Source organism: Pseudarthrobacter cremeus (assembly GCF_051857465.1).
Lineage (GTDB): Bacteria > Actinomycetota > Actinomycetes > Actinomycetales > Micrococcaceae > Arthrobacter.
Window position 1 is genome coordinate 1 of record NZ_JBPZHC010000014.1, and the last position, 55884, is coordinate 55884.

54 protein-coding genes, 1 tRNA gene, 1 other RNA gene, 3 pseudogenes and 1 riboswitch (1 of these 60 only partly in view) are annotated in these 55884 nt (G+C 64.1%); of the genes and pseudogenes, 30 read left to right on the forward strand and 29 right to left on the reverse strand.

The genetic code is table 11. From position 1 onward, the window contains the following. Window positions 1-205: 205 nt before the first annotated feature. From ACS5PJ_RS19880 to ACS5PJ_RS19900, 5 genes and pseudogenes are all read right to left on the reverse strand, one after another. Window positions 206-1582 (reverse strand): annotated as a pseudogene (locus ACS5PJ_RS19880) (IS30 family transposase). Then, the gene (locus ACS5PJ_RS19885; RefSeq protein ID WP_439436594.1) at window positions 1497-1982 is read right to left on the reverse strand and encodes a DDE-type integrase/transposase/recombinase; all 486 of its coding nucleotides are present in this window, start codon (window positions 1980-1982) and stop codon (window positions 1497-1499) included. Before ACS5PJ_RS19885 ends, ACS5PJ_RS19880 begins: the two are co-directional and overlap by 86 nt. A 5-nt stretch (window positions 1983-1987) precedes the next feature. Beyond that, window positions 1988-2089 (reverse strand): annotated as a pseudogene (locus ACS5PJ_RS19890) (IS3 family transposase); the annotation flags it as partial. A gap of 284 nt (window positions 2090-2373) precedes the next feature. Beyond that, window positions 2374-2508 (reverse strand): annotated as a pseudogene (locus ACS5PJ_RS19895) (helix-turn-helix domain-containing protein); the annotation flags it as partial. A gap of 268 nt (window positions 2509-2776) precedes the next feature. Next, the gene (locus tag ACS5PJ_RS19900; protein ID WP_439436650.1) at window positions 2777-4978 is read right to left on the reverse strand and encodes a lysozyme; all 2202 of its coding nucleotides are present in this window, start codon (window positions 4976-4978) and stop codon (window positions 2777-2779) included. Between the two features lie 124 nt (window positions 4979-5102). Between ACS5PJ_RS19900 and ACS5PJ_RS19905 the strand changes: the two genes are divergently transcribed. The 14 genes from ACS5PJ_RS19905 to ssrA all read left to right on the forward strand — a co-directional run bounded on the left by ACS5PJ_RS19905 (window position 5103) and on the right by ssrA (window position 16137). Next, window positions 5103-5399 (forward strand): hypothetical protein, encoded by a 297-nt coding sequence (locus tag ACS5PJ_RS19905; RefSeq protein WP_439436595.1) that lies wholly within the window; start codon window positions 5103-5105, stop codon window positions 5397-5399. Between the two features lie 315 nt (window positions 5400-5714). Continuing rightward, complete coding sequence (locus ACS5PJ_RS19910) at window positions 5715-6938, forward strand: TadA family conjugal transfer-associated ATPase (protein ID WP_439436596.1); 1224 nt, start codon at window positions 5715-5717, stop codon at window positions 6936-6938. Further along, entirely contained in the window at window positions 6938-7792 is an 855-nt protein-coding gene (locus ACS5PJ_RS19915) for a type II secretion system F family protein (protein WP_439436597.1), read from the forward strand. Before ACS5PJ_RS19910 ends, ACS5PJ_RS19915 begins: the two co-directional genes overlap by 1 nt. Further along, entirely contained in the window at window positions 7789-8730 is a 942-nt protein-coding gene (locus ACS5PJ_RS19920; protein ID WP_439436598.1) for a type II secretion system F family protein, read from the forward strand. Before ACS5PJ_RS19915 ends, ACS5PJ_RS19920 begins: the two co-directional genes overlap by 4 nt. 86 nt (window positions 8731-8816) lie before the next feature. Further along, complete coding sequence (locus ACS5PJ_RS19925) at window positions 8817-9083, forward strand: hypothetical protein (RefSeq protein ID WP_439436599.1); 267 nt, start codon at window positions 8817-8819, stop codon at window positions 9081-9083. An 87-nt stretch (window positions 9084-9170) separates the two neighbouring features. Then, window positions 9171-9545 carry a TadE family protein gene (locus ACS5PJ_RS19930; RefSeq protein WP_439436600.1) on the forward strand — a complete coding sequence of 125 codons (375 nt, stop codon included), beginning with the start codon at window positions 9171-9173 and terminating at the stop codon, window positions 9543-9545. Next, window positions 9526-10095, forward strand: a complete 570-nt coding sequence (locus tag ACS5PJ_RS19935) for a hypothetical protein (RefSeq protein ID WP_439436601.1) — start codon at window positions 9526-9528, stop codon at window positions 10093-10095. Before ACS5PJ_RS19930 ends, ACS5PJ_RS19935 begins: the two co-directional genes overlap by 20 nt. Before the next feature lie 65 nt (window positions 10096-10160). Next, window positions 10161-10574: a pilus assembly protein TadG-related protein gene (locus tag ACS5PJ_RS19940; RefSeq protein WP_439436651.1), complete on the forward strand. Its 414-nt coding sequence runs from the start codon at window positions 10161-10163 to the stop codon at window positions 10572-10574. Between the two features lie 53 nt (window positions 10575-10627). Continuing rightward, complete coding sequence (prfB, locus tag ACS5PJ_RS19945) at window positions 10628-11746, forward strand: peptide chain release factor 2 (protein ID WP_439436602.1); 1119 nt, start codon at window positions 10628-10630, stop codon at window positions 11744-11746. A 175-nt stretch (window positions 11747-11921) separates the two neighbouring features. Further along, complete coding sequence (ftsE, locus tag ACS5PJ_RS19950; protein ID WP_439436603.1) at window positions 11922-12737, forward strand: cell division ATP-binding protein FtsE; 816 nt, start codon at window positions 11922-11924, stop codon at window positions 12735-12737. Further along, a complete protein-coding gene (ftsX, locus tag ACS5PJ_RS19955; protein ID WP_439436604.1) occupies window positions 12734-13648 on the forward strand; it encodes a permease-like cell division protein FtsX in 915 nt (304 codons plus the stop codon). The genes ftsE and ftsX overlap by 4 nt, the downstream gene beginning before the upstream one ends. Before the next feature lie 27 nt (window positions 13649-13675). Then, window positions 13676-15103, forward strand: coding sequence for a peptidoglycan DD-metalloendopeptidase family protein (locus ACS5PJ_RS19960; protein ID WP_439436605.1), 1428 nt, complete (start codon window positions 13676-13678; stop codon window positions 15101-15103). An 87-nt stretch (window positions 15104-15190) separates the two neighbouring features. After that, window positions 15191-15661, forward strand: a complete 471-nt coding sequence (gene smpB / locus ACS5PJ_RS19965; protein ID WP_439436606.1) for an SsrA-binding protein SmpB — start codon at window positions 15191-15193, stop codon at window positions 15659-15661. A 107-nt stretch (window positions 15662-15768) separates the two neighbouring features. Next, window positions 15769-16137, forward strand: a transfer-messenger RNA (tmRNA) gene (ssrA, locus tag ACS5PJ_RS19970). Between the two features lie 23 nt (window positions 16138-16160). On the opposite strand, the gene ACS5PJ_RS19975 is transcribed toward ssrA, so the two are convergent. Continuing rightward, window positions 16161-17360: an acyltransferase family protein gene (locus ACS5PJ_RS19975; protein ID WP_439436607.1), complete on the reverse strand. Its 1200-nt coding sequence runs from the start codon at window positions 17358-17360 to the stop codon at window positions 16161-16163. 264 nt (window positions 17361-17624) lie between these two features. Between ACS5PJ_RS19975 and ACS5PJ_RS19980 the strand changes: the two genes are divergently transcribed. Next, window positions 17625-18611, forward strand: coding sequence for a S1C family serine protease (locus tag ACS5PJ_RS19980; protein WP_439436608.1), 987 nt, complete (start codon window positions 17625-17627; stop codon window positions 18609-18611). A gap of 5 nt (window positions 18612-18616) precedes the next feature. Here the strand turns inward: ACS5PJ_RS19980 and ACS5PJ_RS19985 are convergent, their stop codons facing one another. From ACS5PJ_RS19985 to ACS5PJ_RS20035, 11 genes are all read right to left on the reverse strand, one after another. After that, window positions 18617-18751, reverse strand: a complete 135-nt coding sequence (locus ACS5PJ_RS19985) for a hypothetical protein (protein ID WP_354145950.1) — start codon at window positions 18749-18751, stop codon at window positions 18617-18619. A gap of 103 nt (window positions 18752-18854) precedes the next feature. Then, a complete protein-coding gene (locus ACS5PJ_RS19990; protein ID WP_439436609.1) occupies window positions 18855-19223 on the reverse strand; it encodes a hypothetical protein in 369 nt (122 codons plus the stop codon). 101 nt (window positions 19224-19324) lie between these two features. Continuing rightward, window positions 19325-19723: a fluoride efflux transporter FluC gene (locus tag ACS5PJ_RS19995; RefSeq protein WP_439436610.1), complete on the reverse strand. Its 399-nt coding sequence runs from the start codon at window positions 19721-19723 to the stop codon at window positions 19325-19327. Further along, entirely contained in the window at window positions 19720-20124 is a 405-nt protein-coding gene (locus tag ACS5PJ_RS20000; RefSeq protein WP_439436611.1) for a fluoride efflux transporter FluC, read from the reverse strand. Before ACS5PJ_RS20000 ends, ACS5PJ_RS19995 begins: the two co-directional genes overlap by 4 nt. A gap of 15 nt (window positions 20125-20139) precedes the next feature. Then, window positions 20140-20853 carry a metal-dependent transcriptional regulator gene (locus ACS5PJ_RS20005; RefSeq protein WP_439436612.1) on the reverse strand — a complete coding sequence of 238 codons (714 nt, stop codon included), beginning with the start codon at window positions 20851-20853 and terminating at the stop codon, window positions 20140-20142. A 25-nt stretch (window positions 20854-20878) separates the two neighbouring features. Further along, window positions 20879-21637, reverse strand: a complete 759-nt coding sequence (locus ACS5PJ_RS20010) for a class I SAM-dependent methyltransferase (protein WP_439436613.1) — start codon at window positions 21635-21637, stop codon at window positions 20879-20881. 112 nt (window positions 21638-21749) lie between these two features. After that, on the reverse strand, window positions 21750-23168 hold the full coding sequence (locus ACS5PJ_RS20015; RefSeq protein WP_439436614.1) for an aminotransferase class V-fold PLP-dependent enzyme: 1419 nt from the start codon (window positions 23166-23168) through the stop codon (window positions 21750-21752). A gap of 36 nt (window positions 23169-23204) precedes the next feature. Continuing rightward, a riboswitch (SAM riboswitch) is annotated at window positions 23205-23318 on the reverse strand. A gap of 157 nt (window positions 23319-23475) precedes the next feature. After that, complete coding sequence (hisN, locus tag ACS5PJ_RS20020) at window positions 23476-24300, reverse strand: histidinol-phosphatase (RefSeq protein WP_439436615.1); 825 nt, start codon at window positions 24298-24300, stop codon at window positions 23476-23478. Between the two features lie 54 nt (window positions 24301-24354). Next, window positions 24355-25470 carry a ribosome small subunit-dependent GTPase A gene (gene rsgA / locus ACS5PJ_RS20025; protein WP_439436616.1) on the reverse strand — a complete coding sequence of 372 codons (1116 nt, stop codon included), beginning with the start codon at window positions 25468-25470 and terminating at the stop codon, window positions 24355-24357. Beyond that, entirely contained in the window at window positions 25454-26848 is a 1395-nt protein-coding gene (aroA, locus tag ACS5PJ_RS20030; RefSeq protein WP_439436617.1) for a 3-phosphoshikimate 1-carboxyvinyltransferase, read from the reverse strand. Before aroA ends, rsgA begins: the two co-directional genes overlap by 17 nt. 6 nt (window positions 26849-26854) lie before the next feature. Continuing rightward, complete coding sequence (locus ACS5PJ_RS20035; protein WP_439436618.1) at window positions 26855-27370, reverse strand: DoxX family protein; 516 nt, start codon at window positions 27368-27370, stop codon at window positions 26855-26857. 356 nt (window positions 27371-27726) lie between these two features. On the opposite strand from ACS5PJ_RS20035, the gene ACS5PJ_RS20040 reads away from it, so the two are divergent. Further along, a complete protein-coding gene (locus tag ACS5PJ_RS20040) occupies window positions 27727-28530 on the forward strand; it encodes a sigma-70 family RNA polymerase sigma factor (RefSeq protein ID WP_439436619.1) in 804 nt (267 codons plus the stop codon). Beyond that, complete coding sequence (gene rsrA, locus ACS5PJ_RS20045; protein WP_439436620.1) at window positions 28527-28787, forward strand: mycothiol system anti-sigma-R factor; 261 nt, start codon at window positions 28527-28529, stop codon at window positions 28785-28787. The genes ACS5PJ_RS20040 and rsrA overlap by 4 nt, the downstream gene beginning before the upstream one ends. Before the next feature lie 87 nt (window positions 28788-28874). Here the strand turns inward: rsrA and ACS5PJ_RS20050 are convergent, their stop codons facing one another. The 5 genes from ACS5PJ_RS20050 to ACS5PJ_RS20070 all read right to left on the reverse strand — a co-directional run bounded on the left by ACS5PJ_RS20050 (window position 28875) and on the right by ACS5PJ_RS20070 (window position 35253). After that, window positions 28875-28949: a 50S ribosomal protein bL37 gene (locus tag ACS5PJ_RS20050; protein ID WP_104061284.1), complete on the reverse strand. Its 75-nt coding sequence runs from the start codon at window positions 28947-28949 to the stop codon at window positions 28875-28877. Window positions 28950-29085: 136 nt separating this feature from the next. Beyond that, window positions 29086-29697, reverse strand: coding sequence for a PadR family transcriptional regulator (locus tag ACS5PJ_RS20055; RefSeq protein WP_439436621.1), 612 nt, complete (start codon window positions 29695-29697; stop codon window positions 29086-29088). After that, the gene (locus tag ACS5PJ_RS20060; protein ID WP_439436622.1) at window positions 29697-30542 is read right to left on the reverse strand and encodes a DUF4097 family beta strand repeat-containing protein; all 846 of its coding nucleotides are present in this window, start codon (window positions 30540-30542) and stop codon (window positions 29697-29699) included. The genes ACS5PJ_RS20055 and ACS5PJ_RS20060 overlap by 1 nt, the downstream gene beginning before the upstream one ends. 184 nt (window positions 30543-30726) lie before the next feature. After that, window positions 30727-31326 (reverse strand): GDSL-type esterase/lipase family protein, encoded by a 600-nt coding sequence (locus ACS5PJ_RS20065; RefSeq protein WP_439436623.1) that lies wholly within the window; start codon window positions 31324-31326, stop codon window positions 30727-30729. Between the two features lie 120 nt (window positions 31327-31446). Further along, window positions 31447-35253 (reverse strand): multifunctional oxoglutarate decarboxylase/oxoglutarate dehydrogenase thiamine pyrophosphate-binding subunit/dihydrolipoyllysine-residue succinyltransferase subunit, encoded by a 3807-nt coding sequence (locus ACS5PJ_RS20070; RefSeq protein ID WP_439436624.1) that lies wholly within the window; start codon window positions 35251-35253, stop codon window positions 31447-31449. A gap of 486 nt (window positions 35254-35739) precedes the next feature. Here ACS5PJ_RS20070 and ACS5PJ_RS20075 point away from each other — a divergent pair, with 486 nt between their 5' ends. The 5 genes from ACS5PJ_RS20075 (at window position 35740) to ACS5PJ_RS20095 (ending at window position 40943) form a co-directional block, all read left to right on the forward strand. Then, a complete protein-coding gene (locus ACS5PJ_RS20075) occupies window positions 35740-37074 on the forward strand; it encodes a hemolysin family protein (protein ID WP_439436625.1) in 1335 nt (444 codons plus the stop codon). Continuing rightward, complete coding sequence (locus ACS5PJ_RS20080) at window positions 37071-38141, forward strand: hemolysin family protein (protein ID WP_439436626.1); 1071 nt, start codon at window positions 37071-37073, stop codon at window positions 38139-38141. The genes ACS5PJ_RS20075 and ACS5PJ_RS20080 overlap by 4 nt, the downstream gene beginning before the upstream one ends. Before the next feature lie 107 nt (window positions 38142-38248). After that, window positions 38249-39256 carry a metal ABC transporter solute-binding protein, Zn/Mn family gene (locus tag ACS5PJ_RS20085; protein ID WP_439436627.1) on the forward strand — a complete coding sequence of 336 codons (1008 nt, stop codon included), beginning with the start codon at window positions 38249-38251 and terminating at the stop codon, window positions 39254-39256. Further along, window positions 39253-40068 (forward strand): metal ABC transporter ATP-binding protein, encoded by an 816-nt coding sequence (locus ACS5PJ_RS20090; protein ID WP_439436628.1) that lies wholly within the window; start codon window positions 39253-39255, stop codon window positions 40066-40068. Before ACS5PJ_RS20085 ends, ACS5PJ_RS20090 begins: the two co-directional genes overlap by 4 nt. Then, on the forward strand, window positions 40068-40943 hold the full coding sequence (locus ACS5PJ_RS20095; RefSeq protein ID WP_439436629.1) for a metal ABC transporter permease: 876 nt from the start codon (window positions 40068-40070) through the stop codon (window positions 40941-40943). The genes ACS5PJ_RS20090 and ACS5PJ_RS20095 overlap by 1 nt, the downstream gene beginning before the upstream one ends. Window positions 40944-40975: 32 nt before the next feature. Here ACS5PJ_RS20095 and ACS5PJ_RS20100 read toward each other — a convergent pair whose 3' ends face one another. Beyond that, window positions 40976-41509 (reverse strand): Fur family transcriptional regulator, encoded by a 534-nt coding sequence (locus ACS5PJ_RS20100; protein ID WP_439436652.1) that lies wholly within the window; start codon window positions 41507-41509, stop codon window positions 40976-40978. Between the two features lie 109 nt (window positions 41510-41618). Here ACS5PJ_RS20100 and ACS5PJ_RS20105 point away from each other — a divergent pair, with 109 nt between their 5' ends. From ACS5PJ_RS20105 to ACS5PJ_RS20120, 4 genes are read left to right on the forward strand one after another with little or no spacing between them, the layout of a single operon-like run. Further along, window positions 41619-42275 (forward strand): MBL fold metallo-hydrolase, encoded by a 657-nt coding sequence (locus ACS5PJ_RS20105; RefSeq protein WP_439436630.1) that lies wholly within the window; start codon window positions 41619-41621, stop codon window positions 42273-42275. 18 nt (window positions 42276-42293) lie between these two features. Next, window positions 42294-43184: a sulfurtransferase gene (locus ACS5PJ_RS20110; RefSeq protein WP_439436631.1), complete on the forward strand. Its 891-nt coding sequence runs from the start codon at window positions 42294-42296 to the stop codon at window positions 43182-43184. Beyond that, window positions 43181-44338: an NAD(P)-dependent alcohol dehydrogenase gene (locus ACS5PJ_RS20115; protein WP_439436632.1), complete on the forward strand. Its 1158-nt coding sequence runs from the start codon at window positions 43181-43183 to the stop codon at window positions 44336-44338. Before ACS5PJ_RS20110 ends, ACS5PJ_RS20115 begins: the two co-directional genes overlap by 4 nt. Next, the gene (locus tag ACS5PJ_RS20120) at window positions 44335-44763 is read left to right on the forward strand and encodes an HIT family protein (protein WP_439436633.1); all 429 of its coding nucleotides are present in this window, start codon (window positions 44335-44337) and stop codon (window positions 44761-44763) included. Before ACS5PJ_RS20115 ends, ACS5PJ_RS20120 begins: the two co-directional genes overlap by 4 nt. A gap of 19 nt (window positions 44764-44782) precedes the next feature. On the opposite strand, the gene hrpA is transcribed toward ACS5PJ_RS20120, so the two are convergent. Beyond that, entirely contained in the window at window positions 44783-48721 is a 3939-nt protein-coding gene (hrpA, locus tag ACS5PJ_RS20125; protein WP_439436634.1) for an ATP-dependent RNA helicase HrpA, read from the reverse strand. Window positions 48722-48882: 161 nt separating this feature from the next. Next, a complete protein-coding gene (locus ACS5PJ_RS20130; RefSeq protein WP_439436635.1) occupies window positions 48883-49050 on the reverse strand; it encodes a hypothetical protein in 168 nt (55 codons plus the stop codon). Between the two features lie 81 nt (window positions 49051-49131). Here ACS5PJ_RS20130 and ACS5PJ_RS20135 point away from each other — a divergent pair, with 81 nt between their 5' ends. Next, window positions 49132-50100 carry a GlxA family transcriptional regulator gene (locus tag ACS5PJ_RS20135; RefSeq protein ID WP_439436636.1) on the forward strand — a complete coding sequence of 323 codons (969 nt, stop codon included), beginning with the start codon at window positions 49132-49134 and terminating at the stop codon, window positions 50098-50100. A gap of 23 nt (window positions 50101-50123) precedes the next feature. Here ACS5PJ_RS20135 and ACS5PJ_RS20140 read toward each other — a convergent pair whose 3' ends face one another. Then, complete coding sequence (locus tag ACS5PJ_RS20140) at window positions 50124-50447, reverse strand: protealysin inhibitor emfourin (protein WP_439436637.1); 324 nt, start codon at window positions 50445-50447, stop codon at window positions 50124-50126. Between the two features lie 60 nt (window positions 50448-50507). Then, window positions 50508-51566, reverse strand: a complete 1059-nt coding sequence (locus tag ACS5PJ_RS20145) for a M4 family metallopeptidase (protein ID WP_439436638.1) — start codon at window positions 51564-51566, stop codon at window positions 50508-50510. Window positions 51567-51869: 303 nt separating this feature from the next. On the opposite strand from ACS5PJ_RS20145, the gene ACS5PJ_RS20150 reads away from it, so the two are divergent. The 3 genes from ACS5PJ_RS20150 (at window position 51870) to ACS5PJ_RS20160 (ending at window position 55208) form a co-directional block, all read left to right on the forward strand. Further along, complete coding sequence (locus tag ACS5PJ_RS20150; protein ID WP_439436639.1) at window positions 51870-53378, forward strand: HNH endonuclease signature motif containing protein; 1509 nt, start codon at window positions 51870-51872, stop codon at window positions 53376-53378. A 208-nt stretch (window positions 53379-53586) separates the two neighbouring features. Next, a complete protein-coding gene (locus ACS5PJ_RS20155) occupies window positions 53587-54240 on the forward strand; it encodes a DUF6318 family protein (protein ID WP_439436640.1) in 654 nt (217 codons plus the stop codon). A gap of 2 nt (window positions 54241-54242) precedes the next feature. Further along, on the forward strand, window positions 54243-55208 hold the full coding sequence (locus ACS5PJ_RS20160) for a hypothetical protein (RefSeq protein WP_439436641.1): 966 nt from the start codon (window positions 54243-54245) through the stop codon (window positions 55206-55208). Between the two features lie 74 nt (window positions 55209-55282). Here ACS5PJ_RS20160 and ACS5PJ_RS20165 read toward each other — a convergent pair. Then, window positions 55283-55355, reverse strand: a tRNA-Arg gene (locus ACS5PJ_RS20165). Window positions 55356-55432: 77 nt separating this feature from the next. Continuing rightward, a protein-coding gene (locus tag ACS5PJ_RS20170; protein WP_439436642.1) for an FAD-dependent oxidoreductase crosses the window boundary here: on the reverse strand, window positions 55433-55884 show its final stretch. It continues 1141 nt past the right edge of the window; only the last 452 of its 1593 coding nucleotides appear in the window; the start codon falls outside the window, past its right edge; the stop codon is at window positions 55433-55435.

Below are 55884 nucleotides of genomic sequence, written 5' to 3' on the forward strand. Positions count from 1 at the left end.
AAGACCGCAATCGCTGTTCATGAAGAACAGGTGTACCAGTAGTGATTCAGATCACATCGAAAGCCCCGTGGTTTGGCGTGTCGCTTACCTGCAGAAATGACCGCATTAGCCGGTTAAGAGGGAGTTGTCCTTGCGGGACATTGACTGGACCGCGCCGGCACCCTCGATCAGGGTGCGCCAAGAGGCGTGGCGGTACTGGACGGATTCAACCGGTCGTCGCAACACCGGGTTGTTGAACTGATCGTAGCTGTTCGTCCAGTGCCTCGGCGGGAGTCTTCCAACCGAGTGTTTTGCGTGGCCTGGTGTTGAGGGTGTGCGCGATCGCTACGAGATCATCGCTAGTCCATCGGGACAGGTCGGTGCCCTTAGGGAAGTATTGGCGCAGTAAACCGTTCGTGTTCTCGTTCGTGCCCCGCTGCCACGGGCTCTTCGGGTCGGCGAAGTAGACCCTAACCCCGGTGTCGACGGTGAATCTGGCGTGGTCGGATAGTTCCTTGCCGCGATCCTAAGTCACTGATTGTCGCAGCTGATGGGGCAGCGTCGTTATCGTCTTGGCGAGGGCGTCTGCCATTGTCACGGCACCGTAGCCAGCCAGCGCGGGTCCGTTCTTTGTCCGTGGCATGACGCCGTAGCCTTCTCAGCGAGGTAGGTGAATCAGCATCGTGAACCGTGTCGTCCGCTCGACCAGCGTGCCGATCGCCGGTCGCTGCAAACCAATCACCAAGTCCCCTTCCCAGTGCCCGGGAACGGCGCGATCGGCGACTTCAGGAGGGCGCTTGCTGATGAGCGTCTCCTCGGTGACATGAGCCCAGGACTGCCGCGTCGACCGGGCTCTTGGTACTCGCAGGGCACGACCCGTGCGCAGGTGCAGAACGAGTTCGCGTTTGAGCGCTCCGCGGCCCTGTATGTATGGCGCCTGGTAAATCGCCTCATGGGAGATACGCATGGACTCATCATTCGGGAAATCGGCCTTGAGCCGGTTCGAGATCTGCTCCGGGCTCCACGCCGTCACCCACTCGCGGTCGCCCCGGTGCGGCTTGTTCCTGCCTTTCCACTCCGGCGCACCAGGGCCGGCGACGATACGACCGTCAGGCGCCCGGACAACACCGGCAAGTTTGTCCTGCACGTACTGATGCAGCCGCTCATTCGTGACAAGCTTGGGGGTCTTCGGCCGCTGGGCGAACCGTTCTGCCTTCCATTGCGCGACCGACGCACGGTAGTCAAGCTTCACAGCGCGAGTAGCTGCGTTCCGGCGCAGCTCCCTTGAAATCGTTGACGGGTTCCGTTTCAGTTCCTGGGCAATTTTCCTCACGCCAGTGCCTTGCGCATTCAATAGCGCGATCTCCTCACGTTCTTCGAACGAAAGGTACCGGCCTTTGAGCGGGGCAAGCAGGAACGTCGGCATGCCGCCACGAGGCCGGAACCAGCGCGTTCCGGCCGCCTGCGACACGCCAGCCAATATCGCCGCCCGCTCGCTCGTACACCCAGTCGCGATCTCACGCCAGAACGCCCGCTCGGATTCTCGCCTTAATGACGGCTTCCCCGGCGATTTCATGACAGGCCTGCCCGTCGCCACTTTCATCCAACCTGCTGGCCTGCCCATAGCTACGTCCGAAATCGAGGTGTTGCGACGACCGGTTGAATCCGTCCTGGAATCCCTGGTCCGAATGCACGAGCGGCTGCTGACCGGGCTGCAGGCAGGTCAGAGCCCCACGCAGGAAATCGTTGGTGAGCGCCAGGTTCGGCGACAAGCCCACCGTATGAGAAATGATCTGCCGGTCGAAGAGATCCATGACCGGTGAGAGGTAGAGCTTCCCGTTCCCGACGCTGAACTCGGTCACATCAGTAAACCACTTCCGGTTCGGCGCATCAGCCTCGAACTCCCGGTTCAGCACGTTGGCCGCTACCGCGCCCTGTTCGCCCTTGTAGGAGTTGTAGCGCTTCCTGCGCCGGACCTTGCAGACCAGCCCGAGTGCCTGCATCAGTTTCAGGACGGTCTTCTTCGCGACCGTCCACCTTGATTGAGCAGCTCCGCATGGACCCGCGGGTGCCCGTAGCGGCCATAATTCGTCTCGAAGATCTCGGTGACTGCGCTTTGAGCTTCCCTTTCGGGTCGGGCGCCTGGAGCCGGGCCTGGTGATAGAAGAACGTGGACCGGGCCAAGCCCGCGACCTGCAGCAGGACCGGGAGAGGATTGTCAGCCTTGAGGGAAACGACGGCCTGGACCTTTACCGTCGTCCCTGTTTCCCTCAAGGCCTGCAGTTTTCCCAGGTACGCCACCTCAGCGCGCAGCCGTTCATTCTCCCGCCGCAACCGCTCAAGCTCGGGCAACTCCGCATGCGGCGGGAAATCGGGTTTCCGCGGTCTGCCTCCAGACTTAGGCCGTAACCCGTCCTCACCCTCGAGCCGATACGCCCGGACCCACTTCTGCAGCAGCTCACGCGAAGCCAGGCCTGCCTCCACTGCCAGATCCGGGCCGGTCTCGCCCGCGAGGAACCGCTCTACCAAGGCGAGCTTGAACTCGAAAGACTATGACCTCGCCGGCCTGCTCACCAGAACTCCTTGCCCATGAATCCTCCACCGCCCATACAGTGCTCTGACCGGCACACGAGGCGCATCGAGCGACCGAGCCGCCGACCCATACCCGACACCCTTCTCAAACAACGCTACAGCCGCCTCGCGCTGAGCCTCAGACAATGAACTACGTGCATACATAAAACTGCTCCCCGGAAGTCCGAACCGAATTTCTCAGTCCAACTTCCGGGGACCAGTTCAGTTAGACGGGGCTTCCGGTTGGAACAGGGTCCAGAGCAGTGCGGCTGTATTCGGCAATAACCGGTGATCCGCTTCCATTGTTCAATTCCACGAGACGGGTCCAAGAAGCCACCGGACGCTTCGTCCCGTCAACCATTAGATAGACAACGGGGGAGTCCAGCGCCTTGACGAAGACCGTCGTATCCAAGTTTCCTCTCGGTGCGGGAAGCGCGCTGCAGGTGGACGCTGCAAGGTCCCGTGCAGGGAGCTGGGCAGTCGCCGTTGTGGCCGGAAGTTTCCAGATCCCGCCTCCGTAGCCGAGATAGGTGTTCAATGCGCAGCGTACAACTGGCTGAACCGTTGCTGTGGCGGTGTAGGGCGCCAACGCTGATTGGGGAACACGGGAATAGGCTCCGATGCCCATGCTGTTCGTAATTCGAAAATCCTCCAGCTGCAGCATTTTGTCGGCGCCGTCTATTAGGTAGACGATCGGGTTCGAGTCTCCCACAGCGAGCTTCGCCAGCGGCAATAGCGTGGGCCCCTTGGGAAGCGGTTGTATGGAAGTTGGCGACAAGGTGTAAATAAAAGGAAGGCTCCCAAAGCCGAGTTGGGTCAAGGTGGAAAGGTCGGGAACTTCCCGTGCTAGGGACTTATCCCATCTGTACACAACCGCGGATGATGACGATTTTATGAAAACAGGACTGGAAATTGTCGGTCCCGTTCCTATAGCGCCCAAAAGGGAGTTCGAAAATATGGCGGTTGTGACTGGCCATTGCGTCTGATCTGCCATAGGAAATTTGCTGGTCGGCCCAATCACATAGCGGGCGCTGCCTGCTTCGTTCGAGGCGAATCCTACGAAAGCTGGCCCTTGGACGAGTTTTGAGATGGACTGCGGATCCAATGCAGCCGCGCTAAGTGTGTTCGCCCACGCGTTCTCCGCGTTGACAGACGTGCTGACGGGCAAAAGCTTTCCGACGGTATATATGAACGGCTGACGGGTGTTGCGGTCGACTGCGATCACGTCTGGGCGGATGATCGGAGGAGCCCCAGCGTAAGGGAAGGCCGAAGTTACGGCGTCGCTCACGCTGACCACTGCCGAGGGCAGACCGGCTGCGCTAAGGGAAGCTGCGTCAAAGAACTCCCGCTTGGTCATATTGGAGACATGAAAAAGCTTACCCGAGGGAGATACAGTCGCGTTGGCGAGCACTCCTCCATCTGAGAATGTGGCTATCTGTCCAGGAGAAAGGGGAACCCAAGCGGTGCAGCTCCCACCCCCAAAGTCATACATCATGGTGCAGCTAGGAACATGTAGGCGGCTGCCAGCGTCGATCATGAAAATGGAACCGTCGGAACTCCTGGCAAACCGACCAACAGTGGGTCCGGTTGACAGTTGATCAAGGAAAGTTTGACTGACCTGAGTCAAAGCACTGACCTTGGCATAAAGCTGAAAAGTCTCCCAGTCTGGTATCGGATATTTGGTCCCGTCAGCGACAGCGTAGATGGTGGAACTGTTCGGGCCTATAACGAAGCGCGTACTGGCGCCGTCTGCGTATCGGGCGAAGTTTTGGAGGCCAGCGTAGTCCCCGTTCCAGACGTTCGAGTCGCCGGCGAGCGGCCCCGTGCTGCTGTACTGCCACATGCTGTAGGTGCTCCAGCTGTTGGTTGGAACGGGCCCTGCGTTATCGGTCGCGTAGCTGGGGTAGGCGGCGATCCACAGCGGGTAGTCACCAAACCCTGCAGGGTTACCGAGGCACTGATTCCACCAGCTGGTGTTCGTGTAGACAACGGGAAGGCGTCCGGTCAGCGCCTGCATGGTGCTGCCGAAGTCCCGGACCCATGAGCCAAGCTGAGCCGGGGACATCCCGTAGCACGTGTTGCCGAAGTAGAAGCCGTTGATCGTCCGGCCTTCGTAGGGGTTGAACTCAAAGTCCAGCACCGGCGGCATGGTGTAACCGTCGGCTGACCAGCCACCGCCATTTTGCACGAAGTAGCGTGCTTGGTCGGCACCGGAGGACCAGTTGGGGATTGCGAAGTGGTAAGCGCCGCGGATCATACCGACGTTGCGCGATCCCTGGTACTGGGAATTGAAGTAATCATTTGTGAAGTAGTTGCCCTCGCTGGCCTTCACATAGGCAAACCGGGCACCCATGTTCCATTGCTGCTGCCAGTCGACGCTTGTCTGGTGACCGCTCACGTCCAATCCTTGAATCCCGAACGTAGGCATCCAGGTGCCTTCGGTTGAGAGTGACTCCGTGGTGAGCATCTTCATGCTGGCCGAGGGCGACGACGCAGTTACTCGCTTGGAGCGCTGACCCATCTCCGCTCCACCAGGGCCGGTGGCTTCAGCCATGGCCTCGTTCATCGTGGCGACCGGCGCCGAAGCGACGACGGAGGGGGCCGCCGTCGGTGGTGTTGCGGGCACCGGTGAGACGGGGGTGGGAGACGTAGTGGGCGTTGGCGCCGGGGCCGGAGCTGATGCCGCAGGCGTGACAGCAGGCTGGGAGGGATCGCTTGTTGGAGCGGTTGCGGAATCGGCCGTAGAAGCCGGAGCCGGTTCGACAGCAAACGCGACGCCGGAGGGGCTCGGCCCAGTCACCAGTAGGACCCCCAATAGGGCTGCCCAGATGGACTGCGTGATGGGATGACGGGACTGAGACGGGTTCCGCTTCATTTTTTCTTGGCTCCGGAGGCAATGAGGCGCTCCCCTGAACGCTCATCTGGGTAGCTGTTCCGGTGTATCCCCCCAGGGAGCCGCCGGACAGTGCGATTGAGACTTAACGCGCTCACCCTAACACTCGAGTGGCTGGTGTAACCAGTGTTCCCGCTGGTGCCATTGTTAAAGGTGTGCCAACCGTTATCCACAGGCAGCTCCATATGACTTGGCGCCGTGCTGTACGCTCCCTAGGCTGTATCCCAGTTGGACTGCCTCCGCCGGGGGCGGCAGTTGTATTGGGGAACTCATGGACGCTGTGCGCATCGTGGAGGATGAAGTCCGCGAGCTGATCCGCCGTCGGGGATTGGATCCATCGCAGCAGGCCGGCGAAGTCCGCCGCCTGGTCGAGGCCGCTGTCAGCGATTACGACGAGCGCGCGCTGATGGGCCCGCTCCCGCCGATCGGCCCGCTGGAAGCCGCCCGTCGGTTCGTTTTTGATGCAGTTGCCGGCTTCGGGGTGCTTCAGCCGCTGCTGGACGATCCGTCCATCGAGGAAGTCTGGATCAACGCGCCCAACGAAATTTACGTGGCGAGGAACGGCGAGTCAGAGCTGACCTCCCTCAGCCTCACCGACCAACAGGTGCGCGACCTGGTGGAGCGAATGCTTAAGAGTTCCGGCCGCCGCCTGGACATGTCTTCCCCTTTCGTGGACGCCGCTCTTCCGGACGGATCAAGGCTGCACGTCGTCATTCCGGACGTCACACGACGGCACTGGGCGGTGAACATCCGGAAGTTCGTCGTCAAAGCCAGCCGGCTTGAGCATCTTGTCGAGCTGGGAACGTTGACACCGCAGTCCGCCCGCTTCCTTGGAGCCGCAGTTTCCAGCGGACTGAACATCCTTGTCTCGGGTGCCACCCAGGCAGGCAAAACCACCATGCTCAACTGCCTCGCCGCCAGCATCGGCAGCCGTGAACGGGTCATCACCGTTGAGGAAATCTTTGAACTTCAGTTCCCGCTCCGCGACGTGGTGGGCCTCCAGTGCCGGCAACCCAACCTGGAGGGCGAGGGTGAGATTCCGCTGCGCCGCCTTGTCAAGGAAGCGCTGCGAATGCGCCCGGACCGCCTGGTGGTGGGCGAAGTCCGGGAGGCGGAAAGCCTGGACATGTTGATCGCCTTAAATAGTGGCCTGCCGGGGATGTGTACCGTCCACGCAAATTCTGCCCACGACGCCGTGACCAAGATCTGCACCCTCCCTTTGCTGGCAGGCGAAAACATCTCATCCGCCTTTGTTGTCCCAACGGTGGCGTCCTGCATCGACCTGGTGGTCCACTGCAGCCGTCACGCCAACGGCCGACGCCAGGTGACTGAAATACTGTCCCTTGGCCGTCGGGTGGAAAACGGCATCATCGAATCGTCCATGATCTTCGCCATGGCGGACGGCCAGCTTCAGCCGCGGGCAAACTCGATGCCGGCCCCTGAAAAGTTCGCACGCGCAGGGTACGACGTCGCGGCGCTGCTGGAACCGCGCTGATGGCACCTTTCTTGGGGGTGCTGGCCGGGACAGGGCTCTTCCTTATCTGGTGGTCCTTCTGGGAGAAGCCGCCAGCCGTTAACCGCGGAGCGAAAGTCAGCCGCCTTCAGGATCTCCTGGCCTCCGCGGGAATTGAGAAGGTCAGCGGTACGGGTCTCGTTGCCACGTGCCTTGGACTGGGCCTCTTCGTTGCACTCATCTTTTTCGTCGTCAGCCGGTCGTGGCCTATCTCGGTGTGCTTCGGTCTGTTCGGCGCGTGGCTTCCCATAAGCGTGGTCCGCTGGCGTGCCGCACGGAGGACCGCCGTGCTGCGCCAGCTCTGGCCGGACGTGGTTGACCATCTGCGTTCCGCCATCCGCGCCGGACTTTCTCTGCCGGAGGCCCTCATCCAGTTGGGGGAGAAGGGCCCAGAAGAGTTGCGGCATGTCTTCCGGGATTTCGGAGCGGACTACCGTGCCGGCGGTCAGTTCGATGCGTCGATCAACAGGCTCAAGGATCGGCTGGCCGATCCGGTGGCCGACCGCCTCGTCGAGGCCCTCAGGCTGGCCCGTGAAGTGGGCGGCTCAGACCTCGGGAAGATGCTCGGAACCCTGGCCGAGTTCCTTAGGGAAAACGCCCGCACCCGGAGCGAACTCGAGGCACGGCAGTCCTGGACGGTAAACGCCGCACGGCTCGCCGTTGCCGCTCCGTGGATTGTCATGATGCTCCTGGCCACCCGGCCGGAGGCAGTGCAGGCGTACAACACCCCCATCGGAGCGGGCGTCCTTTTGGGCGGCCTCGTCATATCGCTGTTCTGCTACTCCGTCATGCTCCGCATCGGCGCACTGCCTCGGGACGAAAGGGTGCTTCGGTGAACGGAATCTCTGCGGCAGCCATTATCTGCGGCATCGTCCTGGGGGTTGGGCTGTGGCTGGTATTCGTGCGGTTGCCCTTTATGCGGCCCCTCACATTCGTAGAGCGCATCGAGCCCCAGCTGAAATCGCAGAACCTTGAATCGCGGCTGCTGCGTTCCAGCAGCCAGAACGCCACCCCCTTCGGGCCATTGGAGCGGATACTGCGCCCCGTAGTAAGTGACGGACTCATCGCACTGGGAAAGCTGAACCTTGGCTCGAAAGCGCTCAACCGCAGGCTCGCGCAGGCCGGCATCAATAAAGCGCCGGTGGATTTCCGGGCCGAGCAACTTCTCTGGGCGGCGGCCGGGTTCGCCTTGGCATTGGCGGTAGTGATCCTCGGCGCTGTCGCTGGCCGGTTCAGCCCCTTCCTGGCCGTGGTGGCCGTCCTGGGAAGCGCACTTGGCGGCTTTCTCTTCCGCGACTATTGGCTGGGTGTCCAGATCAGCAGGCGGGAGAAGCGCATGATGGCTGAGTTTCCCAGCCTCGCCGAGCTGATGGCCCTGGCAGTCGGTGCCGGCGAAAGCGCCACGGGCGCACTCGACCGGGTTTGCCGCAGTGCGCATGGGGAACTGGCCCGGGACTTCGCCAAAATCCTCGCCGAGACCAGGGCCGGGAAACCACTCGTGGAAGCACTCCAGGAGTTCTCCGCCAGGACCGACCTCGGCCCACTCGTACGTTTTGTCGACGGCGTGGTCGTCGCCGTGGAGCGAGGTACCCCGCTGGCAGACGTGCTCAGGGCTCAGGCCCAGGACGTCCGGGACACCGCCAAACGCGACCTTATGGAATCAGCGGGTAAGAAAGAAATTGCCATGATGGTTCCACTCGTCTTCGGAGTCCTTCCGCTGACTGTGGTCTTTGCCGTGTTCCCGGGCCTTGCGGCGATCAGCCTGGGACTGTAGCCATGACCATGCCTAAGCAGTCACCTCCTCCGACAGCAACCCAAGAAGCTCCTCACCAACAACTCACACACTGAATGGGACCGAAAATGAAGAACCTGGGAATTTTGAGCCGCCTTCTGCTCCTGGCTTTGCTTGCGGGCGCATGGTCCTGGACCGGCAGGACACCACGATGCACTGGATCTGTCCGGAAACACGCAGACGCCCACCCCCAGGACCATCCGGAACGCGGCGACGTGCCGGGCTGGGTGATGATCACCCTCATGTCCGCCGTCCTCGTGGCGGGGCTCCTGGCCCTCGCTGGCCCCGCCCTCGAAACCATGTTCAACCAGGCAATGGACCGGGTCGGAAAGTAGCGCATGCCTGAGCCCGGCCGCTCCGGTCCTTGCCCACCCGGTCCCGGCCTTTCCTGCGCTAACCGGCAGGGGTGCCTCCGCCCAGGTGTGGGCAGGGAGGAACGCGGCTCGGCTGTGGTGGACTTTGTGCTGGTTGGCGGCCTGCTCACCATGTTCTTCCTGGCAATAATCCAGCTCACGCTGGTCCTGCACGTCCGCAACACGCTCATCGACGCCGCTGCTTCCGGTGCGCGCTATGGAACCCTGGCCGATCGGGGTGCCTCGGATGCGCAGGAACGGGCGTCCGCGCTGATCGGGGCGGCCCTGAATCCCGAATTCGCCCAGGACATCAGCACCTCCGAAGTGACCTTCCAGGGTCTGCGAACGCTGGAAGTGACCATCAAGGCCCCCATGCCCGTTATCGGACTGATCGGCCCCCGGGACCTGCTGGAGGTGAGGGGACATGCGGCCATCCAGCCCTAACGACCCGCTGGCCAGCCTCACCCGCAGGTTCGACGAGGCCCTCTGCCGGACCCGGCCACGACCCTGTGTCCAGGTGCCGGCGGCCAGGGCAAGCCATCCATCAGGGCCGTCGACTCGAGGCAGCGTCATCGCCGGGCCCAACGAAGAGGGGAGCGCGGTGGTCGAATTCACGTTCCTGGCCCTGCTCCTGATGGTCCCCGTCGTGTACTTCATCATCACCCTTGGCCAGCTCCAGGGCGGGTCCTTCGCCGTTGTGGGTGCAGCCGACCAGGCCGCAAAAGTCTTCGTGGCACAGCCGGATGCAAAGTCGGCCCAGGCTGCGGCGGAGCAGGCCGCCGTCATCGCGCTCGCGGACTTTGGCCACGAAGCCGGCCAGGCGCGGGTCTCGACCCGTTGCGACCCGGCCGACTGCCAGGCCCCGGGCACTGCGGTCACCGTCACTGTGAATCTCTCCGTGCCGCTGCCGTTCGTTCCGTTCAGCGATGAGTTCAGGCTGAGCTCGAGCGAAGTTGAGGCATCGTCCACCCAACTGGTCGGCAGGTTCCGGTGACCGCGGCCGCGACTGCCCCGCCGGGCCCCAAGCAGAGCCCCGGCCAGAGCAACGATGACGGCCAGATGATCGTGCTGATCATTGGCTACGTCACGCTCGCGCTGCTGCTGGTCACCGTCGTCATCGGCATCTCCAGCGTTTACCTGGAACACAAACGGCTCTTGTCCCTCGCCGACGGAGCGTCCCTTGCCGCCGCTGACAGTTATACCCTCGGCGAGGTAGCCGGCAATGGCGGGACACCCTCCGCGGTGCTGGGTTCCGGACGGGTGCGCAGCGTGGCGGCGGACTTCATCGCCAGGAGCCCGTCGTCGGCCAGGTTCGCCCAGTTGGGTATTTCAGCGGCGACCGGCAGCCCCGACGGGTCCACCGCCGTCGTGGTTCTCAGTGCGGCTGTCCACCCTCCGGTGGTGAACTTCCTGGTGCCGGACGGCATCAGGATCGAGGCAGTCTCCACCGCTCGTTCGCGGCTCACCCGGTGAGCGGAAGCAGGGGAGTCGGGCCCTCCAGCTGGATAGCGTAGGCTTAAACAACCATGGCCACTATTGATTTTCCCGCAGAAATCCGCGCTCTTCGCGCCACCTACAACTCCATCGAACGTGTGAGCGATGTCGAGGCCCTCAAGGAAGACATCGCCGAACTGAGCGAGCGCGCCGGCGAACCGGACCTGTGGGACGATCCCGCTGCGGCCCAGAAGATCACCTCGCGGCTCTCGCACCGCCAGTCTGAGCTCGAGCGGCTGAACAAGCTTGTTTCCCGGATTGACGATCTGGAAGTCCTGGTGGAGCTGGGCCAGGATGAGGACGACGCCGATTCCATGGGGGAGGCGGCAACCGAACTCGATTCCATTAAGAAGGCACTGAAGGAACTCGAAGTGGTGACGCTGCTTTCGGGCGAGTTCGACGAACGTGAAGCAGTAGTCTCCATTCGAGCCGGTGCGGGCGGCGTGGACGCTGCGGACTTCGCTGAAATGCTGATGCGCATGTACTTGCGCTGGGCCGAACGCCATGGTTACCCCACCACGATCATGGACACGTCCTACGCCGAAGAGGCCGGGCTCAAGTCCGCCACTTTCGAAGTCAAGGCGCCCTACGCCTTCGGCACACTGAGCGTCGAAGCCGGAACCCACCGCCTCGTGCGGATCAGCCCCTTTGATAACCAGGGCCGCCGCCAGACGTCCTTTGCCGCCGTCGAAGTAATTCCGCTCATCGAATCCACGGACTCCATCGATATTCCGGACAACGAAATACGCGTGGACGTCTTCAGGTCATCGGGCCCCGGCGGTCAATCCGTCAACACAACGGACTCGGCGGTCCGCCTCACCCACATCCCCACCGGCACCGTCGTCTCCATGCAGAACGAGAAGTCACAGCTGCAGAACCGCGCCGCCGCCATGCGCGTCCTGCAGTCCCGCCTGCTTCTACTGAAAAAAGAGCAGGAGGATGCGGAGAAGAAGGCATTTGCCGGCGACGTCAAGGCTTCCTGGGGCGACCAGATGCGCTCGTACGTTCTGAACCCGTACCAGATGGTCAAGGACCTCCGGACAGAACACGAAGTGGGCAACACCTCTGCCGTCTTCGACGGTGAAATTGACGACTTCATCGACGCCGGGATCCGCTGGCGGACGGACAACCGCAACGCCGATAAGTCGTAGCTGACCCGCAGTCCGTGCAGGGCTGATCCCGCGACACACCCCCGGATCCCCCGAATACCGGCGAAAATGCTGCGTATAGTCGAGGAGCCGGAGCTCTACTTCCCCCAAACGAAAGCCCGCGCACCGGCTGCAGATCTGGGCTGCATAAGCCATGCCCTGCAGGGTATTTAGGGCCATGATCCGATTCGAAAATGTCACCAAGGTCTACGACCAGACAGCACGTCCCGCGCTGGACGACGTCAGCCTTGAAATTGACCGTGGTGAGTTCGCGTTCCTCGTCGGCGCCTCCGGATCCGGCAAGTCCACCTTCCTCCGGCTGGTGCTCAAGGAAGACCGGGCCTCCTCGGGTGCGGTCTACGTGGCAGGGCAGAACGTCGCCAAGATCTCCAGCTGGCGCGTGCCCAGGCTTCGCCGCGGAATCGGTGTGGTGTTCCAGGACTTCCGCCTACTTCCGCAGAAGAACGTCTTCGCCAACGTCGCCTTCGCGATGCAGGTCATCGGCAAGAGCCGGAGCGTCATCCGCGACACCGTCCCCGAAGTTCTCAAGACGGTGGGCCTGGAGGGCAAAGAGCGCCGCATGCCCCACGAGCTCTCCGGCGGTGAGCAGCAGCGTGTTGCCATAGCCCGCGCAGTGGTTAACCGGCCCGGCATCCTGCTTGCCGACGAGCCCACCGGCAACCTGGACCCCACCACCTCCATGGGAATCATGGGCGTGCTGGACAAGATCAACCAGAACGGCACCACTGTGGTCATGGCCACGCACGACGACGACATCGTCAATGAGATGCGCAAACGCGTGGTGGAACTCAAGCATGGCGTGGTCATCCGCGACGAGGCCAGGGCCCTGTATACCTCCATGATTCCGGTGGTGGGTCAGTCCCGCCGGCTCAAGGATGCCAGCGGCCGGGACGAGACGCCGCCCGCCCAACCGGACCGCCACCAGGACACCCCACCCGACCGCCGTCGGGACGCAGGGGAGGAGCAGCGATGAGGCTGGCATTCATTCTTGGCGAAATCGGCAGCGGCCTTCGCCGCAACGTCTCCATGGTGGTATCGGTCATCCTGGTCACCTTCGTCTCCCTGACGTTCGTCGGCGCAGCCGGCATGCTGCAGCTGCAGATCAACCAGATGAAGGGCTTCTGGTACGACAAAGTCCAGGTTGCCATCTTCCTCTGCAGTGAGGGCTCGACGGCGGCCGGTTGCGCAACCGGTCCGGTCACCCCCGAACAGCAGGAGAACCTCAAGACGCTCCTGCAATCACCCGCAGTGGCCCAGTACGTCAACGATTTCCAGTTCGAGTCCAAGGACGAGGCCTACAAGCACTTCAAGGACCAGTTCTCCAACTCACCCATCGTTGATTCGGTGACGCCGGACCAGCTCCCGTCGTCCTTCCGGATCAACATGAAGGATCCGGAAAAGTACCAGATCATCAGTGAGACGTTCTCGTCCCAACCCGGCGTCGAGACAGTCATCGACCAGCGTCAGTTGCTTGAGCGGCTGTTCTCGGCCATGAACGCGGCATCCCTTGTGGCCGTGAGTATCGCCGGCGTGATGATCGTCTGCGCCATCCTTCTGATCGCTACGACTATCCGGCTATCGGCTTTCAGCCGCCGCCGTGAGACCGGGATCATGCGCCTGGTGGGCGCTTCAAAGATGGTCATCCAGCTGCCGTTCATCCTTGAAGGAGTGATAGCGGCTGTTGTGGGCGCAGCCCTGGCCTCCGGGACGCTGTGGGCGGTGGCGCACTTCTTCCTGGGCGAGTACCTGTCCAAGCAGTATCCGGACACCGCGTTCATCTCACCGGGCCAGACGCTCATCCTTGCTCCCGCTTTGCTGATCCTTGGCGGATCTTTGGCTGGAATTTCGTCCCTCTTGACCTTACGCAGATATTTGAAGGTTTAGGCTGTGCAAACCGAACAAGGAATCCCTATGAACGTATTGCACCGAACTACGCCCCGGCACCGGGCAGAACGCCGGCGTCCGGCGGGCCGCCTCAGCGGCATGCTCAGTGGCGTCCTGGTACTTGTGCTCGCCGCCAGCCTCGGTGCCTCGGCCCCTGTGGCGCGGGCCGATGAACTGGATGACAAGCAGGCCGCCCTTGAAGCGGAGGCCGCCCGGGTGCAGCAGTCCCTTGAATTCGTGGATTCCCGGATCGCAAAGGCCGCCGGCGACCTGGTGATTTACCAGGGCCAGTTGCCCGGTGCCCAGCAGGCACTTCTGGAAGCGCAGGGCCGGGTGGCCAGCGCGGTCAAGGAAGTTGAAGCGCTGACGGCGCGCGTTGACCTTGCGCAGCAGAACAAAGCGAAAATCACCCAGCAGCTTGAGACCGACAAGCAAAAAATCGCCGACACCAAGAAGTTGATCGGCCAGATCGCCACCCAGGCCTACAAGTCCGGCGGCGTACCCTCGAACCTGACTCTGTTCTTTGGGGCAAACAACGGCGGCAGCCTGACCGAAACGATGGACCTGGCCGACCAGGCCATGCGCAGCCAGAATGCAGCAATGGACAAACTGTCCCAGCAAAGCGCAACCAATGTAAACTCCCAGGCCCGGCTTGAAGCCGTCGAAGTTGAAATCAGGGACCTGAAGGCCAAAGCTGACGCCGCCTTGGAGCGGGAGAAAGCGGCCCGTGACGAGGCAGAGGCGAGGAAGGCCCAGGTTGACAAGCTGATCGCCGACACCACCCGTCTCGATGCTGAGCTGCAGGCGGCCAAGCCGGGCATCCAGAGCCAAATGGCTGCGGTTGAGGCCAGCCAGAACGCCGTAGCCAACGAGATCGTCGAACGGGACCGTAGGCTCCGTGAAGCCTGGGAAGCCGAACAGCGCCGCCTCGCAGCTGCCGCGGCAGCTGCAGCGGCGGCTGAGGCCGCTGCCCGGAACCAGCCCGCGCCGCCGCAGGTGCCGTACGCGCCGGTGACAGGTTCGCCGTCCGCCTTCGGCCTGCGGCATCCCTTCTCCGGCGACGTCCCCATCACCTCAGGCTTCGGCTGGCGTGCCACCCCGCCGGGAACCATCGACTTCTACGGCACCGGCGGCTACATGCATACCGGCATCGACTTTGGAGCGGCCTGCGGCACTCCGGTGTATGCGGCCGCCGCCGGTGAGGTATTCTCCTCCGGCTGGAACTCGGCCGACGGCGGTGGCTGGCGCGTGAAGCTGTCCCACGGCGTGGTGCAAGGCAATTCCCTGACGACCATTTATTACCACAACAGCAGCATCGTCGTCTCCAACGGCCAGCAGGTATCCCAGGGGCAGCTCATCGCCTACTCGGGCAACACCGGCAATTCGACGGGCTGCCACGCGCACTTCGAGACCTGGCTCAACGGCGCCGCCGTTGACCCGATGCGGCTGCTGTAACGACGGTCCGGCGCTGCCGTACACTGGTATGACTCCGCGCCGGACCGGCCGGAGGTAACCAGGATTCAAGAACTGAGGAGTTTAGCCGTGCCCAAAGAAAGTGGCCGAAAAGTGGTGGCCACCAACCGGAAGGCCCGGCATGACTACCACGTGCTTGACACCTACGAGGCCGGCATCGCCCTCATGGGCACTGAGGTCAAGTCCCTGCGCGAAGGCCACGCCTCGATGGTTGACGGTTTCTGCACGTTCTACAACGACGAGTTGTGGATGGAGGGCATCCATATCCCGGAATACAACCAGGGGAGCTGGACCAACCACTCGGCACGCCGCCGCCGGAAGCTCTTGCTGCACCGTGAGGAGCTCAACAAGATCTCGGTGAAGATCCGCGAGTCCGGTTTCACCGTGGTTCCGCTGCAGCTGTACTTCCTGGACGGCCGGGCCAAGGTGGAGATTGCGATTGCCCGCGGTAAGAAGGAGTACGACAAGCGCCAGACGCTGCGCGAGCAGCAGGACAAGCGTGAGTCGCTTCGCGAGCTGAGGGAGCGCAACCGCCGCTAGGCCAAATCCTGCCCGGGAATGATCCGGGGCACTGCATGCGTTATGCTTAATAGTCCGGCAGGGTTTTTCGAGCAATCAGAGGCTCAGCCGGTTTGATAACAAAATACGGGGATGATCGGTTTCGACGATGTTAGTCGCGACAGGTGAAGCGGGCCGAGGATGCAGAATTATCTCGTAAACGCTGTCTGCAAACCAATAAGTGCCAAAGCAAAAAGCACTGACTTCGCTCTTGCTGCCTAAGCAGTAAGACAGTCCGTCAGCCCGAGGTTGCTATTGCCCCGGATACTGGCGTCATTTAGATAGCCACTGCTGCTTACCTCCGTCATCGGGGTAAGCGGGACTCTTAGATGACTGGGCCCGGATCAGCCTCCTGTTTGCACGAGGGCTGGGGCCGAGAAAATCCAACGCAAACTGCGCCCGGAGAAGACCTGTTAACACGACATCGGACGGGGGTTCAATTCCCCCCATCTCCACATTTTGCGATGAAGCGGGACATCCTTCACGGATGAGCCGAGTCATCGGTAACACCCCGGTCTTCGGACCGGGGTGTTTTTCTTTGCCCGGATTTCGTCGACGAGCGGTCCCACCGCGCCGGATGCACCGGCTGCCGGTGGCGTGCGGCCGTCTTGGCCTGCGGACGGCGAAAGAGGAAGCCGAGCCCGCATTTCTTCAAGAGGTACTCCAATGCCATGCATGCCAACGCGACGACCGCGGTCAAGGCGAGTGGGTAGGTGAGGGCCATCGTGGCTGAGTTTGCGATGACCGGGGCGGCTGGAGCCAGTGGACCTTGGAAGGCGAACACAATGCCGTCCAGAACCGGGACGTGCAGTACGTAAACGCCCAGTGTCCGCTTTCCGACCCACGAGCCCGCTGCGGCTATCCCACGGTTCCTGGTGAGGGTACTGATAACCGCGACGAGGGCCACGATGGCTGCCAGGCCGCGCAGGATAAAGAGAGCCTGATCTGCAACCGGCGCCAGATCCAATGCGAGCGACAATCCTGATAGCGCAAGGAAGGCCGGAATCGCGACGGCTGCATGGAACAATCTGCGGACTTCGGCAAGGCGGATCAGAAGCGCTTTACCGTAGACTCCAACGGCGAAGAAGAAGGCGAGTTCGGGGACCTTGGCCCACTGACCGGAATCACTGCCCGGAATCAGGACCGTCAGCATCCGGACGACCGCCAGTGCGGCCAGCACAACAGCCGGAGGCAGCTTTCGGCAAAGGGTAAGCAGGGGTATGTAGAGGGCGAGGGCGAAAACGAACCACAGCGGAGTGTCAGGCACGACAAGCTGGAGGAAGAAGTCGCCGACCGTTCCGACGCGGGGAGTGGCGCCGGTCATCGCAGCGGGAATACTGAGCAGTGCGTAGACAAGCAGCCACACGGCGTAAAGGTAGTAATTGGTCAGGCCGGCCTGTATCGCCTTTCCATTGCCGAACCCGTTCCGGATCTTGGATGCAGCAAGCATCCCGGATACAGCAAGAAGAAGGGGCATCCGCACGGAGCCCAGCGCAATGGCCACGGTTTCCCACAACGCGAAGGCGATGCTGCCGGCGTGCTCGAATTTGAGAAAATGCCAGTAGCCGACGTGGAAGAGAACCACTGCGATGACGCATAGCCCACGTGCTGCGTCGATCCAGTCGATCCGGGACCCGACCGCCGGCCCGGAATGCGTTGCGCCAGTCTGGCCCAAGGTCATGATCAAACTTAGCAACGGGTCCGGCCGGTTTCCCCTGCTGCCCGGGATTATGGGGTGGATAGGTACCCCCTCTTTGGGGACTAGGGGATCGGCTTTTTGGCGACGCTTGCGTCCCGAGGTGCCGGTTACAGGGCCCACTCCGATAACGGCCCCTGTCGTTCACCTATGGCGTAACACCTCCGGGACTAGTTGCCGGGCCTCCGTCGTTGTACGCCGTAGGACCCGAGCGCAGGTGCCGGGTCCGGTAACACCAGGAGGTGCGCCATGGACGAGCTGCGTAAACCCGGTCCACCACCAGCGGCCGACGACGATCCGCTGGACTCATACTCCGAAACGGTCATGCGGGTGGCCGACACCGTCACACCCCACGTCGCGGCCATCGAAATGACCGGAAGCCGCCGGAACGGACGCTTCCGCGTGGGCGCCGGGTCTGCGGTCCTCTTCACCGAGGACGGCTACCTTCTGACGAATTCGCACGTCGTGGCCGGCACGCACCACGGCCACGCCTCCTTTGCCGACGGCAGCCGGACCGATCTTGAACTGGTGGGGGTGGACCCCTTGTCCGATCTCGCGGTGGTCCGCGGCAAGGCACCGAAGGTGGCCCCGGCACAGTTCGGCGACGCCGAGACGCTCCGTGTGGGCCAACTTGTCATCGCGGTGGGCAATCCCTTGGGGCTGGCAGGATCAGTGACCGCAGGAGTGGTCAGCGGATTGGGCCGGGCCATCCCCGTATGGTCGGGCGGAAACCGGCGGGTGATTGAGGACGTCATCCAGACCGACGCGGCACTCAATGCCGGCAGTTCCGGCGGCGCTTTGGCGGACGCGCACAGCCGCATCGTGGGAATCAATACGGCGGTGGCCGGGGCCGGGCTGGGCCTGGCCGTACCGATCAACGCCACAACCCGGCGTATCATCTCGGCTCTGCTGAAGGACGGACGCGTCAGGCGCGCCTACCTGGGTGTTGTCAGCACACCCACCCGCCTCAACGCCAGTGCCGTGATCAGGACCGGCCAACGCGACGGGCTAAGGGTGGTGGAGGTCCTGGCTGGTTCCCCGGCCGACCGCGCCGGCCTGCAGGCGGGCGACATCATCATGACAGCCGGAGGCCGCCCCGTCAGCAACGCGGAAAGCCTGCAGAAACTTCTGTTCGCCGATGCAATCGGCCAGCACCTGCAGATCAGCGTCCTGAGGGACGGCAAGGAATTGAACCTGGCGGCCGTCCCCGAAGAAATGGCAGAGAACGGCGGGTAATCCAGCTACCGGCGCTTCTTCAGGTGCGCTACAGGATCCTGGGCACCTTCGGGGCTCTTGGCCTTCTTCTCCGCGCGTTTCTCCTTGATGGTTTTAACCGGCTTCTTCGACAGGTTCTGGTGGGGTGTCTTGTCAGGCATGGCGTGCTCCTTACAACGGGGGACAGGCAGCGTCCCTCTTCGTAAAATACGCCTTTTCGTGCCCGAATGTAATGCCCTGAACCGGTCCGAAATCAGCCCTGGATCAGTCCGGAACCGATACGTCCGCGATGCCCACAAAGCGGGTCCCGACGCCGTCGAACTCGCTCCTGACAAGGCCCTGCCGGGCAGGCGGAACGTCACTTGGCGCATGGTGTCCACAGACCACGTAGGTGAATTCCGGCCACCACTTTTTGGGGCGGGCCGCTTCTTCATACCCGCACACGGCACACTCGAGATGGACCCACACCGGGCGTTTGCCTGTCCGGTTCGCACGGGACTGGGTCAGCCAGGCCGGGGGATTGTCCAGGATTTCGCTGAGCTCGGCTTCGGTCAGGCGTTTGGGGATGCCATGGCGCTGCGCCATTTCCATCGGTACATCTAGGGCAATTGCCGCGTCGCGTCTGCTAATCATCACAGTCAACGATACGGGACTGCGCCAAACCGGCTGTGCGGCCAATGAATCGCTGTAAATGCATAACGACGGCGGCGCCAGGGCAGGGCGAAGCGTCTGGGCTAGGAAGCGATGGCGATGCCCAGGGCGGCAGCGGCGAAACCCGCGGCCAGGTTGGCGCCCACATTGAGTGCCGCCGCGCCGAACCGCGACTCACTCAGAAGCCGGACAGTCGCCGTCGTCCATGAGCTGAAGGTGGTCAGCCCGCCGGCGAGCCCGGTGGCGGTTGCTGCCTGCCACTCGGAACCCAGGCCGAGCCGCCCGGTGATCCCCATGGACAGCCCGATCACGAGGCATCCTGCGACATTGACCGAGAGCGTCGCCCACGGCCAGTGCCGGGGTGTGCCGAAGGCGTTGACAGCGGCGCGGCGGCCGGCCCGGTGGGCAAACCAGCTGTCGACGGCAAAACGCAACAGGGCACCTGCCATCCCGAATGCGCCGACCAGCGCAGCGGCCATCATGAGGCAACCCGCAGCCGGTCAGCCAGCAGCCGCCCCGCCCGCCAGCCGCCCGCCGCAGCGCCAAGGCCGAGCAGCAAGGACAGGGCTAAATAGGCAATCCACACAGGATGCTCTTCGGCCCTGGCAAGCCTGTCAACGGAGAAAACCACCGCGGAGAAGGTGGTGAAGGAACCCAGCACGCCCGGTCCCAGGCCCGCGCGGAGCCAGAAGGCGGTGGCAGGCCGGGCGATCCACATGGTGGTGAGGGCGGCCAGTACAAAACTTCCAGCCACGTTGATGCACAGGGTGGTCCAGGGGACGGCGCCGGCTGGGTCCGGGAAGACGAGCCCCAGCCCGTAGCGGAGTTCTGTCCCTGCCAGGCCGCCTGCGGCCACCGCCAGCCAGGCGCGCCAGTCAGGCATTCCGGCGTTCTTCATTCAGCGGCTACCAAGGACGCAGCCCAGGTGGGGGTGGCCGCTGTGGACCCAAAGCGCTGCGGTAACTTCATCCGCAAGATCGTAGTCGCGGGTCCTGCCGGAGCTGGTGATCCGCACCATCAGGGCACCACCAAACGGCCTGCGGCCCAGGACCTCCACCTCAGCGTCGAGGTCGATCTTTTCCGCAGCGAGGTACCGCAGAAGATCCGGATTCTCGTCACTGATGCGGGTGATGCGGCCTGTGTGCCCTGGATCAAGCTCGCCCATCAGGCGGGCATCGGGCATCAGGACAGTGCCGTCGGCAGTGGGGATGGGATCGCCGTGGGGGTCACGCTGCGGGTTCCCCAGCTTGATTGCCATCCGCTCAATGAACGTGTCCGACACCGCATGTTCGAGCAGTTCGGCTTCGTCGTGGACTTCGTCCCAGCTGTAACCGAGCTCCTGAACAAGGTAGGTCTCGATCAGGCGGTGGCGGCGCACCATGGACAGGGCCAGCCGCACGCCGGCCGGGGTCAAGGTGATGGCGCTGTACGGCTTGTGGTCCACCAGCCCCTGGTCCTTCAGCTTGCGCACCATCTCCGAAACTGATGAGTTCGCGACGCCCAGGCGCTGGGCGAGCTGTGAGGAGGTGATGGGTTTGTCCTGCCACTCCGTAAAGCCGTAGACGACCTTGACGTAGTCCTCGATCGAGGAGGAGGGCGCGCTGGTCTTCACGGCACAAGCCTACCCGGTAGTGCCATCAGGCCTTGGCAGCCCGCCATGTCAGCGTCAGATACGGCAGGGTGATGTCTTCCCCGGCGGCGTGGCCCAGATGCTCGTGAAGGTACCAGTCGAGGTTCGCCAGGACTTTGGCCCGGATGGCTTCCCCGGCGCGCAGGTAGTAGCTGCGGGATTTCGTCAGCTCCATGATGTCCGCCGTGCTCAAGCTGTCCTCCCAGCGGGTGAGGTGACTCTCCAGGCCTTCAAACCCGGGCCCCACCACTGGGCGGAACCCGGGCTTGTAGACATCGCCCGCGTGCATGATGCGGGACAGCCGGTGGACCCACGGGATGGACGTGTCCAGCTGGTTCCAGATCAGGCCCAGTGTTCCGCCGGGGCGGAGGATCCGCGCCAGCTCCGCGCTGGCCAGCAGCGGATCACACCAGTGCCAGGCCTGGGCAACGCTGGCGACGTCGAACGAAGAGTCTGGGAGTCCGGTCGCCTCTGCTGTCCCCTGGGTTGCGGACACCTCAGGGTAATGGGCGCGCAGCTGTTCGAGCATGTCGGTGGAGGGGTCCACCGCTGAGACTGCGAGGCCGCGTTCCAGCAGGAGGGCGGTGAACTTGCCCGTGCCGGCGCCCACGTCCACGGCGGACCTGGCCCCGGCAGGGATCAGCCAGTCAGCTGATTCACCGGGGTAGCCGGGGCGGACCCGCTGGTAGTGTTCGCCGCCGTCCTGGAAGCTCTGGCCGAGCTCCCGGCGACGGCCGTGGTCAAGCCTGGGGCCACCCCGTGCCACTCGCGGCCTCCTTCAACTGATCCCTGGGTATCCTTCGAATTTACCGCATGGGAGGGCCGCCAGGTTCGGGACCCCGCAGCCGCCTGATCGCGGCCTGCTGCTTCAGGAAAAGTCAGTCATCAATGCAGGGGGCCGCCCCGGCGGTGCCAGGCGTGTTCGGCGCCCAGTGCGGGTATGTGCGGGTGTCGTTGGCAGGAACCCAGCGCCCCGAATCCACCACGTAATCCCAGCCCAGGCCCGTGCTCCGTAGCTGTTCGATGCCGGCAAGGAGCCGCTGGGCGTCCTCGAGCCGTGAACCCACGCCGAAGCTGGCACGGAGCGAACCCGAGGGCAGGCCGAGGCGCTTGAGCAGCGGGTGCGCGCAGAAGCGGCCGTCCCGCAGGCCGACGCCGTGTTCTGCGGACAGGTAGGCAGCCACCAGTCCGGCGTCGTAGCCCGCTACCGAGAAATTCACGACGCCGATGGTGCCGGTCTCAGCATCCGTGTCCGAGAAGATCTGGTGGACGGTGACGCCGTCGATCTTCTGCAGCCCTGCCACCAGGAAGGACCTGATGGCGGCCTCGTGGGCGTGCCACCGTTCCTGGTCCAGTGACGCAAGGACCTGGGTGGCGCGGGCCAGGGTGGCCGCGCCCAGGACATTGGGGGAGCCGCCCTCGTGCCGGGCCGGGCCGGTGGCCCAGCTGACGCCGTCGAGCCGTGCCTCGCGGACGGCGCCGCCGCCGGCAAGGTGCGGTGTGCCTGCGTCGAGCCAGTCGGTGCGCCCCACCAGGACACCCGCCCCGAAGGGCGCGTAGAGCTTGTGCCCGGAGAAGGCGATGTAGTCGACGTCGTCCGCGCCGATGTTGATCCGGCGGTGCGGAGCGAGCTGCGCCGCATCCACCACAATCCGTGCCCCGAACTCGTGGGCCAGGGCAGCAAGGGCGCGGATGGGGAGGATTTCGCCGGTGACATTGGAGGCACCCGTGACCGCGAGCAGGCTGACGCTTCCCTGCTCGAGTTCAGCGCGGAGAACCTCGATGGTCCCCGCGATCGTGTCGGCAGCCACCACGCTGCGGTGCGGCACGCCCTGCCACGGAAGGAGGTTGGCGTGGTGCTCGATGTCCAGGTACAGGACATCGCCGTTTGGCCGCCCGTCCGTCAGCGGAAGGCAGCCGGCGAGCAGGTTCAGCGAGTCGGTGGTGTTCCGGGTGAAGATCACGGAGTCGTCCGGGCGGCCGCCCACGAAGTTGCGCACGATGTTCCGGGCGTTCTCGTAGACGGAGGTGCTGATCTGCGATGCATAGCCGGCCCCGCGGTGGACACTGGCGTAGAACGGCAGGATCTCGTTCAGGTAGGCGGACACCACGGAGAGCGCCGGCGCGGAAGCGCCGTAATCCAGGTTGGCGTAGCGGATGTGGCCGCCCTGGATCAGCGGGGCCTGGATTTCTGCGCCGGTAACGGCGGACAGGGGGCGTCCGGCGAGGGCGGGCACATCGGTGTTAGCGGCGTGGACTGTGGAGACGGAGTCGGGGGAGACAGTGGCAGTTGTCACGGAGACCTCACTTTGAAAGGACACCCGTTACCCGGGAATCCGCGCTTGCCGGGTCCGTTCCGGACCGGCCTGGTCGTCACCCGGGGCACCCCACCGCGAATGGAGGGTTGCCGGCCAGCAAACCGGGGTTTAGCGCTGGCACTCGTGACCTGTTAAGAGCGTAGGACATCGCCGCCGGGGGAAAGAAGCCCGGCCGAATGTTAAGGACTTTATTACGCGCAATTTGGGCGGGGTCCCATTCTTCGAACAAACGACGGCGGGCGCCCCCCGGAGGAGGCGCCCGCCGCAGATAATTCGGTATGGGGTTCTAGGGAGCGGTCTGGAGAAGATCGTCCAGGCCCGGATTCAGCCGTTTGAGGACCTCGGAGTGCAGGATGGAATTCGTGGCCAGGGCGTTGCCGCCGAACGGCCCGTCCACTCCTTCCAAGGAAGTGAAACGGCCGCCGGCTTCCACCACAATGGGGACCAGCGCAGCCATGTCGTACAGGTTCAGCTCCGGTTCACAGGCGATGTCCACCGAACCTTCGGCCACCATGCAGTAAGACCAGAAGTCGCCGAACGCGCGGGTGCGCCAGACGTCCTCGGTCAGGCCCAGGAAATCGTCCAGGTTGCCGCGCTCCTTCCAGCCACCCAGGCTTGAATAGGAGAGGGAGGCATCGGACAGCCTGGACACGTCCGAAACCCGAAGGCGGGTTGCAGCGGCGAGGGACCTGCCCATGTACGCCCCGGCCCCTTTGGCGGCCCACCAGCGCTTCCCCAGGGCGGGTGCGCTGACCACACCCACCACGGGTTCGCCCTCGTCAACGAGCGCGATCAGGGTGGCCCAGACCGGAACGCCCCGGACAAAGTTCTTCGTGCCGTCGATGGGATCGATGATCCAGCGGCGTGCCCCGTGGCCGGAGCTGCCGAATTCCTCCCCAAGGACGGCGTCGCGGGGACGCGAGCGGGACAGCTGGCCGCGGATGGCTTCCTCTGCGGCTTTGTCCGCATCCGTGACCGGTGTCAGGTCAGGCTTGGTCTCGATGTGCAGGTCCAGTGCCTTGAAGCGGCTCATGGTCTGGTCATCCACGGAATCGGCCAGCACATGTGCGAGGCGCAGGTCATCGTTGTAGCTCGAAGCGGGTTGGATCATGGTTACAAACTACCGTCTCCGGGCTGCGGAGCCGGGGAGGCGGGCGTTCAGCAGCTAGCTGATGCTGCCCAGTTCCTTGGTTTCCTGGCCTTCCAGCCGCGGATCTGCACCCAGCAGCCGTCGCAGCGACGCGAGCCGGGCCGGGCCGGTGGGGCCGGCTTTGCCGGCGGCAACCCACGCATCGACGCCACAGTTTACGGCGGCTGCGTTGTGCTTGCAGCCGCGTTCGCAGGCGTCGGTTCCCGGCTCAAGGTCGGGGAACGAGCGCATGATCCGGTCCGGGTCCACATGGGCGAGGCCAAACGAGCGGATGCCCGGGGTGTCGATGATCCAGCTGCCCGCCGGGGCGTCGGTCAGTTTCAAAGCCAGGGCCGACGACGACGTGTGGCGGCCGCGGCCGGTCACCGCATTCACGCCGCCGGTGGCCCGTTCGGCTCCGGTGAGCGCGTTGACCATGGTGGACTTGCCGACGCCGGAGTGGCCCAGCATTACCGTCACTTTGCCGTCCAGGTGGGCCCGCAGCTGCTCCACGGCGTCGCTGTCCAGCCGCGCAGAGAGGCCGTCGTCCGAGCGGGCGTCGATGCCAGAGGCGGCTGAGTCTGCCGTCCGGCTGATGATGACCGGAAAGTCCAGGTGCTCGTAGTTGGACAACAGTTCAGCGGGGTCCTTGACGTCGGCCTTGGTGACGAGCAGCAACGGCTCAATGCCGGCATCGTACGCTGCCACGAGGGCGCGGTCGATAAAGCCGGTGCGCGGTTCCGGGTTGGCTGCGGCCACCACCACCACCAACTGATCAGCATTGGCCACCACCGCGCGCTCGATCGGATCGGTGTCGTCCGCGCTGCGGCGCAGCAGGGTCCGGCGGTCCTGGATCCGGACCAGGCGGGCCAGGGTGTCGGGTTCGCCGGAGACATCCCCGACAAGGGAGACGAAGTCGCCGGCCACCACGGGGGAACGCCGCAGTTCGCGGGCGCGCGCGGCAATGATGACGCGTTCGTCGCCGGAGCCCTCGCCCACGATGGCGGTGTACCTGCCGCGGTCAACGGTGATGATGCGGCCGGTGACGGCGTCGTCGTGGCTGGGCCGGTCCTTGGTGCGCGGCCGGGAGCCTTTCTTGCTGGGCCGGATCCGGACATCGGACTCGTCCCAGGAATCAGTGCTGCGCGCCACTGCTGGGACCTTCCGCGCCGTCAACCGTGGATCCGCCCTGGGCGAGCATGTCCGCCCACATGTGGGGGAACTCCGGCATGGTCTTGGCTGTGGTGCCGATGTCCTGGACCTCCATGCCAGGCACAGCCAGTCCCAGGATGGCGCCGGCGGTGGCCATCCGGTGGTCCGCATAGGTGTGGACGACGCCGGCGCGCAGCTTTGCCGGCCGGATCACCAGGCCGTCGCTGGTCTCCTCGGCATCCCCGCCGAGCCGGTTGATTTCGGTCACCAGTGCTGCAAGCCGGTCCGTCTCGTGGCCGCGGAGGTGGGCGATGCCGGTCAGCCGTGAAGGCCCGGTGGCGAGGGCACAGAGCGCCGCGACGGTGGGGGCGAGCTCGCTCGTCTCCGCAAAGTTGCCGCCCTTGATCTCACGTCCGCCGGTAACTGTCAGGACACCGTCCACCAGGCTTACTTCTGCGCCCAGCTCCGTCAGGATGCTGCGCCAAAGATCTCCCACCTGGGTGGTTCCCGCAGGCCAGTCCGGGATCCGCACCGTTCCGCCCGTAGCCAGGGCCGCGGCCAGGAAGGGGCCGGCGTTGGAGAGGTCCTGTTCAATGCGCTGGTCGAACGCGCGGACGGGTCCGGGGGCCACCTCCCAGTGGTTGGGCACGGAATCATCCACCGAGACCCCCACGCTGCGGAGCACGGCCACCGTCATGTTGATGTGGTCCAGGCTTGGTACGGTGTCCCCGACGTGCTCGAGGTGGAGCCCTTCGGTGAACCTCGCACCCACCAGCAGGAGGGCCGACACAAACTGTGAGGACGCGCTGGCGTCAATCACGAGGTGGCCGCCCCGGACAGTCCCGGTGCCCGCAACGCTGAAGGGCAGCGAAACGGGTGCGCCGCCGTCGTCGTCCGCTGTCACGGCCACGCCGAGGCCCTTCAGGGCATCGATGATGGTGCCCATGGGACGTTTCCTGGCATGGGGATCGCCGTCGAAGTCGCTCACGCCGTTCCGCAGTGCGGCCAGCGGCGGAACGAAACGCATCACCGTTCCCGCCAGCCCGCAGTCGATGTGCGCCCGTGACGACGGCGCCTCCTGGCTCAGCGGAATGACCTCGAGGTCCGGCCCGAAGGCGCCGTCGCCGGGCACCTCGGTGATGGTGGCACCCAACTGCCGGAGCGCATCGATCATCAGGGCGGAGTCACGGGAGTGCAGGGGAGCCCTGAGCCGTGACGGACCGTCAGCCAGTGCGGCAAGCACCAGGAATCTGTTGGTCAGGGACTTTGAACCCGGCACCGTGACAGTGGCATTGATCGGCCGGCTGGCGAAGGGGGCCGGCCAGTGCGGAACGGTTTCAGGGGAAGCGGCGGAAGCTGTAGGGGTGGAACCGGTCATCCGTCCTTACGCCCCCGTTGCCTGCTCCACTGCACGCCGCACAGCCTTGTCCGCTTTGTGCAGCTGCTTGCCGGTGGTTTTCCTGGCATCCGCAGCGAGGTGCTCGGCACGCCAGGCGAGGCCCGGCTTACCGGCGGTGTCCACCGACGCGAGCAGGGCACCACCGCTGAGCGACACGTTCTTGAGCAGCTGGTTCCGGCGGGCCTCGCGGCCGGCTTTGGTGCTGATGTCTGCGCTGCGCCACTCCACGAACGTGTTCAGCAGCGAAATGACGGTGAGCAGTGTTGCCGAGAGGCGGCTGAACTTGCCCAGTCCAAACAGCACCCCGGCACCAACCTGCGTTCCGCCGATTACCCGTGCCAGCGTCCGCTCGTCGGTCCTGAAGGGCAACGACGCCGCTGCTTTCTTCAGGAGCGGTGAAAGCTGCTGGGCGGTGTCGTCGGCGTTCCTGAGCTTGTCCAGCCCGGCGGCGACGAAACTTGAGGCAAGCATGGGGCGGGCGAGATTACGGACAAAGGACATGGGTTTCCTCCTGGCTGGACGAACCGCGTCGAATGCGGCGAAGTCGGTTCTAGTCTTGCACTTTTGGGGAATATTTGCCTGCCACGTGGGGTTATGGATTGCGGGTCCACCGAACGCGGGCGGCCCGAAGAATTGACTGGCAACGAATTGCCGCCAGAGATACGTGCCTCTTCATCAGTGGCCAGTGCTTGGAACTGGCCTTACGCGGAGTGGCCTGACACAGAGTGGAGTTGCCCTTGAGGTCGCTGTTGGACGGGACAGACCCTTCGGGCCCCGTAGTACTGAACACTCTGGAATCCGATCCTCCGGAGTACGGAACTCCGCGCGCGAAAGCCGTCACAGTAGACTTGAACGCAATGAGCACCCTGGATCCGGCCGTTGAGGCCATGTATGAGGCCTCCGGACGCGAAGCCAAAGCGAGCAATAATGCCAAGCCTGTACCGGCTGGGCGTGGTGCTGCTGAGCCGGAAGCCGCTGAGCCGAAAGCTGCAGTCACGGCACCGGACGCGCCCGGTTCGGCCGAGCAGGCCGTGGATGTGGCCACTGAATCAACCGAGGAACGCCGGATCCGTTTTGAGCGCGATGCCATGCAGTACGTGGATCAGCTCTACTCGGCGGCCATGAGGATGGCCCGGAACCCCGCAGACGCGGAGGACCTGGTGCAGGAGGCCTACACCAAGGCGTTTTCGGCTTTCCACCAGTACAAGCCCGGTACCAACCTCAAGGCCTGGCTCTACCGGATCCTGACGAATACGTACATCAATCTTTACCGCAAGCGGCAGCGTGAGCCGCTGCAGTCGAACTCGGACAGCATCGAAGACTGGCAGCTTGCCCGGGCCGAGTCGCATACCTCCCGCGGACTTCGGTCCGCGGAGGCCGAAGCGCTGGACCACCTGCCTGACACCGACGTCAAGCGCGCGCTGCAGTCCATTCCGGAGGAGTTCCGGCTGGCGGTGTACTTTGCCGACGTGGAGGGCTTCGCGTACAAGGAAATCTCGGACATCATGAACACGCCCATCGGCACGGTGATGTCCAGGCTTCACCGCGGCCGGAAAATGCTGCGGGACATGCTGGCGGAATACGCCGCCGAACGAGGATTTAAGGGTGCCGTCGAAACACAGGACACGGCGGCAAATACACAACAGGAGAACCGGAAATGAGCGACTGCCAAGGATTGGGCGACTGCGATGATACGCGGATGCAACGCATCTACGAGTACCTCGACGGGGCGTTGACCCGCGAGGACATCACGGAGATCAAGCACCACCTTGATGAGTGTCCTGACTGCACCCAGCAGTACGACCTGGAGTGTGTGATCCGCAAAGTGGTCAAGCGCTCCTGTACCGAGGCCGCCCCGGAGAACCTGAAGAACGCAATCCTGGACCGGATCCACGCCATCCGTCCCGTGGACGCCTGACCGGCGCCGCAGAACCAAAGACGAAGGACCCCGGAAGCCGTGTGGCTTCCGGGGTCCTTCGCTTAAACCGATGTTCCAAGCTTTTGCTTAGGCGTTGGGGCGCTTGCCGTGGTTCGCGCCGCCACGCTTACGGTCACGACGTTTGCGTGCACGTTTGCTCATAGCTGGCCTCCTTAAATGTTGGTACTCAAAAGAGCTGCCCTCAAGTCTCCCACACCATGGGACAGGCCGTGAAACCGGACGCGCCGGTGGACGGTTGTGGTGTGGACAGTTGCGCGGCGGACAGTTGCGCGGCGGCTCAGCCGGGCAGTGAATTGCGGATGGAGATACGCGCCTGGTCCAACACCGTCTTGACCGTCTCCAGTGTCACGGGGCTGAGGGGCTGCCGGCTTGCCTGCAGCCGCAGCTCCACCCGCAGGTCGTCCCGGAATGCCTGGAGCAGCATTTCAGCCTCTTTGAGCTCGCGGATCCCCTCGGTGGGCTGCCTGCCCACGTTCCTGAAATCAGCGGCCCGCGCAGTGGAACGCGCGGCCTCGGCCGTAGCGGCAAGGTCAGCGCGGAGGCCGCGCATGTTGGCGCGGATGTCCGCACGCAGATTGTCGGCCAGGCGGCGGACCGAGGCGGAAATGTCATTTTCGACGCCGGCGAGCTCGTCCCGGCGCTTGTTCAGTTCTGCGAGCCCGGCTTCGGTGATCCGGTAGTTGGTCCGGCGGCCTGCTGTTTCGGTAACCACCAGCCCTTCTTCTTCAAGCTTGCCCAGCCTGGGATAGATGGTTCCGGCACTGGGGGAGTAGGTGCCGCCGAACCGTTCGCTTAACGCCTTGATCAGGTCATAGCCATGCTTGGGCCCGGACTCGAGCAGTGCCAGCAGGTAAAGCCGTAGCGCACCATGGGCGAATACGGGAGGCATCAGTATGCTGCTTCAGGGTCTTCGGCTTCCCCGTTCCGCGCCGGCTGGCCATGGAAAATGGACGTCTTGCCGGAGACGGAGTTGGTCCGGACCAGCATGAGCTTGCCGTCCGGTCCGGCGATGGTTTCCAGCTTCCCGCCGGGCTGCGTGTACTTGTGGTCATCGATCACCACCACGCCGCCGCCGGCGGACTTTGCCACGATGTCCACCCCGACGTCGTGAGGAAGCCTGATGGTGAGATCGCCGGAAACCGAGTTGGCGCCGAAGTCGTTGGTGAAGCTGAGGAGGTCGAAGCTCATGTCGCCGCTGACCGTGTTGGCCCGGATGTTGCTGAAACGGCCGGACGCTGTGACCTCGCCGGACACGCTCTTGGCGGTGAGGACGCCGTCGTGGTTTCGCACGATGACTTCGCCGCTGACGGTGTTGACGTGGAGGTCCCCGGAGGTGCCGTCCGCCATGACCGAGCCTGAGACCGTGTTGAGCCGGGTGTGCCCGCTGATGCCCGAAACCAGTCCGTCGCCGCTGACCGTGCCTGCTTCCACATCAATGCCGGCGGGCAGGGCGATGCTGATGACTGCAGAGTTGTTGCTGTTGTGGTTGACGGTTCCCATCAGGTTTTTGAACCAGCCCTGCGGGCCATGCAGCTGGTGGCGGACCTCAAGCCGGCCATCCGTCAGCGACACCGCGACGGGATCGCCCTGGACCTCGGTGATCTCCACCCGGGTAACGTCATCGGAGTGGGTGACGACGTCGAACCTCCCGCGGACCATGCCCAGCTTCAGGGATTTAACTGCGTCCAGGTCAATTGTCTGCGGACCTGTCACGGTCCAGTTGTTCTCCGGCATGAATCCTCCAAGACCGCGATATATCGTGATTGATAGACCCAAGATACTCCGGAGTACATTTCGGGTCAAGATATATCGCGAACTGGACGCTCTCTCACTTACTGCGCGTTTTCCCGCAACGCTCTCGCAGGTGGTGAGAGAGGGATGGCCGGTTTGGAGCAGCACATGCGAGAGGGTTGGTGGCCTACTCCGGTGCCGCCAGTCCCAGCCATTGGAACCAGCCGCGGTGGAGCACCAGCCATGCCATGAGGCCGTATCCGGCCTGGCCGGGGGTGCCGGCGTTCGCAGCCAGGTCCTGACGCCACTGTTCGTGGTTGAGCAGCGGGGAGAAAGTGTCCACGTAGAGGTGCTTGCGCCGGGTGGTGACGTCGGCGAATGCGGTGTTCAGTTCGGCGAGGCGGCGGTTCTGTTCGGGGTCCAGGGTGGGCGGCGGACCCACGACGAACACCTCTATGCGGTTCTGCGAGGCGGTGTCGAGGATGTTGGCCAGGTTCAGGCGGCTCCGGGCGGTGGACAGGCCGAACTCGATGTCCCGTCCGGAGAGGCCGATCACCAGGCGGTTTTCGTGGTCCTGGCCGAACCGCCGCCCTGCTTCCTCCAGCCAGCGCGCGGCCAGGCCTTCGGTGCCCTCTTGCGGACAGGGGAGGGCATAACTTTCCATGGCCATGCCGTCCTGCGGAGTGCGGGCCAGTACACGGCCCAGCCAGCCGAGCGCCCTGGGATCGCCCAGCCCGGCCAGCAATTCGTCTCCTACAGCTGCGAGTCGCAGCTTCCTGTCTTCCACAAGTCCCTCTTTACGTCCGTGCCGGGTGAATCCACCCGGCGTGGCTATGGTTTATCCCATTAAACAGAACTGCCCGGCCGGAGTCTGGTTTTTCGACGTCCGGCCGGGCAGCCACCGTGGCTACTTCCGCGCAAATGCCTGCTTGAGGAGGGAATCCTGCTCGGCTGCGTGGCGCTTCATGGATCCCGCAGCAGTGGAGGCCGATGCAGGACGCGACACGAGCCGGACCTGGCGGTCGAGCGCGCCCGGCAGGTGCAGGCCCATGAACGGCCAGGGTCCCTGGTTGGCGGGCTCGTCCTGCGCCCAGATGACCTCGGCGTTCGGGTACTTGGCCAGTTCAGCTGCGATTTCCGCCTGCGGCAGCGGGTACAGCTGCTCCACGCGGACAATCGCCGTGGTCTTGTCGTCGGTCTTCTGCCGGGTGGACAAAAGATCGTAGTACAGACGGCCGGAGACCAGCAGAACGCGTTCGACGGCGTTGGCAGCCAACTGCTCATGGTCACCGATCACGGGGCGGAAGGCACCGGTCGTGAAGTCCTCGACGGACGAAGCGGCAGCCTTGAGGCGCAGCAGCTGCTTGGGCGTGAACACGATCAACGGCTTGCGCGGCCGGCTGTACGCCTGGCGGCGCAGCAGGTGGAAGTGCGATGCCGCCGTGGTCGGGTTGGCCACAATCATGTTTTCCTCGGCACACATCAGCAGGAACCGTTCGATGCGGGCGGAGGAGTGGTCCGGTCCCTGGCCTTCGTAGCCGTGCGGCAGCATCAGCACCAGGGATGAACGCTGGCCCCACTTCTGTTCGGCCGAGGAGATGAACTCATCAATGATGGTCTGGGCGCCGTTGACGAAGTCACCGAACTGCGCCTCCCACAGGACCAGCGCGTCCGGCCGCTCCACGGAGTAGCCGTATTCGAAGCCCATTGCGGCGTATTCGGACAGCAGGGAGTCGTAGATCCACAGCTTGGCCTGGTTGTCGGAGAGGTGGCCCAGGGGCAGCCACTCGTTGCCGTTGGCGCGGTCGTGGAACACGGCGTGCCGCTGGACGAAGGTGCCGCGGCGGGAGTCCTGGCCGGCGAGCCGGACCGGCACGCCCTCCATGATGAGCGAGCCGAAGGCCGCAATCTCGCCGAAGCCCCAGTCGATGCCGCCTTCGCGTGACATCTGTTCGCGCTTTTCGAGGAGCTGCTTGAGCTTGCCGTGGACCGTGAAGTCCTCGGGGATCTCGATGTGGGCGTGGCCGATCCGTGCCAGCGTCTCCGGGGAGATGGCGGTGGAGACCGGGGCGTTGGTGCCGGAGTCGGACTGCTGGGCGATGGGTCGCTCCAGGTCCGAGACGGCAGCGGAGTCCGCGGTGATGATCGGAATCGGGGAGGTCTGGGCAGCGTGCGTCTCGGCGAAGACCCGCTCCAGGCGTTCCTGGTAGTCCCGCAGCAGCTGCTCGGCTTCTTCCTCGGTGATGTCGCCGCGGCCGATGAGTGCCTCGGTGTACAGCTTGCGGACGGAGCGCTTGGCTTCGATCAGGTTGTACATCATGGGCTGGGTCATCGAGGGATCGTCACCCTCGTTGTGGCCACGGCGGCGGTAGCACACCATGTCGATCACAACGTCCTTGTGGAAGCGCTGGCGGAACTCGTAGGCGAGCTGCGCGATGCGCACCACTGCCTCGGGGTCGTCGCCGTTCACGTGGAATACCGGCGCCTGGATCATCTTGGCGACATCGGTGGAGTACGTGGAGGAGCGCGACGACGACGGTGCCGTGGTGAAACCCACCTGGTTGTTGACCACCACGTGGATGGTGCCGCCCGTGCGGTAGCCACGGAGCTGGGAGAGATTCAGCGTCTCGGCAACCACACCCTGGCCGGCGAACGCGGCGTCGCCGTGGACCATGATGGGCAGGACCGGGAAGGCCTCACCCTGGTCCAGGCGGTCCTGCTTCGCCCGGACAATGCCTTCGAGCACAGAGTCCACTGCCTCGAGGTGGGACGGGTTGGCGGCCAGGTAGACCTTGGTCTCGTTGCCGTTTTCCGAGGTGAACGTGCCTTCGGTGCCGAGGTGGTATTTGACGTCGCCGGAGCCCTGCACGGAGCGGGGATCCTGGGTGCCTTCGAATTCGCGGAAGACCTGGGCGTAGGTCTTGCCGGCGATGTTGGTGAGGACGTTCAGGCGGCCGCGGTGGGCCATGCCGATCGCGACCTCGTCCAGGCCGTCGTCGGCGGCGTCGGAAATGATGGCGTCCAGCAGCGGAATCAGGGATTCGCCACCCTCAAGCGAGAAGCGCTTCTGGCCGACGAACTTGGTCTGCAGGAAGGTCTCGAATGCTTCGGCCGCGTTCAGCCTGGAGACGATGCGCAGCTGTTCTTCGCGGCTGGGCTTCGAGTACGGGTGCTCCAGCTGGTCCTGGAACCACTTGCGTTCCTCCGGCTCCTGGATGTGCATGTACTCGATGCCCGTGGTGCGGCAATAGGCGTCACGGAGCACGCCCAGGATGTCGCGGAACTTGAGCATGGGTGCACCGCCGAAACCGCCGGTGGGCCACTCGCGGTCCAGGTCCCACAGCGTCAGGCCGTAGGTGAGGACGTCGAGGTCAGGGTGCTTGCGCTGGACATACTCCAGGGGATCGGTGTCCGCCATCAGGTGGCCGCGCACTCGGTAGGAGTGGATCAGCTGCTGGATCCGGGCGACCTTGTTGATCTCGTCAGCAGGGTCGACCTGCAGGTCGGGGCTCCAGCGGACCGGCTCGTACGGAATGCGCAGGGACTCGAAGATTTCGTCGTAGAAGTTCTGCGAGCCGAGCAGCAGCTGGTGGACGAGCTTGAGGAACTCGCCGCTGCCTGCACCCTGGATGACGCGGTGGTCGTAGGTGGAGGTCAGCGTGAGGACCTTGCTGATGGCGTTGTGCGCAATGATTTTCTCGCTGGCGCCCTGGAACTCGGCCGGGTAGTCCAATGCGCCGACGCCGATGATGGCGGCCTGGCCCTTGGACAGGCGGGGCACGGAGTGGACAGTGCCGATTCCGCCGGGGTTGGTAAGGGAAACCGTGGTGCCCTGGTGGTCGTCAGCAGTCAGCTTGCCGGCGCGGGCGCGCTTGATGAGGTCTTCATACGTGTGCCAGAACTCGGAGAAATTGAGGGTCTCCGCCTTCTTGATGTTGGGAACCATCAGCAGGCGTGTTCCGTCAGGCTTGGGCATGTCGATGGCAATGCCGAAGTTCACGTGGGCGGGCTGGACGGCGACCGGCTTGCCATCAATCTCGTCGTAGTAGACGTTCATTGATGGGAACTGGGAAAGGGCCCGGATGACGGCGTAGCCGATCAGGTGGGTGAAGGAAACCTTGCCGCCACGGGCGCGGGCCAGATTGGAGTTGATGACCACGCGGTTGTCGATCAGCAGCTTGGCCGGAATCGCCCGGACGCTGGTGGCGGTGGGGACCTCAAGGCTGGTGACCATGTTGGTGGCGATGGCCTTGGCCGGGCCGCGAAGGATGGAAACGACGTCCTCTTCAGGGGCAGTGGGTGCCTTGACGTTCTTGGGCAGCTGCGCGGGGATCGGCGGCGTGCCGGTGCCTGCCTCGGTTTTCTTCCCGCCGTCGCGGGCTACCGTTGCCGGGGCCTTCTTTACCGGTGCCGGGGCGGCCGGAGCGGGCTGGGCAGCGGCGCGGGCCGGTGCTGCGGGCTGCGCGGGAGCGGGTGCCGCAGCGGGAGGTGCCGGAGGCACGGCAGGCATCTCACGGGTGGCGGGGTTGGCTACGGCAGTTGCCGTGCTCCCGTTGGAGGACGATCCGCTGCCTGAGTCGAAGGATTCGAACAGGGGCCACCATTTGGCATCCACGGTGTTCTTGTCCTTTTGATACTGCTCGTACAGTTCATCGACGAGCCACTCGTTTCCGCCAAATTCCTCGGGTAGACGGTGGCTAGGCTGCTCTGGCACTTGAAATACGCCTCTTCCATGAGTTTGATTTCTCTCTGGTCGCCAAGGTGCCGCAGCACAACATTCGAACCAGTCTCTGCGTCCTCTGAACCCAGACCTTTGCCAGTCTAATGAGCATCGTGTGTTAACTGCCAATAAGGGTGACCCAAATCATGGAATGACGCGAAGATGCCCATTTATGGCGTTCAGACAGTGGGCCGGGCAGCTCCGTTGAGGCGTTTCCAGGGGCGCCGACGGACCAGTCCGCTCCTGTAGACTGGCATCCTTATGGACAGTAAATCTAGGTGCCGGCCTGGGGGCTGTCAGCGGAGCTTATCCAGCAGCGCCGCCCAGTCCACCCGCAGAGCCGGCAAACCCCGTTCACGCGCCCATCACTCTTCCTCGGTTCATGCCGGCAGAGCCTCTGTTGAAACAGCCTCGGCCCCGGCGGACCATCCTCCGCCTGGCATCCTTCCCGGCACTCCAGCCATTTTGGCGGGATGCTGAATGGAGTGGTTGCTCCTCGCGGCAGGCTTCCTGCTGATCGCCGGCACCGGTTTTTTTGTCGCCGTCGAATTTTCCCTTATTGCCCTTGACCAAGCCACTGTCCAGCGTGCCATCGATAACGGTGACGCCGGAGCTGTGCCGCTGCTCAAGTGCCTGAAATCCCTCTCAACCCAGCTGTCCAGCTGCCAGCTCGGCATCACCCTCACAACGTTGCTGACCGGTTACGTGATGGAACCGTCCGTGGGCCGTCTCCTCGAGGGCCCGCTGGCCGCCGTCGGTATCCCCGAAGTGGCTGCGGCCTCCATTTCCCTCGTCATCGCCATGGCGCTGGCCACGCTGCTGTCCATGCTGCTCGGCGAACTGGTGCCCAAAAACATGGCCATCGCACTGTCTTTCCAGGTGGGTAAAGCGCTGGCGCGGCCGCAGCTGGTATTTACCGCCATCTTCAAGCCCGCCATCGTGGTGCTCAATGGCTTCTCCAATAAGGTACTGAACGTCTTTGGCCTTGAAGCCAAGGAAGAGATTTCCGGTGCCCGGACGCCCGCCGAACTTGCCTCCCTGGTGCGGCGCTCCGCCGCCATGGGAACGCTCGACGCCGGCACGGCCAACTTCGTTGCGCGGACCCTGAACTTCTCGGCACGAACGGCCGCCGATGTCATGACGCCCCGGATCCGGGTCGAAACGATCGACGCGGACCAGCCCGTCTCGGAGATCCTGGACGCCGCGCGCCGCACCGGGTACTCCCGATTCCCCGTGATCGGGGAGTCGTCCGACGACATCAAAGGCCTGGTCCACGTCAAAAAAGCCGTCGCGGTGCCGTGGGACCGCCGGGCCAACCTGGAAGCCGGCGCCATCATGACCGACGTCCTGCGTGTGCCGGAGACCATCCACCTTGATGCCCTCCTCGCCGAGTTGCGGGAGGGAAACCTCCAGCTCGCCGTCGTCCTCGACGAATACGGCGGAACGGCGGGAATCGCCACCCTTGAGGACCTCGTGGAGGAAATCGTGGGTGAAGTCGCAGACGAACACGACAAGGTCCGCCCGGGCCTGCTCCAGAGCGCATCCGGCGACTGGTATTTTCCGGGTCTCCTCCGTCCGGACGAGCTTTCCGAACAGATCCCGGGACTCACCGTTCCGGACGAATCCGCTTATGAAACGGTTGGCGGGTACGTCATGAGCGAGCTGGGCCGTATTGCCGTGGTGGGGGACACCGTCTCTGTTGTCGGGGGCCGCCTGAGCGTGACAAGAATGGACGGCCGAAGGATCGACAGAATCTGCTTCCATCCGGTCACGCCCGAACCTGAGTCCGCTCCCGATGACAGGAGCGCACGATGAGTGACTGGGCCGGAATTCTCTGGCTGATCGTCCTCCTGCTGGGTAACGCTTTTTTTGTCGGCGCCGAGTTTGCGGTGATGTCCGCGAGGCGCAGCCAGATTGAACCCCTTGCCGACGCCGGTTCCAAACGGGCGCAGACCACCCTGCGGGCCATGGAGAACGTCTCGCTGATGCTGGCCTGCGCGCAGCTGGGAATCACCGTGTGTTCGCTGCTGATCCTGCAGGTCGCCGAGCCCGCCATCCACCATCTGATGGCTGCCCCGCTGGAAGCCGTGGGGCTCCCGGTGGAGGTTGCCGACGTCGCGGCGTTCGCCATCGCCCTGATGGTGGTGACCTTCCTGCATGTGACCTTCGGGGAGATGGTGCCGAAAAACATCTCGGTATCCGTTGCTGACAAGGCTGCCCTGCTCCTCGCGCCGCCCCTGATGTTCGTTGCCCGGCTGGTCAAGCCCGTCATCGTCGCGCTGAACTGGTCCGCCAACCACATCCTCAAGCTGCTGCGGATTGAACCCAAGGACGAAGTGAATTCATCGTTCACGCTCGAAGAGGTCCAGTCGATCGTGCAGGAGTCCACCCGGCACGGTCTGGTGGATGATGACCAGGGCCTCATCACCGGCGCGCTGGAGTTCTCCGAGTACACGGCCTCAAACATCATGGTGCCGCTGGATAAGCTGGTGATGCTGAAAGCGGCCACCACCCCGGTGGAATTCGAGAAAGCCGTCAGCAGGACGGGGTTCTCCCGGTTCCCCATGCTCGACGATGACGGCATTATCGCGGGCTACCTGCACGTGAAGGATGTGCTGTCGATCCCTGACTCGGACTACCAGCACCCCATCGCGGAAAGCCGGATCCGGTCCCTGGCCAACCTCGCCCTGGACGACGAAGTAGAGACAGCAATGTCCGTCATGCAGCGCACTGGCTCGCACCTGGCCCGCGTGATCGGCGCTGACGGCCAGACGCACGGGGTGCTGTTCCTTGAGGATGTGATCGAGCAGCTTGTGGGCGAGATCCGGGATGCCACCCAGGCGACCGGAATCAGGAGGCTCGGGCAGCCGAATGGGGATTAGGACGGTGCCCTGAGGATCCGCCGTCTTTTCTAAATAGGAATCATTCCCATTTAGGGATAGACTTCGGAAAGCAGAAAAGTCCGCTCCTGTACCGATTTGAGGTTTCCGTGCACCCCGCCGCCATCCGAACGTCCCTCGCAGCCCTTGCGGGCTTGAGCCTTCTCCTGACGGCCTGCAGCCCCGGCAGCGGGTCTGCGCCACCCTCGGGTTCGGGGACCCCGTCCGGTGCGGTGGACGTTGTGGCATCCACTAACGTCTATGCGGACATCGTCAGGCAGGTCGGAGGGGACAAGGTCAACGTCTCCTCCATCATCAACCAGGCAAGCCAGGATCCGCACTCCTACGAGGCAAACGCGCAGGACCGGCTCTTGGTCTCCAAAGCCGACCTGGTGATCGAGAACGGCGGCGGATATGACGACTTCCTGCACAAACTGGCCGATGACAGCAACATTCCACACAGCAAGATCGTGACAGCCGTGGAAGTATCAGGCCTGGCGCCCGAGGAAACCGGTACCGGGTCGCCGTCCGCCGTCGAAACAGGGGCTCCCGCAGAAACCGATGAAGGGCATGGGCATGACCACGGCGGGTTCAACGAACACGTCTGGTACAGCGTAGACGCCATGGGCAGGCTGGCTGATTCGGTGGCTGCCAAACTGGGTGAACTGGAACCCGCGTCAGCCGCCGAATTTACGGCCAATGCTGCCACCTTCAAGAACGGTGTGGGCGGACTGGCCGGCAAGCTTGCGGCGCTGAAGGCCAGCGGTGCGGGTGCGCCCGTTGCCGTGACCGAACCTGTACCGATGTACATGCTTGAAGCGGCGGGCCTGGAGAACAGGACCCCTTCGGACTACACAGCCGCCATTGAAGAAGGCTCCGATGTACCGCCCGCTGTCCTGAAGGCCGCCACGGACCTGGCAGGATCCAAGGAACTCAGGTTCCTGGCCTACAACTCCCAGACAGAGGGGCCTCAGACTGAAGCACTGAAGAAGGCTGCCGAATCGGCCGGTGTTCCCGTCATAGACTTCAGCGAAACCCTTCCGGAGGGCAAGACGTACCTGGAGTGGATGACGGACAATGTTCAGAACGTCAGCAAAGTTTTGGAGAAAAATAGTTGAAACCGGTGGTGAGCCTCCGCGGGGCGTCCCTGCAGTTCGGCAAACGGACGCTCTGGGAGGATCTCGACCTCGATATTAACCCCGGCGAGTTCTTCGCGGTCCTTGGTCCCAACGGCAGTGGAAAGACCAGCTTCCTGAAGGTCCTTCTCGGACTGCAGGACCTGCAGTCCGGCCACGCAACACTGGGGGACCGCCCCGTGGAGCGTGGGAGCAACCTGATTGGCTACATCCCCCAGCAGAAATCCTTTGCCCCGGATACCCCCATGCGCGCCAGGGACCTGGTGGGCCTCGGCGTCGACGGCCACCGCTGGGGGCTGCGCCTGGGCATGTCCCGGGCAAACCGCAGAATTGACGAGCTCCTGGAACTCGTGGGAGCCGGCGACTACGCCAAGGTTCCGGTGGGGCTGCTGTCCGGCGGTGAGCAGCAGCGGCTCCGGGTTGCGCAGGCCCTGGCCACCGACCCCAAAGTCCTCCTGTGTGACGAACCCCTGTTGTCCTTGGACCTTCATCACCAGCAGGCCGTCAGCGCCCTCATTAACAAGCAGTGCCACGAACAGAACAGCGCGGTGGTGTTTGTCACCCACGAGATCAATCCCATCATCGACTATGTTGACCGGGTGCTCTATTTGGCCGGCGGACGCTTCAGGGTGGGGACCCCGCAAGAGGTGATGACCACCGAGGTTCTCTCGGATTTGTATGGATCCCACGTTGAAGTCATCCACGCCAACGGGCGCATCGTTGTCGTCGGCCTCCCGGACGCAACCACGCACCACCACGACGTTGTCCCCGTAACAGCCGGCGAGGTGGCCTGATGGACGCGGACAGCATCATCGGAGCGATCTTCAGCTTCGAGAATTACGGGGAACTGCTGGTACTTGTTCAGAACTCCATCTGGGCCGGGGCGGTGCTGGGCCTCCTGGGCGGGCTGGTGGGCACCTTCGTGATGAAACGGGACCTGGCGTTCGCCGTTCATGGCATTTCCGAACTGTCTTTCGCCGGGGCGGCTTTTGCGCTGCTGATCGGTGCGGACATCGTGTTCGGGTCGCTGATCGGATCAGTGGCTGCGGCGCTGCTCCTGGGCCTGATGGGGGTCAGGGCCCGGGACAAGAACTCCATCATCGGCGTCATCATGCCGTTCGGGCTGGGCCTGGGCATCCTGTTCCTGTCGCTCTATCAGGGGCGGGCCGCGAACAAGTTCGGCCTCCTTACGGGTCAGATCGTCTCCGTCGACACCGTCCAGCTCCAGGTACTTGCCGGCGCTGCCGTGGCCGTGATCGCCGCACTGGTCATCATCTGGCGCCCGTTGAACTTTGCCAGCGTTGATCCGGAACTGGCCGAAGCGCGGGGTGTGCCGGTCCGGACCCTCGCCTTGATCTTCATGGTGCTGCTGGGGGTGAGTGTGGCGCTGTCCATCCAGGTGGTGGGTGCGCTGTTGGTGCTCGCGCTGCTGATCACTCCGGCGGCCGCCGCGCTGCGCGTGACGTCCTCTCCCGTGGCGCTCGTGGTGCTCAGTGTGGTTTTTGCCGTCACCGCAACCGTTGGCGGAATTCTGCTGGCTTTGGGCGGACGCATTCCGATCAGTCCGTACGTCACCACGCTGTCATTCCTTATATACGTCGTGTGCCGCGTCATCGGGACATTCCGGGCCCGGAAGGGCATCAACGGACGCATTGTTCACGCCCACTGACAATGGCGGGAGTAGGACCCCAGGGTACTTTCCTAGAGCTTTCCGGCGGCCCTGAGCGCCGTGCAGTCAGGGCACAGCCCGAAGATCTCCACAGTGTGGGCCACCTCGGTGTAGCCGTGCTCCTGGGCTATGCGGGCAGCCCAGGTTTCCACAGCAGGGGCCTCGACTTCCACGGCCTTCCCGCAGTTGCGGCACAGGAGGTGGTGGTGGTGGCCGGTCACTGCGCACCGCCGGTACACGGCTTCGCCCTCTCCGTTGCGCAACACATCAACGAGGCCGTCCTCCGCGAGGGACTGGAGGATCCGGTAGGCGGTGGCCAATGACACCGAGACACCCTGGTTCTGCAGGATGCGGTACAGCTCCTGCGTGCTGACGAAATCGTCCAGTTCGTCCAGGGCGGCGCTGACGGCAAGGCGCTGCTTGGTGACGCGCTGTTCCTTGCCCGGTCCGGGGACCGCTCCGGCGCCCGGAGCGCTGCCGGAAAGGGTTCCGGAAGGCCGGCCTGCAGGGCTGCCGGCGGATGCAGCGTTCGACGGCGACGTGTCTGCTTTGGTGCCGGACGGCATGGAGGTACTCGCTTCCCTGAGGGACGGTGGCAATCATCAAGATTACCAGCCGGGGCTGCCCGGCCGGTTTTCCTTGGACAGTCCCGGGGCCGGAACCTAGGCTGGCGCTATGAAGCTGACAAAATACACCCACTCCTGTGTCCGGCTCGAAAAGGACAACCGCGTGATGGTGCTGGATCCGGGGACCTTTTCCGAGACAAAGGAAGCGCTGGACGGCGCGCACGCCATCCTGGTGACGCACGAACACGGCGATCACGTGGATGTGCCCGCTGTGGTCAACGCCCTCCGCGGCTCGGAGGACCTGGCAGTGTTCGCTCCGGCGGGAGTGGCCGGGCACCTGCGGGAGGAGGCGCCGCAGCAGGCCGCGCGGATCAACACGGTTGAACCGGGATCCACTTTTGAAGCAGCCGGATTCAACGTCCGCAGCTTCGGCGGCCAGCACGCGCTCATCCATCCTCATGTCCCCATTGTGGCCAACATCGGCTACCTGGTGGACGAAAACGTCTACCATCCCGGGGATTCCTTCATTGTCCCGGACGGCCTCAGCGTCGAAACCCTCCTGGTGCCACTGCACGCCCCCTGGAGCAAGGTCAGTGAGGTGGTGGATTTCGTGATTTCCGTCCGGGCCCCCCGCGCGTTCCAGATCCATGACGGCCTGCTGAACGAGATGGGTGTCAAAATTGCGGAGTCGCATGTGGCCCGCCTGGGACGCAAATACGGCACTGAGTACACCCATCTTGCGGCCGGCGAATCGGTGGAAGTCTAGAACTGCCTAAGGAGAACGATGGGTCCGCTGATCGATGTACCTGCCCTGAATGCCCGCCTTGCGGCCGGCCAGCACACTGTTCTGCTGGATGTCCGATGGGTGCTGGGCGATCCCAATGGCCGGGAGCAGTATCTTGACGGGCACCTCCCCGGGGCGGTGTTCGTGGACCTTGCCACCGAACTTGCGGCACCGGCCGACCCGTCCCGGGGCAGACACCCGCTGCCTTCCGCCGCCGATTTCCAGGAAACTGCCAGACGCTGGGGAATCAGCAACGGCGACACAGTGGTGGCCTACGACAACAACGGGAACATGGCGGCCGCCCGCCTCTGGTGGATGCTCCGCAACGCCGGTTTCCGGGAGGCATACCTGCTCGACGGCGGCCTGGCCGCCTGGCGGGCCGCCGGACTGCAGGAGGACACCGGCCCGGTGGAGGCCGCCGTCGGCAACGTTTCTTTTGAGGTTCCATTCGACGGCGGCGGCCGGATGCCACCCATCGACGCGGCAGCAGCAGCAGGCTGGCCGGCGTCCGGCATCCTTCTGGACGCCCGGGCAGGCGAAAGGTACCGGGGCGAGTTCGAACCGATTGATCCGCGGGCCGGCCATATTCCGGGAGCCCTGAGCGCACCGACTACGGAGAATGTGGACGGGGACGGACGGTTCCTCCCGCCGGATTTGCTGCAAAGCCGGTTCGAGAGCTTGGGAATCAGTCATGATGTTCCGGTTGCCGTGTATTGCGGCTCAGGAGTGACGGCCGCCCATGAGGTCGCGGCGCTGGAAATCGCTGGGTTCCGGGCTGCCCTGTATCCGGGGTCCTTCTCGGAATGGTCCAACAATCCTGAGCTACCTGTGGCGGCGGGTGGAGGGCCGATTGGCGATGCCGCGGCCCGCGGGGGTAGCGTCGCACTATGACTCCAGGACGACCGGTACCGCCGCCCCTTGCCCGCCCCGTTTTGCCCGCCGGCAGTTCAGCGACCGATGATGGCACAGGCGTTCTGGCCGCTGCCTATGGGGCCGTTTCCAGTGTGAGCGGCCTCGTGCCGCTGACCCTGGCACGGCGGGCCCCCAAGGAGGACGACGTCGAGATCGCCATTGAATTCTGCGGCCTGTGCCACTCGGATGTGCACGCAACCCGCGGCGAATGGGGCACCCAGAACTATCCGCTGGTGCCTGGGCACGAAATTGTGGGGACCGTCAGCCGTGTCGGATCGGCTGTGGACGACTTCGCACCGGGCGACCGCGTGGGCGTGGGCTGCATGGTGGATTCCTGCCGGGAATGCGAGAGCTGCCTGGACGGTCTGGAACAGTACTGTGAAATCGGCATTACAGGGACCTACGGGGCCAAGGACCCCCGCAACGGCGACGCCATCACCCAGGGCGGATATTCATCCTCCGTGGTGGTCGATCGCCGCTATGTGCTCCGCGTGCCCGCAAATCTTGATCCGGCCGCCGTCGCCCCCTTGCTCTGCGCCGGCATCACCACCTTCTCCCCGCTCCGGCACTTCGATGTGGAGGAAGGCGACGTGGTGGGTGTGGTGGGGCTGGGCGGCCTCGGCCACATGGCCGTCAAGCTCGCCAAGGCCATGGGTGTGCACGTGGTGGTCTTCACCACGTCCGAGGCCAAGGTGCCCGCCGCACTGGAACTTGGCGCCGACGAAGTGATCCTGTCCCGGGACGCGGATGCCATGGCCGCCGCGAACCGCAGCATCGACCTCATCATCGATACCGTGGCCGCCCCGCACGATCTGAACCCCCTCTTCCGGACCCTCCGCGTGGACGGTGCACTGTTCCAGCTGGGACTCCCGTCCGAGGCCATGCCGCCGGTGGACCCCAGGGCCCTGATCCGGCGGCGGATCGCCTACGCCGGTTCGCTGATCGGCGGAATCGCCGAGACGCAGGAAATGCTCGACTTCTGTGCAGAACATGGTGTGGTTGCCGACATTGAACTGGTGCGGCCAGACCAGCTGAACGACGCCTACGACCGGATGGTGGCCGGCGACGTCAAATACCGTTTTGTGCTGGACACCAGCACGCTGCAGGCCCCGGCCAAGGAGGCAAACGCATGAGTACCCTGTTCACCAAGATCATCAACGGCGAGATTCCCGGGCGGTTCGTCTGGCGTGAGCCTGACGTGGCGGCCTTCCTGACAACCGGCCCGCTGGCCCATGGACACACCCTGGTGGTGCCCACCGAGGAGGTTGACCGCTGGACCGATGCTTCCCCGGAAACGCTGGCAAAGATCATGGAGGTGGCACGCCGGATCGGTGCCGTCCAGCTGGACGTCTTCCCGGCCGAGCGGGCAGGACTGATTGTGGCCGGCTACGAAATCAACCACCTGCATGTCCACGTGTGGCCGTCCAGGAGCATGGCTGACTTCAACTTCGCCTCAGCGGACCAGAACCCCGACCCCGCCGTGCTGGATGCCAATGCGGAAAAGCTCCGCGAGGGGCTGAAGGCCGCCGGCTACGGGGAATTTGTGCCCGAAAGCTGAACCCGGCATCTCCACCTGCTCAGGCCGGCGCGAGCGCCTTGTTGAGCACCGCGCGGATCCGCTTTTCCGACACCGAGTAGGCGGTTCCAAGCTCGACGGCGAAGAGGCTCACCCGGAGCTCCTCGATCATCCAGCGAACCTGGGTCAGCTCGGAACCGACCCGCCGGCCGGGCAGCAGTGCAGAGACGGCGTCGTCGTAGTCGTCTTCGAGGCGCTGCACGGCGGCCATGTTCAGGGCGTCCCGCTGGACGTTGCCGGGCAGCTTTTCGAGGCGCTTCTCGATGGCAGCAAGGTAGCGGGGGAGTTGGCTCAGCTGCGCGTAGCCGGTTTTCGCAACGAACCCCGGATACACCAGCTGCTCCAGCTGGCTCTTCACATCATTAAGGGCGCTGATCAGGGCCAGGCTGGTGGTCCCTTTCAGCAGTTTCTCGATCCGCCGGGTGCTGGCAAGGATCCGCTCCACCACGGCAGTGACGCTGAAAACCGTATCGATCAGCTCGGCGCGCACCCGCTCATAGAGGGCGTCAAAGGACGGCCGGTCCCACGGCACCTCAGCCGGGGTCAGCTTGTCGATAGCGGCCAGGGCGCAGTCGGCGATCAGCGCGGAAACAGAACCGTGCGGGTTCTGGCTGAACGTGAGTTTCTCGGTGTTGTTCAGGTGCTCCAGGACGTACCGGTCCGGGGCCGGAACCCTGAGGGCCAGCAGCCTGATCACGCCGCCGCGCATGGATTCACGCTGCTCGGACGGTGTCTGGAAGACGCGCAGCGCAACTGACGTTCCTTCGTCCACCAGGGCCGGGTATCCCGTAACAGTGTGTCCCTTGATGGTATTGCTGACCTGCCGCTGCACAGCACCGAAGGACCACTCAGTCAGGCCGCTTTGCTCACGGAAGCCGGGGACAGCGCCGGGCGTCATTCCGTTTCCGGATCCGGTTTCTGCGGGTATGGCACCGGCGGACTTTCCCGGTGACTTTGGCGCGGTGGTGCCGGGCGTCGCGCCCAGCGACTCCGCGATGGCGCGGCGGGTGGCCGGGGCCAGGCGTTCCTGAAGGGCGGCGAGGTCCTTGCCCTCATCCAGTACCTTCCCCTTGCTGTCCACCACCCTGAAGCTCACCCGCAGGTGGGAGGGTACGGCGTCCCAGTTCCAGGATCCGGGCGGAATGACCTGTCCGCGGATCCGGCGGAGAGCCAGTTCCAGCGAGGCTTCCAGGTCATCATTGGCAGGGTCGAAGTCCGACTCCAGGGCCGCAACGGCTTGGCGGGCGACGTCGGGGGCGGGGACGAAATTCTTGCGGATCTGCTTCGGCAACGACTTGATCAGGGCGGACACCAGTTCCACACGCTGCCCCGGAATCAGCCAGCGGAAGGGGGCGTCGTCGAGCTGGTTCAGGAAGAGCACGGGCACTTCGGCAGTGACGCCGTCGGACGGATTGGGCGGTGAGCCGGGCGCCACCGGGTGGAACTCGTAGGTCAGCGGAAGCTCGAAGCCCTTATGCAGCAAGGTTTTCGGGTAGGCGGACTCGTCCAGGTCATCGGCGTCGTCACCGAGCAGGAGGGACTTGTCGTAGTCAAGGAGGTCAGGATTCTGCTGCCGGGCCTCTTTCCACCACTTGTCGAAGTGACGTTCTGACACCACCTCGTGGCCGAGCCTGGCATCGTAGAACTCAAAAAGCGTTTCGTCGTCCACCAGCAGGCCGCGCCGGCGCATGCGGGCTTCGAGTTCCTCCACCTCCAGGAGGAGGGCGCGGTTCCGGTGGAAGAACTTGTGATGGGTCTTCCAGTCGCCTTCCACCAGGGCATGCCGGATGAACAGCTCGCGGGCCAGGACCGGGTCCACCCGGCTGTAGTTGATCCGGCGCTGGGGAATGATGGGCACGCCGTACAGGGTGACTTTTTCGTACGCCATGACGGCGCCCATTTTCGTGGACCAGTGCGGCTCGCTGTAGCTGCGCTTGACGAGGTCCGGCGCCACCTGTTCTGCCCAGACGGGATCGAACTTTGCGGCGACCCTCGCCCAGAGCCGGCTGGTCTCCACGAGCTCAGCAGCCATGACAAAGGTAGGGGACTTCTTGAACAGCGCCGAGCCGGGGAAGATCGCGAAGCGACTGCCGCGCGCGCCCGCATACTCACGCTTGCGTTCGTCGAGGATGCCGATGTGGCTCAGCAGCCCTGACAGCAGGCTGATGTGGATTCCCTCGTGATTGCCCACCGGATCGGCTAGGCGCTTGTTGTCCAGGCTGATGCCCAGCGGCCGGGCCAGCTGCCTGAGCTGGGCAAAGAGGTCCTGCCACTCCCGGACCCGGAGGTAGTTAATGAATTCGGTCCGGCACAGTCTGCGGAACTGCGTCGACGAGAGTTCCTGCTGCTTCTCCTGGATGTAGTTCCATAGGTTCAGGAAGCCGGTGAAATCCGAGTTCTCGTCGCGGAAGCGTGCGTGCTTCTCGGCAGCTAGCTGCTGCTTGTCGGTGGGGCGCTCGCGCGGGTCCTGGATGGTCAGTGCAGCAGCCAGGATCATGACCTCGCGGACGCAGCCGCGCTTGCCGGCCTCCACAATCATCCGGCCAAGACGGGGATCGACCGGCAGCTGGGCAAGCTTCTGCCCGACGGCGGTCAGCCCGCCGCTCTTTGCATCCCCGGGCCGTACGGCATTGAGGGCGCCGAGCTCACGGAGGAGAGTCACGCCGTCGTTGATTGCCCTTGAATCCGGCGGTTCTACAAACGGGAAGTTCTCCACGTCCTTCGGACCGCGGGCCACCCCCATGGCCGTCATCTGAAGGATGACTGCTGCGAGGTTGGTCCGCAGGATCTCGGGGTCGGTAAAAAGGGGTCGGGACTCGAAGTCCTCTTCCGAATACAGCCTGATGGCGATGCCGTCGGAGACACGGCCGCACCGGCCGGAACGCTGGTTGGCGGAGGCCTGCGAAACGCGTTCGATCGGCAGCCGCTGGACCTTGGTGCGGTGCGAGTAGCGCGAGATGCGAGCGGTCCCGGTGTCGATGACGTACTTGATGCCAGGGACGGTCAGTGACGTTTCCGCCACGTTGGTGGCCAGCACGATCCGGCGTTTGTTACCCGGGTGGAAGACCTTGTGCTGTTCCTGCAGGCTGAGCCTGGCAAAAAGCGGCAGGACCTCTGTGCCGGCGAGCCGGCGGTTCGTCTGGATCCTTGCGTTCAGTGCCTCAGCGGCGTCACGGATCTCGCGCTCGCCGGAGAAGAAAATCAGGATGTCGCCGGGGGCCTCAGCGGCAAGTTCATCGACGGCGTCGCACACGGCATCCAGGGGATCGCGGTCCTCCTCGAGTTCATCGTCGGAGGCTGCGTCGTCGTCGTCCGCCGCACCGCCGGCCGGCTGTGACAGCGGCCGGTACCGGATCTCCACCGGGAATGTGCGGCCGGAGACCTCAATGATGGGGGAGGGGTCCTCGTCCGTGCCAAAGTGTTTGGCGAAACGCTGCGGATCGATGGTGGCCGAGGTGATGATGATCTTCAGGTCAGGCCGCTGCGGCAGGATGCGCTTGAGGTAGCCCAGGATGAAGTCGATGTTGAGGCTGCGTTCGTGGGCCTCGTCGATGATGATGGCGTTGTATTTGCGAAGCAGTTTGTCGCGCTGAATCTCCGCCAGCAGGATGCCGTCCGTCATCAGCTTGACCTTGGTGGAGCGGCTGACCTCGCCGGTGAACCGCACCTGGAAGCCGACTTCCTGGCCGATCTCCACACCCAACTCCTCGGCAATGCGTTCGGCCACAGTCCGGGCCGCGAGGCGGCGCGGCTGCGTGTGCCCGATCAGGCCGTTATCGCCGAGGCCAAGCTCGAGGCACATCTTGGGGATCTGGGTGGTCTTACCCGAACCGGTTTCCCCGGCGATGATGGTCACCTGATTGGCGGCGATGGCAGCCATCAGGTCCTCGCGGCGCTCGGAAACGGGCAGCTCAGCAGGGTAGGAGATATGAAATGTCATGGCTGCAGCCAGTCTACTGGGGCATCGGCTGTTTCCCGCCCTCGCCGGCCGGCTTCAGGCTGGGCAGGCAGAGCCGGGAACCCGGACAGCACAAGGGGACCCGGCTCCTGATGGGCCGGGTCCCCGTGTGCTGTTCGGATGGATGGGGAAATGCCTGCGGATCAGAATATCCGCAATGTGTAGTTGGTGCTGGGCAGGTCCAGGGCGGACCAGGCCTGGTCGGAGGTGACGGGAGGATTGTGGCCGAGGCCGTCGCGCAGGAGCGCTGCGACGGTGCCTGCCAGGACGAGGAGGAGCAGTACAAGGAGGATGATTCCGAAGATTTCCATGGCTCAATCCTGCTCCGGCGACTGCCTTCAAAACAGTGGCAGAAATGACCAAAAAGAGCAAATTTCTGCCATAATGGAAGCATGCTCAAGACAGTAGCTGTGATCGTCGTTCCCAACTTTGCGATCTTCGAATTCGGCACCGCGTGCGAGGTATTTGGCCTGGACAGGTCAGAACGCGGCAGCGGGGTTCCGGCGTTCGACTTCCGGGTCTGTACGCCTGAACCTGGCGACGTCCGGATGAAATCGGGCCTTTCCATGCATGTCAGTTTGGGCCTCGAAGCCACCAACGACGCCGACCTCGTCATCATGGCCCCCTATGGCCGGGACGAGGATGTTCCCGAATCCGTGATGGAGGCCCTGCGGGCCGCTGACGCCCGGGGCGCCTGGGTCATGTCCATCTGCTCGGGCGCTTTCGCGCTGGCCCGCGCCGGCATCCTGAACGGCCGGCGCTGCACCACTCACTGGCACTATTCCCAGGAGCTCGCCAGCCGGTACCCCGAACTGCGCGTGGATGAAAACGTGCTGTACGTCCAGGATGGCAACCTGATCACCAGCGCCGGGACAGCAGCGGGGATTGATGCCTGCCTCCACCTGGTGCGCGTCGAACTGGGAGCAAACGTAGCGGCAGCCATCGCCCGCGACATGGTGGTGCCCCCACACCGCGACGGCGGCCAGGCGCAGTTCATTGACCGGCCAATGCCCACGTGCGGTTCAGCACCCATGGAAGCGTTGCTGCGTTGGATGGTGCAGAACCTTGACCGGGAACACAGCGTAAGTGACCTGGCTTCCAGGGTGCACATGTCGGACCGGACCTTCGCCCGACGCTTCCGCTCCGAAACCGGGGCAACGCCGGCGGCCTGGCTGAACTCCCAGCGGGTCATCCGGGCGCAGGAACTGTTGGAATCCACGGACCTTAACATCGATGAGATTGCCCGGGAATCCGGCTTCGGGCATCCTGTGCTGCTCCGCCACCACTTCGCCAAGGTTCTGGACACCAGCCCCCAGTCCTATCGACGGGCTTTCCGGGGCCAGCTCGCGGAAGTGGGCTAATCACGGCGTGATTTTTGTACCGGTTACTGGCGGACCTGACCGGGTCCGGCGGGGGAGTCTTCCGCGGCCTGGCGCGTGGTGTCCACCAGTACACGCCACGGCCCCGTGACGGCCTGTTCCGGCAGGGCGGCCCGACGCTGTCCTGCCCTGATCGAGTAGATGAACCGATCCGGCTGGGGAGCGGCGGTTTCAGCGATTGCTGCCCGGACTGTTTTTGGCACCGCATCCCAGGGGCATGCTTCGACGATGGGCTGCCATTGACTTCTCGCGCTCTCCGTCACGGCGTTCACCGTCCATACCCGTGTCAGCGCGGCGAGGCCGCCCGTGCGCTCCACACTGATTTTCATGGCCTGGTTCCTGGCTTTCCTGCCGCTTGGCCGCCCGCCCGGCGGAATGCCAAGCACTGGTTATAGCTTTACCTTCACAGTTTCCCACGCCTTCCGGACGGCGTCATGCTCCGCGGAACCGGAACCATAAAGCTCGACGGCGGAGGCCGCCGTCGCCCGTGCCAACATCCTGAAGGTAGCCGTGGGCGGCAGCGAGCCGCCGGTTAGTGTGTCATACCAGATCCGGCCCGGCGCCTCCCAGGCGTTTCCACCCAGCGATTCAGCGGTGAGATAGAAGGCCCGGTTAGGGATGCCGGAGTTGATGTGGACACCGCCGTTGTCCGCGCTGGTCCGCACGTACGAGTCCATAGAGTCCGGCTGGGGATCCTTGCCCAGCACGTCGTCGTCGTACGCCGTACCGGGAGCTTTCAGGGAACGGAGGGCTGTGCCTTCAACCTGGGGCGTGAAGAGTCCTTCGCCGACGAGCCAGCTTGCCTCTGCGGCGGTCTGGTTCTTCATGTACTGCTCCACGAGCGCCCCGAAGACGTCCGACATCGATTCGTTGATGGCTCCCGCCTGGTTCCGGTATGCCAGCCCACCGGAATACTGGGTGACGCCGTGGGCCAGTTCGTGGCCAATGACGCTCAGCGAACGGGTGAAGCGCTGGAAGACTTCGCCATCGCCGTCCCCGAAGACCATCTGCCGGCCGTCCCAAAAGGCGTTGTCGTAGAGCTTGCCGAAATGCACCGTGGCGTCGAGCGGGAGGCCCCCGCCGTCGATGGAATTCCGGCCGAAGACGTCAGCATACAGACGGTGCGTGTGCCCAAGGCCGTCGAAAGCTTCGTCTGCGGACACGTCGCCGGAAGCCGGGTCGCCTTCCTTGCGCACCAGTTTGCCGGGCAGGATCTCTGATCCGGCGGCGTCGTAAACGCTTCGGTTGGGCGGACCGGGTTTGACGTCCCGCAGCCCACGCGGAGCTGCGGGAGCAGGCTGTGTCCTGGCGGACAGGACCGACCTCACGTGGCTCAACGCTTCCTTTGCCGCGCGGGCGGCGGCAGAGAACTGCGGCGCGTCCTGCCGGGCCAAACGCCGCAGCAGGTAGGGCGGAATGATCGAACAAAATGTGGCTGAAGTGTGCATGGCCTACCCCCTGAAGTTGGTATCACCAGCCTATGAGGGGCCACCGACAATCTTGGGCAGGCGCACCCGGGGGGCGTCTCCCGCCCGTCGGCGGAGGCTCCACGAGGCGTTGACGCCAGCTGGAATGGGACTGTACGACGGCGGCGGGTTGCCGCATTCGGGCCGGATCTGTTCCAAGGATGATGCCTTTTGTTGCCAACAGAGTGTTCGCCTGTTAAGGGCACTGTCGGGTTGTGACCGGGGTGTCTCAGCTCGAGAATCCCGGGCCGCTTAAATGTCGGTGCCCCCTGAGAAGGTAGAGGCATGGGAAGACCAGCGGCGATTGAGGCGGCGGAGGCTGTTTGTGCTTCCGCGGCCGAACTCCTGGCTGCTCTTAAGGGTGGGACTGACTCTGCCGGATTCACCGGGAATGCGGACTCTGCCGGGTGTGCTGATGATGATCCGTTGCGCCGGGAAGCTGATGGCTGGTTGGACACGCTGGCCCTGACTACCAGGATTAATGCGCAGGTCGCCGCTCTGACGGTCCACGCCGCGGCAGGCTACGCAGATACGGCCCAGGCGCTGGCGTCCCCTGACATGTCTGATCGCGCCCAGGAGATGGCGGTCGTGGCCGAAGTCGCGTGCGTCCTCACCGTCGGCGAACGGACCGCCTCCACCCTGCTGTCCGAGTCCCAGGCGCTGACCACCGGCCTGCCGTTGACCCTGTCCGCGCTGACGGCCGGGGCAATGTCGTGGCAGCATGCCCGGGTGATGGTGGATGAGACCACCAATCTGGATGCTGCTGCTGCTCAGGCGTTGGAGGCGCATTTCCTGGACCCCGGGGTGGAGAACCCCAACCGGGGCTGCCCGGCCGGGGAACTGGTTCCCTCACGGTTCCGGCATAAGGCCCGGATCTGGCGGGAACGGCACCACCCGGTCAGCATCGAGAAGCGCCACAGCAGATCCGTGGCGGACCGGCGGCTGGAATACCGGCCGGACCGGGACGGGATGGCCTGGCTTTCGGCGTACCTGCCCGCTGACCAGGCAGCGGGGATCTGGAACCGGACCACCGCCGCCGCCCGGGCGCTGCAGGGCCCGGACGAGGACCGGACCATGCCCCAGATGCGGGCCGACATCGCCGCCAACCTGCTCCTCGGCGGCGACGCTGACAACCTCACCGAAGGTGTCCCGCCCTCGCCGCGTGCGCAGGTCCTGCTCACCGCGCCCATCATGGCGTTGCTTGGTGCCACCGATGAGCCGGCGATGCTGGACGGGTACGGGCCGATCCCGGTCACCATGGCACGCAGGCTCATCGCGGACGGCGCCACGTCCTTCCACCGGGTCCTGATCGACCCGAGGGACGGCGCACCGCTGGAGATCGGCCGGACCAGCTACCCGGTCACCAAAGCCCAACGCCAATGGCTGAGCCTGCGGGACGGGAAGTGCCCGTTCCCCGGCTGCCACAACCAGTCCCTGGACAACGAAGCGGACCACCTCCTCGCCTGGGCAAAGGGCGGCACCACCGGCATCAGCAACCTCGCCCAACCCTGCCCCAAACACCACAAACTCAGGCACACCGGCGGCTGGGAACCCGGCCCGGCCACCAAAGACCATCCGCCGGGCTGGACCTCACCCACCGGCAGACGCTACGCCAGCGAATACCCCGACTGGGAACCACCACACTGGCCGGAAGAATGGCTGAGCCCGCCCATCTCTGAGTGCTGGAGCGTGGAGGCTGCGTTGCTTGGCGTGCTTGCGGACAGCGCTCACAACGGGGCGTCTGACATGGTCGACTGGTTCTGGTTGGAGACCAGCACCAGGGCGGCAACGTAGTCCGCTTTCACGGAGCCACTTTTCGCCGCCCAAATTTTCCGAGATATGGGTGTGCCAACGGCATGTGACTTCTTATATCAATTCCCGGGTGGTAGAACCGTGGGCGGGTAGCTGTGGATAACTTTGATCACCCAAATGTCGGCTGGGCTACCCTTGAGTCATTGTCCGGAGCCAGGCGTTTTGAAAACTATCGGGGGATTAGCTGCCCATGACATCGCACAAACTCACTTCGTCTTGGCGCATCCGAGCGGTCAGCGTTGCCCTTGTCATGGCAGTGGCCGCCGCGCTTTCGGGCTGCAATTCCGGTGGTGACCCGGGCCCGGCCGCCACAGCGACATCCTCAGCTGTTGAGTCCATCTCGCCGAGTGCAACCCCAACGCCAACCGCAACGTACAAACCCGCGGACGCGTCAGGCCGAGCCCAAAATGTTCCTGTTCCCGTGCTGCCCGAAGTGGCGAAGACAGAGACGAAGGAGGGACTGGAGGCCTTTGCCCGATACTGGTTTGAATTATTGAGCTACGGCTATGAGACCGGCGATGTCAATCAGATCTCGGCAATAACGAGTCCACGTTGCATAATGTGCGCTCGCGCCCAAGAGGTCCAGACTGGCTGGCATCAGGACGGTCGTTGGCTGGCTGGAGGCAAGGTTGGGACTCCGGCCGTTACAACTAATTTTCAAGCAGCAGAGGACGGCAGCATCCAGGTGGCCATCCAAGTCTCTCAGGAGGCCCTGTCTTACTACAATCCCGACGGAACTCTGGATAGCACTGATCCCAAGCCTGCGGACTCTGGCAGCCTCATGTTTGCCGTGTATCGCGAAGGGTCTTGGTTTGTGAACACAATTGAGCCGATCGCAGGTTAGACATGTCACCACTGCTCGTGCGCCTAACATTTGTTCTACCCCTTCTTTTGGGGATGAATGTCCACGGACCGGCGGCATGGACCACTGATCGAGAAGGGTCAATAGCGTCAGAAGGGGAAAAAGCGCCGCCAGCAAAAGGACATTGGGTTTCGGGTGGCACGGGCATTGAGGGATGGGACTTGGTGCCGGGAACCGGCGGATTTGTCAGACGCGAGCCGGGCGCTGCGGCAACCGACCCCAACGATTACAAGTATGAGCTCCAGTGCCACCTTGGCGGGGGCGACTTCGATTCGGTTTGCCTTCGCGGCCAGATTGAGTGCAAAAGCGGGCCAGTAGGTAACGAGGAAGGTATTCCCGTCATCTGGCTATCCAAGCCGAGAGGCGTTCCAGGCGCGGTATGGGTCATCCACTCCGGCCCGACCTGCCTCTACGATGCAAAGCCCGAGGACTTACTGCCCCGGATCGCCGCGGACATCCAACGACAGTTCGAAAGTCTGCCGGTCAATGCAGGGGCGGTTGTGGCTCAACCGAGCCCGCACACCCTGCGCGGGGCTGAAACCAACTTCTACGCAAACGCCGCCGAGCAGCAGTTCGATGTCACGATGTTTGGCCAGAAAGTGCATGTAGTCGCCACCCCCATGCAGTACACCTGGAATTACGGTGATGGCACCGTGTTCGGTCCTCAACCGTCCATGGGCGGGCCCCTGCCGCAGGACCGTTGGGGCGAAAAGACCAGGACGAGTCATGTGTACACAAATACGGGTGACTTCCAGATGGTCCTGACAACGTCTTTCCAAGGAACCTATTCCGTCAACAGCGGGCCACCGTTACCCATCCCTGGCCAGGGCCAATTCAGCGCACCGCCGCAGACCATCAGCGTGTGGCGCTCCATCACGCGCAATTACGCGGACGACTGCAACCAGAATCCCCAGGGCCAGGGCTGTCCCGGGGCGATTCCGGTCCCGTAGAACCCCGCGTCTTTTCGAAAGAGGACAAAGCACGAAACCCCCACCGCGACAAAATGCGGTGGGGGTTTCTTATGTGCCCTCGATAGGATTCGAACCTACGACCTTCTGCTCCGGAGGCAGACGCTCTATCCCCTGAGCTACGAGGGCAATCCAGGGATCCTGCCGTTTCCAGCGGGACGTCCTAGAGCTTAGCAGGAAGGTGGCCTGCAATGGAAAACGCCCGGTCAGTAGCCCGCAAAAGAGTCCACGTGCACACGCCGGGCGCCCGCTTTCCGGGCCGCGCGCCGCAGCGAAGCAACACTTGCAGGCGACCCGGACACGTACACCGATCGCTCGTTGATGTCGGGAACCAGCGCCCGCAGCAACGTCCCGTCCAGCCGGCCTGATCTCCCGGCACCAGCACTACCGGCACCAGCACCACCCGCGCCTGCGCCGGAAGCGCCTGCGTCGGTAATGAATGACGGGGGAGCGGAGCCGTCCGCCAGCCGCGCCAGGATGCGAGCGCCGGAAGCCTGCAACTCGCTCGCGTAGGCAATTTCCTCGGCATTGCGTGCCAGGAGCAACAGCACCACATCCCGTTCCCGGGCGGCACCCGAGGAGAGGTGCGCCAAGAATGGCGTGATGCCGATGCCGGCCGCGATGAGGAGGACAGGTTCCTTGGGATCGCGCGGCAGGA

Coding starts and splice junctions, on each gene's coding strand:
- ACS5PJ_RS19885 (WP_439436594.1), bottom strand. CDS start 1,982: ATGCAGGCACTCGGGCTGGTCTGCAAGGTCCGGCGCAGGAAGCGCTAC.
- ACS5PJ_RS20055 (WP_439436621.1), bottom strand. CDS start 29,697: ATGCCTCCCGTATTCGCCCATGGTGCGCTACGGCTTTACCTGCTGGCA.
- ACS5PJ_RS20115 (WP_439436632.1), top strand. CDS start 43,181: ATGACTCCAGGACGACCGGTACCGCCGCCCCTTGCCCGCCCCGTTTTG.
- ACS5PJ_RS20145 (WP_439436638.1), bottom strand. CDS start 51,566: ATGCACACTTCAGCCACATTTTGTTCGATCATTCCGCCCTACCTGCTG.
- ACS5PJ_RS20095 (WP_439436629.1), top strand. CDS start 40,068: ATGGACGCGGACAGCATCATCGGAGCGATCTTCAGCTTCGAGAATTAC.
- ACS5PJ_RS19925 (WP_439436599.1), top strand. CDS start 8,817: ATGAAGAACCTGGGAATTTTGAGCCGCCTTCTGCTCCTGGCTTTGCTT.
- ACS5PJ_RS20075 (WP_439436625.1), top strand. CDS start 35,740: ATGGAGTGGTTGCTCCTCGCGGCAGGCTTCCTGCTGATCGCCGGCACC.
- ACS5PJ_RS20035 (WP_439436618.1), bottom strand. CDS start 27,370: ATGTCCTTTGTCCGTAATCTCGCCCGCCCCATGCTTGCCTCAAGTTTC.
- rsrA (WP_439436620.1), top strand. CDS start 28,527: ATGAGCGACTGCCAAGGATTGGGCGACTGCGATGATACGCGGATGCAA.
- ACS5PJ_RS19900 (WP_439436650.1), bottom strand. CDS start 4,978: ATGCCTACGTTCGGGATTCAAGGATTGGACGTGAGCGGTCACCAGACA.
- ACS5PJ_RS19905 (WP_439436595.1), top strand. CDS start 5,103: ATGGCCTCGTTCATCGTGGCGACCGGCGCCGAAGCGACGACGGAGGGG.
- ACS5PJ_RS20135 (WP_439436636.1), top strand. CDS start 49,132: ATGCTCAAGACAGTAGCTGTGATCGTCGTTCCCAACTTTGCGATCTTC.
- ACS5PJ_RS19975 (WP_439436607.1), bottom strand. CDS start 17,360: ATGACCTTGGGCCAGACTGGCGCAACGCATTCCGGGCCGGCGGTCGGG.
- ACS5PJ_RS20040 (WP_439436619.1), top strand. CDS start 27,727: ATGAGCACCCTGGATCCGGCCGTTGAGGCCATGTATGAGGCCTCCGGA.
- ftsE (WP_439436603.1), top strand. CDS start 11,922: ATGATCCGATTCGAAAATGTCACCAAGGTCTACGACCAGACAGCACGT.
- ACS5PJ_RS20000 (WP_439436611.1), bottom strand. CDS start 20,124: ATGCCTGACTGGCGCGCCTGGCTGGCGGTGGCCGCAGGCGGCCTGGCA.
- ACS5PJ_RS20105 (WP_439436630.1), top strand. CDS start 41,619: ATGAAGCTGACAAAATACACCCACTCCTGTGTCCGGCTCGAAAAGGAC.
- ACS5PJ_RS19940 (WP_439436651.1), top strand. CDS start 10,161: ATGATCGTGCTGATCATTGGCTACGTCACGCTCGCGCTGCTGCTGGTC.
- ACS5PJ_RS20150 (WP_439436639.1), top strand. CDS start 51,870: ATGGGAAGACCAGCGGCGATTGAGGCGGCGGAGGCTGTTTGTGCTTCC.
- aroA (WP_439436617.1), bottom strand. CDS start 26,848: ATGACCGGTTCCACCCCTACAGCTTCCGCCGCTTCCCCTGAAACCGTT.
- ACS5PJ_RS20160 (WP_439436641.1), top strand. CDS start 54,243: ATGTCACCACTGCTCGTGCGCCTAACATTTGTTCTACCCCTTCTTTTG.
- ACS5PJ_RS20140 (WP_439436637.1), bottom strand. CDS start 50,447: ATGAAAATCAGTGTGGAGCGCACGGGCGGCCTCGCCGCGCTGACACGG.
- ACS5PJ_RS20100 (WP_439436652.1), bottom strand. CDS start 41,509: ATGCCGTCCGGCACCAAAGCAGACACGTCGCCGTCGAACGCTGCATCC.
- ACS5PJ_RS19915 (WP_439436597.1), top strand. CDS start 6,938: ATGGCACCTTTCTTGGGGGTGCTGGCCGGGACAGGGCTCTTCCTTATC.
- hisN (WP_439436615.1), bottom strand. CDS start 24,300: ATGATCCAACCCGCTTCGAGCTACAACGATGACCTGCGCCTCGCACAT.
- ACS5PJ_RS20080 (WP_439436626.1), top strand. CDS start 37,071: ATGAGTGACTGGGCCGGAATTCTCTGGCTGATCGTCCTCCTGCTGGGT.
- ACS5PJ_RS20060 (WP_439436622.1), bottom strand. CDS start 30,542: ATGCCGGAGAACAACTGGACCGTGACAGGTCCGCAGACAATTGACCTG.
- prfB (WP_439436602.1), top strand. CDS start 10,628: ATGGCCACTATTGATTTTCCCGCAGAAATCCGCGCTCTTCGCGCCACC.
- ACS5PJ_RS20130 (WP_439436635.1), bottom strand. CDS start 49,050: ATGGAAATCTTCGGAATCATCCTCCTTGTACTGCTCCTCCTCGTCCTG.
- ACS5PJ_RS20155 (WP_439436640.1), top strand. CDS start 53,587: ATGACATCGCACAAACTCACTTCGTCTTGGCGCATCCGAGCGGTCAGC.
- ACS5PJ_RS19935 (WP_439436601.1), top strand. CDS start 9,526: ATGCGGCCATCCAGCCCTAACGACCCGCTGGCCAGCCTCACCCGCAGG.
- ACS5PJ_RS19960 (WP_439436605.1), top strand. CDS start 13,676: ATGAACGTATTGCACCGAACTACGCCCCGGCACCGGGCAGAACGCCGG.
- hrpA (WP_439436634.1), bottom strand. CDS start 48,721: ATGACATTTCATATCTCCTACCCTGCTGAGCTGCCCGTTTCCGAGCGC.
- ACS5PJ_RS20110 (WP_439436631.1), top strand. CDS start 42,294: ATGGGTCCGCTGATCGATGTACCTGCCCTGAATGCCCGCCTTGCGGCC.
- ACS5PJ_RS20120 (WP_439436633.1), top strand. CDS start 44,335: ATGAGTACCCTGTTCACCAAGATCATCAACGGCGAGATTCCCGGGCGG.
- ftsX (WP_439436604.1), top strand. CDS start 12,734: ATGAGGCTGGCATTCATTCTTGGCGAAATCGGCAGCGGCCTTCGCCGC.
- ACS5PJ_RS19910 (WP_439436596.1), top strand. CDS start 5,715: ATGGACGCTGTGCGCATCGTGGAGGATGAAGTCCGCGAGCTGATCCGC.
- ACS5PJ_RS19995 (WP_439436610.1), bottom strand. CDS start 19,723: ATGATGGCCGCTGCGCTGGTCGGCGCATTCGGGATGGCAGGTGCCCTG.
- ACS5PJ_RS19985 (WP_354145950.1), bottom strand. CDS start 18,751: ATGCCTGACAAGACACCCCACCAGAACCTGTCGAAGAAGCCGGTTAAA.
- ACS5PJ_RS19990 (WP_439436609.1), bottom strand. CDS start 19,223: ATGATTAGCAGACGCGACGCGGCAATTGCCCTAGATGTACCGATGGAA.
- ACS5PJ_RS19980 (WP_439436608.1), top strand. CDS start 17,625: ATGGACGAGCTGCGTAAACCCGGTCCACCACCAGCGGCCGACGACGAT.